Source organism: Streptomyces sp. NPDC050759 (genome assembly GCF_044456945.1).
Classification (GTDB): Bacteria; Actinomycetota; Actinomycetes; order Streptomycetales; family Streptomycetaceae; genus Streptomyces.
Genome location: NZ_JBITGI010000032.1, coordinates 1 through 56258, shown reverse-complemented (window position 1 = coordinate 56258; position 56258 = coordinate 1). Strand labels below are relative to the sequence as shown.

Genomic DNA, 56258 nt, shown 5'->3' with positions numbered 1-56258 from the left:
AGGTACGGGCCGAGGGTGGTGGCGGTGTCCTTTCCCTTGCAGGGGCCGAGGCCGACCTTCATCTCGGCGGACTGGAGGTCGCGCGCGGACCAGTCGTTGAAGACCGTGTAGCCGACGATGTGCTCACGTGCCTGCTCGGGGGTGAGGTCACGGCCCTCGCGGCCGATGACGGCGGCGACTTCGAGCTCGAAGTCCAGCACCTGGGACCCCGGGGGCATGGGAATCTCGTCGTACGGCCCGAACACGGCATGGGGGTTGGTGAAGTAGAAGGTCGGCGCCGCGTACCAGGCATCCGGCACGCCACTCGCCCCGTCGACCGAGCGTCGTACGCCCTCGACATGCTCCTCGAAGGTGACGAAGTCCCGTATGGAGGCCGCTCGGAGCGGCGGCAGCAGTCGCACCTGAGAGACATGCGGTCCTGCGGAGGCATCGAGGGCCGCGGCCCCCGCCTCCCAGAGGGCGCCGGCTGTGATCAGTTCGGTGAGGGTGCGCCCGCCGGGGACCGGGTGAAGGCGGCCGTCCTCACCGACGACAGCGACCTGGCGCTGGTGTCGGTGCTCGTACGCGGCGAAACGCATGTGGGGCTCCAGGCTCTGTTACTACGGGGTTCTCGGGGGCGGGAAGCCCCGGGGGCGCGGCGGGCAGCCAGGGCAGGACAGGACGTGCCGCGCCCCCGGAGATGAAGGGGGATCAGACCGGCGGGGCGACGAACACGCCGCGGTCGACGTCGTTGAACGACTCCTTGGCGACGAGTTCGTTCATGGGGTTGGCCGTGCCCCACTGGTCGGCGACCTCGGGCTGGGAGAAGTCGTAGACGTGCGGGTGCCAGGTGTCCTCGTCGACGAGCTCCAGCTCGGTCGTGTACTCGACGGTGTTGCCGTGCGGGTCGAGGAAGTAGGTGAAGGTGTTGTCGCCCGCTGTGTGCCGGCCGGGACCCCAGACCTTGTGGACTCCGGCCCGCAGCAGGCGTCCGGTACCACGCAGGTACTCGTCGACGCCGCGCATCTCGAAGGAGACGTGGTGCACGGAGGTGTGCGGGCCCTGCGCGACGGCCATCGAGTGGTGCTGGTTGGAGATCCGCATGAAGTGCATGACCTCGCCCATGTGCGGCGAGCTGAGCGTGTCGGTCAGGCGGAAGCCGAGGTGGCGCTCGTACCACTCGCGGGTGCGGTTGAGATCCGGGGAGTTGAGGACGACGTGGCTCAGCCTGACCGGGATCGACTCCTTCTCCTCGATCCTGCGGTGCTGCCGGGCCTCGACGTCGGCGGAGACCTCGATGGTGCGGCCGTCGACGTCGAAGAAGCGGAAGCCGTAGCCGCCTCCGGGGGTGTCGACCTTGCCCGGCTGGGAGATCAACTGCACACCGTCGGCGAGGAGTTGATCGGCGAGCGTGTCCACGTCGGCCGGACTCGCGGCGCCGTAGGAGACGAGGTCGAGGCGCTTCTCCTCGGCCTTGCGCAGCCGGACGACGTACTGCTCCGGGCTTCCCTCAGCGGCCAGGAAGGAGATGCCGGAGTCCTCGGCGACCTTGGCCAGGCCCCAGACGCCGGCGTAGAAGTCGAGCTGCTTGTCGTAGTCGGGTACGGCGAGGTCGACGTGACGGAGGTGGGTCAGCAGGCGTGCACTCATGATGGGTTTCCTCCTGTGGGGGCAGGTGAGCGTGGGGTCAGGTGAGCCGCAGCAGCGCTGCCGCGTTGCCGCCGCGTACGGCGTGGAAGTCGGCTTCGGACAGGTGGGCGGCGCGTAGTACCCCGACGGGGTCCTCGGTGCCCATGTCGAAGGGGAAGTCGGAGCCGAGCACGACCCGGTCCGCGCCCGCGGCGGCGATGAGCGCACGCAGGACGTGGGGGTCGTGGACGAGGGAGTCGAAATAGAGCCGCTTGAGGTAGCTGCTGGGCAGATGGGCGCAGTCCGTGCCCGCGTCGGAGCGGACGGACCAGGCGTGGTCGGCGCGGCCGATGTGGGTGGGGAGGTAGCCGCCGCCGTGCGCCGCGATCAGTTTCAGTCCCGGATGGCGGTCCAGGACCCCGGAGAAAATGAGGTGGGACAGCGCGACGGCGTTCTCGGTGGGCTGGCCGACGCTGTTGGACAGGTACCACCGGTCGAGCCGCTCGTCGAGGGTGCAGCCGAACGGGTGCAGGAAGAGCACCGCGCCGGTTTCCTCGGCCCGCTTCCAGAAGGGCTCGTAGGCCGGGTCGGACAGCTCGCGGCCCGGCGCGTGGCTGGAGATCTCCACACCCAACAGGCCCTGTTCCAGGGCGTGTTCGAGTGCCGGGACGGTCAGTTCGGGGTGGTGCAACGGGACCAGGCCCAGCCCCTTCAACCGGTCTGGTGCGGCCGAGCAGTGCGCCGCCGTGCCCTCGTTGGCCAGTCGGCACACCTTGTCGGCGGTCGCCTCGTCCGTCCAGTGGTGGTAATGCGACGGGGAGGGGCTGACGAGCTGCACATCGACGCCCTGGGCGTCCATCGCGGCCAGCCGCACGCCGGCGTCGGTGAGCCGGGGAATCCGCTCGCGCACCATGGGCCCGTTGACGCCGAGCGCGGCCGGTCCGTTGCGACGGGCGTCGAGCGCCCTCGCCTCGGCCAGGCCCGGCGAGCCGTCCACCAGTGCCTCGATCGTGGGCAGCAGGACGTGGGCGTGCACGTCGACCGTGGACCAGGGGTGCGCGTCAGCGCTCGTCGAGGGCTGGTGGCCGGGTGGCGGGTGGGAGGTCACGGCAGGTCCCTGAGCATGGTCGACATACGGTTGACCAGGCCGGGCACATCGGCGTCGCGCACCTCGTCGAGCTGCCACTGTCCGATCTGCATGGAGGCGTCCACCACCGGGCGCACCCGCGCGATGCGGCGCTCGTAGTACGTCTGGAACAGCTGGTCGTCCCAGTCGTCGGTGCCGGTGAGCAGTTCGGAGAGGACGAGCGCGTCCTCCAGGGACATCGCGGCGCCCTGAGCCAGGGTGGGCGGGCAGCAGTGGACCGCGTCACCGATCAGCACGACCCGTCCGCGGTGCCAGGAGTCCTCCACCAGCAGCCGGTGGTACCACGTGTAGTTGACCTTCGCCGGATCGTCGATGTGCTTGACGATCTCGGTCCAGTGGCCGCCGTACCCCTGCACGAGGTTGCGCATCTCGTCGGCGTAGCTCTCGGGGGGTATGGACGCGCGATCGCGGTTGGCCTCGACCGCGTAGGCGTAGATGGTGTCCCGGCTGGTGGGGCAGTATCCGGCGATGTAGGCGGGGCCGCCGTAGGCGAGGTCGGTGCGCTCCAGGCCCTCGGGGCGGGGAGCGGCGATGCGCCAGATGGCCATACCGGTCGGCACGGGACGGTCGGTGATGCCGATCGCGGCTCGTGTGCTCGACCCCATGCCGTCCGCGGCGATCACCAGGTCGTAGCGGCCCTCGCTGCCGTCGGTGAAACGCACCCGGACTCCGTCGGCGTCCTGGTCGAAGCTCTCCGCCCGGGTGCCGAGGCGGATCGAGGCGCCGCTCGCCCGGACGGCGTCGATGAGGATGCACTGCAACTGCGGTCGCTGCATGCCGACGGTGGCGGGCAGGTCGTCACCGCCGGTGCGGATGTCCTCGACGACGTGCAGGACGGTGCCGTCCGGGCCGGTGATGCCGAGCGATCCGAAGCCGAACCCGGAGGCCCGCACCTGCTCCCACACGCCCAGTTCGCGCAGGACCCGCAAGGCGTTGCCCTGGACGGTGATGCCGGAACCCGCGGTGGCGTTCCAGTCCTCCCTGGCCTCGATGAGGTCGACGGTCAGTCCGGCCCTGCGCAGCAGGATGGTGACGGCGTTGCCGGCCGATCCGCCGCCGACGACCAGGACGGTGCGGGATGTTCTCATAGGGGAAGTCCTTTGTCCTCAGGCTGCTCTGAGCGAGGGCTACTTGACGGCGATCGGATTGACGGGAGAGCCCACGGCGCCCGTGATCGGGAGAGGGGCGGCGGTGAGCCAGAACTCGTACACCCCGTCGGCCGCGCAGTCCGCGGCGAGCGTGTCGAGATCCCACATCTCGCCGATCAGCAGGCCCATGTTGGGGATGACGACCTGGTGCAACGGCTGGAAGGCGTGCTCGAACTCGTTCGGGCGGACCTCGAAGCCCCATGTATCGGTGGCGATCGCGGCGATCCGAGTGCGGTGCAGCCAGCCGGCCGTGGTGAACGACAGGCCGGGCGCCGGGCCGCCCGCGTAGTCGCCCCAGCCGTCGCGGCGGACCCGGCTGAGCTGCCCGGTGCGTACGACGACGAGGTCCCCGCGGCCGATCCGTACGCCGTGGGCGGCGGCGGCCTGGGTGAGGTGCTCCTCGGTGACGGCGAACCCGTCGGGCAGTTCCCCGCCGTCGCCGACCACACGGCCGACGTCCAGCAGCACACCGCGCCCGGCAATGTACGGCGCCATGTGCTCGATGCCCGTGACCAGGTCGCCGTCGGAGGTGACGACCTCCTCGGCCCGGCGGCCGTTCCACGCCTTGCCGTGGTCGAAGATGTGCCCCAGGCCGTCCCACTGGGTCGAGCACTGCAGCGGCATCGCGATGACGTCGTCGGCACCGCCGATACCGTGGGGGAAACCCTGGTTGCCGAGGGCTGCGTCGGTGCCGGTGTCGAGCATGGTGTGCACGGGGTTCGTCCGCCGGCGCCAGCCCTTCTGCGGGCCGTCCATGTCGAACCGCTGCGACAGCGAGAAACTCGCGCCCCGTCTGACGAGCGCGGCGCCTTCGCGGCGCTTGCCCTCGTCGAGGAAGTTGAGGGTGCCGAGGACATCGTCCTCGCCCCAACGGCCCCAGTTCGAGTACGTCTTGGCGGCCTCGGCTATCGCGCCCTCGGGGTCGTACCGGTTCATGAAGCCGTCTCCCCGATACACCGGGTGCGCTGGGCGCCAAGCCCGGTGATGGAACCCTCCATGACGTCGCCGTCACGCAGCAGCCGCCCCCAGTGGATGCCGTTGCCGGCCGGGCTGCCGGTCAACACGAGGTCACCGGGCAGGAGTTGGCAGGTCCGGGAGATGTACGACACCAGCCTGGCGACTGAGAAGAGCATGTCCTTGGTGGACTCGTCCTGCATGGTGTCGCCGTTGAGTCTGAGCGTGACCCGCAGATCGCCGGGGTCGGCGATCGACTCGGCGGGGACGATCCAGGGGCCGAGCGGGGTGAAACCGGGGGCGTTCTTGCTGCGCAGCCAGTCGGTGCCGATGGCGGGCATGTCCCGGCGGAAGACGGTGGCCCGGTCGGTGAGGTCGTTGGCGATGGTGTAGCCGGCGACGTACTCCAGCGCCTCGTCCGTGGACACCCGGTGGGCGGGTTTGCCGATGACGGCCGCCAACTCCAGTTCCCAGTCCGGCTTTTCGGCCCAGTCGGGAAGGTGTACGTCGTCGTACGGCCCGGTGATCGCACTGGGCAGACCGATGAAGACGTACGGCAGGTCGTCAGCCGCCCGCCGGTCCATGACCGCGGCGATCTCCTCGCGGGCCTCCTCGACCGTGCGGGGGTCGTCAGGGGCGCGATGGGCGACCTCCAGGTCGATCACGTGCTGCCGGTAGTTGGCACCCGACTGGAAGACCTGCCGGGGCTCCACCGGAGCGTGCACCCGCAGGCCCTGCAGAGGCTGCCAGGCGGCCCTGTCGTCCCCGGCGAGGGCGTGCAGGCGGGGCGTGGCCTCGGCCCACCTCTCCAGGAGGGTGCGGGTGGTCAGCTCCAGCTCGCCGAAGGCGGCACGCAGGTCGAGGGCGCGGCCGTCCGGCGTGACGAGAGCGGGAAACACGGCCCCGTCAGGGGCGGAGAGAGTACCGAGGGCGAATGGTCCGGCGAAAGGGACGGACGTGGCTGCGGGTTTCACGAACGTGTCCTCCTGATTGCGATGGGACTAATCTGGCCGCAGCCCTTGGGATAAGGGAAATCGATTATGCGGATGGCAGCCATCCGTCGGACTTATCCCGTCGACGCATCGCACGCTGGAGTGCCGCCGTGAACCTGGCAAGCCTTGATCTCAATCTGGTCGTCGCCCTGCGCGCCCTGCTGGAGGAGCGCAACGTCACCATGGCCGGTCGGCGCGTCGGTCTGAGTCAGCCCGCGATGAGCGGCGCGCTCGCCCGGCTGCGCCGGCACTTCGACGACGACCTGCTCGCCCGCGTCGGCGGGCACTACGAACTGACGGCCCTCGGGCAGGTCCTGCTCGACCGCACCTCCACCGTCTGCGACCAGCTGGAACGCCTCTTCACCAGCCAGGCCGACTTCGATCCGGCGACGGAATCCCGTGAATTCACCCTCGGCGTCAGCGACTATTCGGTGGCCGTCTTCGGGGCCGAGCTCACCCGGATCCTCGACCGCGAGGCGCCCGGCATCCGCGTGCGCTTCGTCCAGATCCCGCCCCGCATCACCGAGGTGGCCGGTGCCGTGCTGAGCACCCTGGACGGCGTGATCATGCCGCACGGCATCATCAGCGACTACCCCGTCACCGACCTGTACGAGGACGGCTGGGTCTTCCTCGTCGCCGAGGACAACCCCGAGGTGGGCGACCGCCTCTCCCGGGACGACCTGGCGCGCCTGCCCTGGGTGACGTACCTGCGCGCCTACGACACCCCGGCGGTCCACCAGCTCGGCATGCTCGGCATCGAACCGCGGGTGAGCGTCTCCGTCGACAGCTTCACCGTGCTGCCCTTCCTGGTCGCCGGCACCCACCGGATCGCCCTTGTCCCGGCACTCCTGGCCGAACGCCTGCGCGGCACCGCACCGGTACGGATCATGGCGCCGCCCTACGAGACGGTCCCCCTGCGCGAGGCCCTCTGGTGGCACCCCGTCCACACCCACGACGCCGGGCACATTTGGCTGCGGGACACGGCCGCCCGCGTGGCGTCGGCCGTGCGGGCAGACCCCATCCGCGGCACGGATGACGAGGATCCGGCAGTGCGATCACGGGAGGGGTAGTCGCCGGGAACGGCCTGGCCCATAGTCGGGGCAGTCCCCGACGCCCGCTGTCCCGGGCGCGTCCCCTCCGGTGCGCCGGTGCCCCGTTGTGTGGCCAAGCCGCAGCGGTTCTGCCCCGCACCCCTGCCACCCCCCGTGGAGTTCGGCATGCCCAGATCCGTTTCCCCGCCCGCGCCCGCCGACAGCCTCCGCCCGAGTACCGAGAACGCGGGGCCGGTGCGCGCCGTGCTCCTGATGGCGGGCAGCTGCCTGCCGGTGCTGGGCGCCGTCCTGCTCGCGCCGGTCCTGCCGAAGATGCAGGAACACTTCGCGGACGTGCCCGGCGCGAAGACCCTCGTCCCCGTCGTCCTGACCGTCCCGGCACTGGCACTGGCACTGCTGGCCCCTTTCGCCGGCGTCATCGTGGACCGCCTCGGCCGGGTACGGCTGCTGGTCTGGGCGACGGTGCTGTACGCACTGCTGGGTACCGCCCCGCTGTGGCTTGACTCGCTCGGCGCCATCGTGATCAGCCGGGTGCTGGTCGGCATTGTCGAGGCGGCCATCATGACCTGCTGCACCACGTTGATCGGCGACTACTACAACGGTCGGACGCGCGAACGCTATCTGGCCCTGCAGACCATGTGCGCCTCCATCTCCGCCACCGCGTTCTTCGTCGTCGGTGGCGCCCTCGGCTCGGCGGGCTGGCGCGCGCCCTTCTGGATCTACGCAGTGGGCCTGCTGTTGGCCCCCGCCATGGCCCTCACCCTGTCCAAGTCCAGGCCGGCCGACGCCGCGGAAACCGAAGAACCCGCGGGCGAGAAAAGGCCGTTCCCCGTGCGCTTGCTGGCGGGCATCTGCGCACTCACCGTGTTCGGCGCGATGGTCTTCTACACCGTGCCCGTCGAGATGTCCTACTTGCTCGACGATCTGGGCGTGAAGTCCACCGGCGTCATCGGCCTGGCCACCGCGGTCGCCAGCGCCGCCACCGTTGTCGGTTCCCTCACCTTCACCAGACTGTCCGGCGGCCCGGCCGGCAGGCTGCCCCTGGTCTTCGCCCTCTGCGCCGCCGGTTTCGTGGTCATCGCCCTGGCGAACAGCCCGGTGATCGTGATCGTCGGCGCGGTGCTCAACTGCCTCGGCACCGGCATGCTGTTGCCCTCACTGCTGACCATCGCGATGTCCAGGCTCAGCTACGCCGACCGGGGCCGCGGCACCGGTCTGTGGACGGCCGCCTTCTTCGCGGGCGAGTTCATCTGCCCGCTCGTCGTGATCGGCCTGGAGTCGGCCACCGGCAGCGTGGCCCACGCCGTCGGCCTCCTTGGTCTCGCCTCGGCCCTGGTCGCCGGCGGGCTGCTGGTCGGCCGTCGCCGGTAACCGTTGTTCGGTCTGCGAGGGGGATCCGGCGAGCCCACGCCACCCGGCCGTCGCCGATCTGCGGAAGGGTCATGGCCGCCAAGCACAGCAGCGAGGTGGGCGCGGCACTGCTGAGGGCAGGGGGACGGCCAGGCCCGAGCTGCGACCGCCGCGCAGGAACAGCACGCTGCGTCAGGGATCAGCTCCCTCAAGCTGAGGCCGTCTCCTCACCGGCTGTGAGGAAGATCCGTACGCCCCGGGCGCCCGGGCGCCGTGCTGTGCCGACGGGTGCCGAGGTGCCGCCGAGCACGTCGGAGAGTGCCAAGGGTGCCGTGACGTGCATGGGGTCCCAGCTCCAGTTGTGGACGACGTGGACGCGGCGGCCGTCGGGCGAGGTCCCGGTGGCGGCGGTCACCGACGGCGGCAGGTTCTGCCGGCCGCTGCCCGGGGCGGGTGCCGGCCAGGCGGCGAGCGCCCTGGCGAGGTCGCGGCCGGGAACCGTGCCGACGCAGGTGACCCGGCCGGCGCCGTGGCGGCGGGTGGTGACGGCGGGCCAGCGGCCGAAGTGCGGGTGGTCGTACGCGGCGAGGACCTCGGCGTCCAGGACGGTGAGTCCGTCGACCCAGCGCGTGGCCGTCGCCTGCTCCGGCAGCTCCAGCGGGCTGCCGGGCACCGCGCGCAGCGTGATGTCCCGCAGCAGGTTGCTGAACTCCTCGTACTGGGCCCCGGCGGCCGTGGTGAGTCGTCGCGGAGCCGGTTCCTGGCGGGCCTTGCCTCGTGGTCGGCGTAGCCGGTCCTCGGTCCTCGGTCCGAGGGCCAGGTGGCCGCCCGCGTGCGCGTAGGCCGCGAGCCAGTCCAGTGTCCCGTCGTCGGCCACGTACAGCGCCGGGACGACGAGGACCGGATGGCGACGCACGGCCGTCAGCGTCGGTTCGACCTACTTCGCCGGTGGCCGTGCCGCCACCACGCATCTGCTCATCGTGACCAGCACGCCGGACAGCACCGCGAGCAGGTGGTGATGACGAACGACTCCGCGTTGGGCCGCAACGTCTGCACCGCACGGTGCCGACCCCTCCAGCGCCAGTTGCCGCATGTCGGAGCGGGCCGCAGGCGGGGGCGGGCAGGTCGGCGCGGACCGGTCGCAGTTGCCGTATCCAGCGGCCTTCGGCAGTCATCTACCTGCCCTGTCTCCCCGGACCGGCGGCACAGCCGACTGGTCCGCCGACCCGAGCGGCTGTCCGTCAACCGGAGATGCCGAGTCGTTCCGCGAGCTCGTGGGCGCCGACGCCGTACGTCTCCCGGATCCGTACGCCGTCCGGGCCGACGTCGAAGACGCCGTGGTCGGTGTAGACGCGGCTGACGCAGCCGACGCCGGTGAGCGGGTAGGTGCAGTGGGGCACGAGCTTCGGTTCGCCGGAGCGGGTGAAGAGGGTCATCATCACGTAGACGTCCTTGGCGCCGATGGCGAGGTCCATGGCGCCGCCTACGGCGGGGATGTCGTCGGGTTTGCCGGTGGTCCAGTTGGCGAGGTCGCCGTCGAAGGCGACCTGGTAGGCGCCGAGGACGCAGACGTCGAGGTGCCCGCCGCGCATCATGGCGAAGGAGTCGGCGTGGTGGAAGTACGCCGCTCCCGGCAGTTCGGTCACCGGGACCTTGCCGGCGTTCGTCAGGTCCGGGTCGATCGCGTCGCCCTCGGCCTTCGGGCCCATGTTGAGCATGCCGTTCTCGGTGTGCAGCACCACCCCGGAGTCGGCCGGCAGATGGTCGGCGATCTTGGTGGGCTGCCCGATGCCGAGGTTGACGAAGGCGCCGGACGGAATGTCGCGTGCGATGACGGCGGCCAGCTCGTCCATCGAGAGCCGGTGGTCGGCGCGCATCTGATCGCTTGGCGTAATGGTCATCGTGCCCCCTGCACCGTGTAGCGGCGGGCCGCCACCTGGACGACCCGGTCGACGTAGATGGACGGCGTGACGACGGACTCGGGGTCGAGCTTGCCGGGCTCGACGACCTCGTCGACCTGGACGATGGTCGTCGTCGCGGCCGTGGCCATGACCGGTCCGAAGTTGCGGGCCGTCTTGCGGTAGACGAGGTTGCCCAGCGCGTCCGCGACGTGCGCGCCGATCAGCGCGTAGTCGCCCTTGATGGGGTACTCCAGCAGGTATCTGCGACCGTCGATCTCCCGCTCCTCCTTGCCCTCGGCGAGCGGTGTGCCGACCGCGGTCGGGCAGTAGAACGCGCCGATGCCGGCACCGGCCGCGCGCATCCGCTCGGCGAGGTTGCCCTGCGGCACCACCTCCAGCTCGATCTTCCCTTCGCGGTAGAGGCCGTCGAAGACCCAGGAGTCGGCCTGGCGCGGGAAGGAGCAGAGCACCTTGCGCACCCGGCCTGCGGCCAGCAGCGCGGCCAGCCCGACGTCACCGTTGCCGGCGTTGTTGGACACGATCGTGAGGTCCTTGGCGCCCTGCCGGATGAGGGCCTCGATCAGATCGAACGGCATGCCCGCCAGACCGAAGCCGCCGACGAGGATCGTGGAGCCGTCCTCGATGCCGGCGACCGCGGCGTCGGTGCTTTCGAGGATCTCCGCCCGGCTCATCGGTCCGACCCCGTGACAGCGCAGTTCTCGAGTACGACGGCCAGCCCCTGGCCGACCCCGATGCAGATCGCGGCGACGCCGTAGCGCTGGTTCGTCTCGCGCAGCACCTTGGCCAGCGTGGCGAGGACGCGACCGCCCGAGGCGCCCAGCGGATGCCCGATCGCGATGGCGCCGCCCTTCTGGTTGACGATGGCGGGGTCGATCTTCCACGCGTCGACGCAGGCGAGCGACTGGACGGCGAAGGCCTCGTTGAGCTCGACCGCGCCCACCTGGTCCCAGCCGATCCCGGCCCGCGCCAGGGCGCGGTTGGCGGCCTCGACCGGGGCGTAGCCGAAGGCCTGCGGCTCCAGTGCCATCACACCGCGGCCCGCGATACGGGCGACCGGCTCGGCACCGATCACGGCCGCGGCCCTCTCGCTGCCCAACAGCACCGCGGAGGCACCGTCGTTGAGCGGGCTGGCGTTGCCCGCGGTGATGGTGCCGCCCTGCTCCGCCGTACGGAAGACCGGCTTGAGCCCGGCCAGGACCTCCGGCGTGGATCCGGCCCGGATGCCCTCGTCACGGGCCAGGTCGACGCCCTCGACCGGCACCACCAGGTCGTCGTAGAAGCCCGACTCCCATGCGGCGTGGGCGAGTTGGTGGGAGCGGGCGGCGAACTCGTCCTGCCGCTCGCGGGAGATCCCGAAGCGTTCCTGGAGCTGTTCGTTGGCCTCGCCGAGGCTGACCGTCCACTCCTTCGGCATCCGCGGGTTGACCAGCCGCCAGCCGAGCGTGGTGGAGACCGCGGTGACATCGCCGGCCGGGAACGGCTTCGCCGACTTCGGCAGCACCCACGGCGCACGTGTCATGGACTCCACGCCGCCGGTCAGCACCACCTCTGCGTCACCGGACTCGATCGTGCGGCTCGCCGTCATCGCCGCGTCGAGGCTGGAACCGCACAGCCGGTTGACCGTGGTGCCGGGCACGCTCACCGGGAGCCCGGCGAGCAGCGCCGCCATGCGGCCGACGTTGCGGTTCTCCTCGCCGGCGCCGTTGGCGTTGCCCCACACCACGTCGCCGATCGCGGCGGGGTCGAGACCCGGCACCCGGGCGAGCGTCGAGGTGATCGCGGCGGCGGCGAGGTCGTCGGGGCGGACGCCGGCCAGCGCGCCGTTGAAGCGGCCGAACGGCGTGCGGGTGGCGGAGTAGAGGAAAGCACTCATGGCCCACACGCTAATCCGGGGCCGCGATATTCTGAAGTACGCATATCCGAGCCGATTGATATGGACGACATATGGATCTGCGCCACCTGCGGTACTTCGTGGCGGTGGCCGAGGAGCGCCACTTCGGTCGTGCCGCCGAGCGGCTCCACATGGCCCAGCCGCCGCTGTCCCAGCAGATCCGCCAGCTCGAGACCGAGCTCGGCGTACAGCTGCTCCACCGCACCACACGCCGCGTCGACCTCACCGAGGCCGGCCGGGCCTACCTGGAGCGGGCCCGCGGGATCCTCGCCGACGTCGACGAAGCCGGCCAGCACGCACGGCTCGTCGCCGCCGGCTCGGTGGGCCACCTCGCGATCGGGTGCGTGGGCTCGGCGACGTACAGCCTCCTGCCCGCGCTCTCACGGCGGCTCACGGAGGAGCTTCCCGGCGTCGACTTCTCCTTCCGCGGTGAGATGCTCGCGCCCGACCAGGTCGAGGCGCTGCGCACCGGCGCGATCGACGTCGCACTGCTGCGCCCCGTGGCGGCCGACCTCTCCCTCACCGTGCACACCCTGCGCCGGGACCGGCTCGTCGTCGCCCTACCGGCCGAGCACCCGCTCGCCCGCCGGAAACGGCTGCGGGCGACGGACCTGGCCGGTGCCGACCTGATCGTGCACTCCGCCGACCGCCGGTCGGTGATGTACGACGTCGTACTGGGCCTGCTGCGCGACGCGGGCGTCGACCCGCACATCCGCCACGAGGTGGGCGAGACGTCGACGCTGGTCACGCTCGTGGCCGGCGGCCTCGGCGTCGCCGTCGTACCCGAACCCGTGACCGCGCTGGCGCTCGACGGCGTCGCCTACCGACCGCTGACCGGGGCCGACGCACGCGTGGAACTGGCCGTCGCCCACCGCGCGGACCGCTCCGAGCCGCACCTGGCACGCACCGTGGGGATCATCCGGGCGATGTTCTGAGACGCACATCGGCGCCGGACAAAGCAGCCCTCCCGGCATGGCGCCACGTGCCTGCCTGGTGACGTCGACCAGCTCGGTGAGCCCCGCGCAGGCGTCGGGACCGGACCGCCGAGGCCATCGGCTCGCGGGGCCACATTCCCAATGGACGCCCTGCACCCCTGAACTCGACCGCAACCTCCTCCTCACCAGGGATCCGGTTCCGATGGGCTCTCGTCGTGTCCGGGTGTCGGGATCGGGGCTGCAGGAAGCGCGCGGGTTGCAGGATTCCTGCACGCACCACGACCGGAACCCATACGCCGGCACATCCTCGATCAGTAAGGAGGCGATGAGTGCGGCGATGGCGAGGCGGGCTCCGGCGAGGAAAGTGAGGTGGGTGGCGTGGGCGACATCGTGGATGTACAGGTCACGCGGCTCGAGTGAGGTGCGCCGAGGCGCCGGTTGAGCCGGTTCCTTGGCCGGAGGTGGCCCGTGCGGGTGCCGGCGAGAGTGATCAAGATCTTCATCGTCGCGTCACCGGTAGGTGAACACAAGGGTGACCCGACCCTGAGAAGACCAGATCCGGGTGGAGGACGGCGTCAGCCCCGCGCGAGAGGCCCGCCGGTCCGGGAGCCCGGTGCTCTCGCGCTTCCCGAGAACGGGCTGGGTGCTGGCTTCGACAAGCGGGAACCTGGCGGTACCGACTCAGTGGTGTGCGGTCAAAAAACCCCGGTGCCAGGAAGGAATCGAGGATGGTGAAGACCGCTGCGGGCTCCTCACGGGTGGGCAGGTGCCCGCCGCCCGGGACAAGTTCGAACCGCACGTGCGGGAACGCTGCCGCATAGGCGCGGCCGAAGTCAGGCGTGACGACCGTGTCGTTGCCGCCCCAGATCACCAGCACCGGGCAGGTGACGGTGAAGAGGCGGGGCAGCAGGCCCGCATCCGCCATGGCCGGCCCGGCATAGGCGCGCAGGGCCGCCATCGACTGCGCAGACGGTCCGCCGCGCGGCGCCGGTGCGCCGGCCAGGAACGCGGGCCCCGGAGCCGGTGGCCCGGCGGGCACAGTGACCTGCCGACCGGGCACCACCGGGCCGATGGCGTCCATGAGGACGAGCCGCGCGATCCGGCCCTCGCGGTCGTCCAGCACCGCCTGGGCGGCGACCCAGCCGCCGAAGGACGTGCCGATCACCGTCACGTCCCTCAGCTCCAGGTGGCCGAGCAGGTCCAGGTAGACGGCGGCGAGTGCCGGCACGCAGTCCAGGTCGTCGGGCCGTACGGTGCCGTCCCAGCCCGGATGGGTGGGCACCACAACCCTGTGATCCGATGCGAGATGGTCGACCATGTGCGCGAGGCTGCCAGGACCGGGGCCGCCGTGAAGAACGAGGACCGGGCTGCCCTGGCCGGCCTCGCGCAGTTCGAGGCCGAGACCGAGCCCGACCTGGACGGTATGCCGGAGAGGCGAAGTCGGCGAGGTCATGGATTCCTCCCTGGGGGCGGCATGTGGGGAAGGTCGGACGGCTGTCAGCTCCGATCTCACTGGGCTGCCGGGCCGGTGGTGAAGAACTCGACCATCTGCTCCAGGCCCCGCTCGCCGAACATCATGTCCAGGCTGGCGGCGGACTCGGCGGCGGATGCCTCGCTACGCGGGAAGAGCACCTCCTCGTAGGCGGCCAGGGCGGCCTCGGCATCGCCGGGGTGGGCGGCGATGGCCAGGGCGAGGTCCGCGCCGTCGAGCATGGCCAGGTTGGCTCCCTCCCCCGCGAACGGGGACATCACATGGGCAGCGTCGCCGAGCAGCGTCACGCCCGGCACACGGTCCCAGCGATGCCCGACCGGCAGGGCGTGGATACGGCGCGGAGTGATCGTCTCCGCGTCGGCGACCAGACCGCGCAGGCCCGCGTCCCAGCCCTCGAAGTGAGCGAGGACCGCGGCCTTGGCTGTGGCGTGGTCGGTGAAGTCGATCGTGTCCAGCCAGCCCTCGTCTGCCTTGAGCGCGGTGTAGACGTGGAGCGAGCCGTCGGTCTCCCGGTGCGCGAGGAAACCGCGCTCGTGCCCCAGAGCGATGAAGAATCCACCGCCGACGATCGCGGCGCTGCGCGGGTGGCGGGTGTCGGCCTCGAACAGATCGGTCTCGACGAGGGAGATGCCGGTGTAGACGGGCTTGGCGTCGGAGACCAGCACCCGTACGCGCGACCAGGCGCCGTCGGCGCCGATGAGGAGGTCGGTGGTGATGACCGAGCCGTCGGCGAACGTCACCTCGTGACGCCCGTCGCCCAGCGGCCGGGCACCGGTGACCTTCCGGTTCCAGTGGAGCGTGCCGTCGGGCAGGGAGTTCAGGAGCAGGTCGCGCAGGTCTCCGCGATCCACCTCCGGCCGGCCGCCGGTGTCGTCGTCCTCCTCGGACATGTGAACCGTGCCGTCAGGGCCCAGCAGGCGCATGGCCTGGCCGCCGTCGTGGACGAGCTTGAGGAAGTCGTCGTGCAGGCCGGCGGCGCGCAGGGCCTTCTGCCCGTTCTCCTCGTGGATATCGAGCATCCCGCCCTGCGTACGAGCCGTCGGCGACGCCTCCAGTTCGAAGATCGCCGACTCGATGCCGTGGACGTGCAGGACCCGGGCGGCGGTCAGACCGCCCAAGCTACCGCCGATGATCGCGAGGGGGAAGTGGTGGGTGCTCACGGCGAACCTCTTCAAGGAAGTGAGGGATACGGATGCGCACCGAGGAATCGGCTGCCGTCACCGGCGCCACCCAGGAGCAGGCAGCACTGCACGGCTGTTCGAGAAGTAATCCCACCGGCCACTATCAAGGTAACGAACATGTTCGTTACGAACAAGTTCGCAGAATCACGTGGATCGTCACGACGGGCCGGGACAGTCCCGGGCCTGGCGGTCGGCGCCCACCCGGCGTGCCGGACGGACCCGCGAGACTCAGTCGGCCAGGGCGGGTACGGGAGTCCCCGTGATGCCGTTGACGAGGACGTCGAAACTCCAGCGCATCCGGTCCCGGCCCGTGCCGCTGATCAGGTCCGGCATGTGCGCGGTGATCGCCGGATGCGTGGTCTCGTCCACGGCGTGCAGCGCGCGGACGGTGGCGTTCCAGTCGTCCTCGGAGGTGGGGTCCTGCTCATGCGTCGCCTGCTCGGCCGCGGTGGCCGTCGCGTCCTGGAGAAGCTTGTCCACCCCCCAGGCGACCTGTTCGCGGCCGGCGCCGCTGCGCGAGAGGAGGTCGAGGATGCGCTCCACCAGCCGCAGGTAATTCTCACCGCTCGGCCGGGCCACGAGCGCGGACCGGGCGAGCTGCGGGTGCTCGAACAGCACCAGGGTGTACGACGTCATGACAGCGCGGAGCCGATCGCGCCAGTCGCCGCCGCCGTCCCGGTCGGCCAGGTCGACCTCGCCGAGCAGGGAATCCAGGACGGCCGCGTGCAGCTCGGCGGTGTTGGCGACGTAGACGTACAGCGAAGCCGGGCCGGTGTCCAGATCCTGCGCCAGGCGGCGCATCGTGACCTTCTCCAGCCCTTCGGACCGCATGATCCGCACCGCCGTGTCCACAATCCAGCGCCGGGACAGGGCGGGCTTCGCCGGACGCTCCCGGCGGCTGATCGGCTCTCTTCCCACATTCATGACACCGATCGTAACGAACATGTTCGCAAAGCGTAGATGCCAGGTGTAGCCGCCGCTCGGCGGGGTGACCTTCACCGTGACCTCGCTTGCCGCCCTGACCACCTACCGAGGCAGCTTCGAGGTGCTCTCCGGATGGGCGGCGCCCACGTAGCGACATGGCGGTCGACTCGGTGCTGCCGAACAGGCGCATCCGTCCGAGAGGATCGGCACTCTCAGCTGCTCATCGGGGATGCGGTCCTGACGCAGGCCGCTGAGCGTCAGCCCTGGGGACAGAGCTCCGCCAAGAAGGCCTGTGCTCATGGGCGCGTAGGCAGGGTCGAATGCGATCTTCTGCCGACCCGGGGCGAGTTGACGGGTGAGCCCCTCCAGGCAGAGGGCGGGGGCGCAGCGGACCGCCTATGCGACGACCTTCGCGACCGCATCGCAAGCCCGCTGGGCGATGCGGTCGTCCGTGGTGTCGTCCGCCCCGCCCACGCCGATGGCGCCGATGACCTCCCCGTCGGCCGTCACGATCGGCACGCCGCCGGCGACCGGCAGAAGGTTGGCATCGATCAGGTGGGGAGGTGCCACCTGCATCTGCGGGGATGCCGCGAAGGCCGCGAACCTGGCCGTCGGGACACCGCTCACGGCCGAGGTGTAAGCCTTGCGTCGCGCGGTCTCCACACCGAGCAGGCCCACGCCGTCGTCACTGAGCAGAACCTTCGTGACACCACTTCGGTTGACCACGACGGCGCACACCTTGTGGCCCTCGGCCCGTCCTGCTTCCAGAGCGGCGAGTGCGGCGCCGTGCGCGATCTCGTAGCTGAGCGGCTCTCGCATGGAGCGGTTCCTTCCCTTGCCGGCCTCTCGTCGACCGAAGGGTCGAGGGGCCGTCTTCCGTGGAGTTCGCTCAGTATGGAGTCGCCGGACGCGAATGTGAAGTGGGGATCACATTCGCATCCAGTACGGCAGATCTCACTGCGCCGGCGCCCCGAGCAGGTACAAACAGGCGACGTTCACCAGCTCATCGGTGAGTTGACGCCACGTCAGAGACCGGTCGGACTCGAACAGTTCGCCGTACAGCACGCGGTTCTGACAGGTCCCGTAGATCAAGCGGTAGACGACATCCACGCGCACCTCCGGCTCCGGCGCGTCGATCATCGGGACGATCGGCTCCAGGAACCGCCGGAAGATATGGGCGGCATCGATGGCGGCCTCTGAGCCGACCCGGGCCACCGCGGGATCGGTGGCGCCCGCGGCCAGGAAGACGCGCATCAGGCGCTCGTGAGCTTGATAGGTCTCGGTGAGTCCGGCGACCGCCGAGGCGACCAGTGCGACCGGGTCCGTGCGCAGCGGAGTGAAGCGGCGAACAATGTCAGCGCCGAACTGATCGATCATGTCGCGCTGCAAGGCCGCGATCAGACGGTCCTTGTCGCCGAACCGCCGATAGACGCTGCCCACCGAGACACCCGCCCGGGCGGCGACGGCCGCGACGGTGAGCGCTTCGGTGCCGCCTTCTTCGAGCAGGGCCGTGCCTGCTTCCAGAATCCGCTGCTGGGTCAGTCGGCTGCGTGCCTGCTGTGCCGGCGGCAGATCGAGGGACGGTTCGGTACTCACCGCACCAGCGTATACGTCCCCAACATCCCCTCCGGCAGCCCCTGTACGCGGCGCCGCCGGACCGCGATCAGCCGTGCGCTTGGCGTTCGTTCCCGCCCCACCGGGCCTTCTGCCGACCGACCTCCCCCCCGGCCGACGAGCACCCGAACGTGACCCTTGACGCACTCGCAGGTTAAATGCGAATGTGAATTAACAATCCTATTAGAGGTCGCGCACGACGGTGCCCTCGCAGTGTTCCCCCACAGCCCTGCATTGCCCCCTCTGCTGTGCACCCGAGCCGCACGGGAGACAGAACGATGACCACCACTTCAGACGTCGACACCGGCACGGCCTACGGCCGCCCGAAGCCCTCCTACAACGCCCGCCTCCGCGAGGTGGGACCCGGTACCCCCATGGGCGAGGCCCTGCGCCGCTACTGGCACCCGGTCGCCAGCTCCGAGACGCTCATCGCCGGTGCCCTGCCGCAGAAGACCCGCGTGCTGGGCGAGGACCTGGTCGTGTTCCGGGACGGGCAGGGCAACCCCGGTGTCGTGATCGAGCGCTGCACCCACCGCGGCGCCAGCCTCTTCTACGGCCGCGTCGAGGACGACGGCATCCGCTGCTGCTACCACGGCTGGAAGTTCGACGTCCAGGGCCGCTGCATCGAGCAGGCCTGCGAGCCGGCCCTCGGGCGCAGGCGCGACGCCGCCCGTCAGCCGTGGTACCCCGTCGAGGAGCGCTACGGCCTGGTCTTCGTCTACATGGGCCCGCCCGAGCTCAAGCCCGAACTCCCGCGCTACGACGTGCTGGAGAACCCCGCGGAGGACGAGAAGTACTTCGCCAGCTGGCCGGTCCCCCACGCCGCGATCACCGGCATGCCGACCGACTTCAGCTGGCTCAACATCTACGAGAACTCCGCCGACCCGACGCACGTCACCTGGCTCCACTCCACGCACAGCGGGTACCAGATGATGGGCACCGGCAAGGCCGGCGGCTATCCCGAGAACTTCTTCGACTCGTCCCTCATCGCCGACCGTGTGACGTACGAGCGCACCGACCACGGGCTGAAGTACACCCAGCGGTTCGAGGTCGAGGGCGAGGACGGCGAGGTCACCGAGTACGGCTTCGCGGTCGAGCAGCACCTTCCCAACGTCTTCGGCCTGCCCGACTTCGTGAAGGTCACCCCCGACAAACGACCCGACCAGTTGCTGTGGGTCGTACCCTCCGACGACACCAGCCACCGCCTCTTCTTCTCGATCCGCACGAACGATCCCCAGCGCATGGTCGGCTTCGTGATCGGCATCACGCAGAACGGCAAGCAGAACCACGAGCTGACCGACGAGGAGCGCCAGAAGTTCCCCGGTGACGCGGAGGCCCAGGGCTCGCAGGGAGCGATCACCCTGGACTCCGAGGAGACCCTGGCCACCTCGGACCGCGGCGTCGTCATGCTGCGCCGCATGCTGCTCGCGATGGCCGACGACGTCGAGGCCGGGCGCGACCCGATCAACATCGTCCGCGACCCGTCGGTGGTCCACCGCACCGAGTCCGGCCTCGTCACCCTCGGCAAGCGCAAGGCGGGCGACGACGCCGATGCCCCGGCCGCCGCCGGCATCTGAGCGGGAACCATGAACAACGAGTGGCTCGACACCATCGTGGTCGCCCGGCACGACGCGACCTCCCGGATCGTGGTGCTCGATCTGGTCAGTCCCGACGGCGTCGAGCTCCCGGAGTTCGCCGCCGGGGCCCATGTCGACGTACTGGTGGACGGTGCCGCCGGGCTGGTCCGGCAGTACTCCCTGTGCGGGCCGCCGCACGACCGCGCCCGCTACCGGCTGGCGGTGCTGGCCGAGGCGGCGTCGCGCGGCGGCTCGCTGGGGATGCACCGGCTCCGCGAGGGCGACAGGCTGCGGATATCCCTGCCTCGGAACAGGTTCGGAGTCTCGGACGAGGCACGTCGCCATGTGCTGGTGGCCGGCGGTATCGGCGTGACTCCCCTGTTGGCCATGGCGCACGAGCTGGAAGCCAGGGGCGCGGAGTACGAGTTGCACTACTGCGCTCGAAGCCGGGCGGAGTCGGCGTTCCTCGACGAGTTGGAGAAGAACCCCCGCGTGCGGCTCCACTTCGACGACGGCCCGGAGGAGCAACGCCTCGGTATCGCCGCCGACTTGGGACCGCCCGACCCCGACACGGCGCTCTACGTCTGTGGTCCCGGGGGCTTCATGGACTTCGTGATCTCCTCCGCCCGCGGCGCGGGATGGCCTGCCGAAGCGATCCACAAGGAGCGCTTCGCACCCGTGGAGGACACCGCCGCCCACACGGCCGGCGGGGCTTTCACGGTGCGTCTCGCCAAGACCGGCGGCGAGTTCGAGATCAAGGACGGCGAGAGCGTCCTCGATGTCCTGCTCGCGGCCGGCGTCGACGCCCCCTACTCCTGCCAGCAGGGAATCTGCGGCGACTGCATCGTCCGCGTTCTCGCCGGCGAGCCCGACCACCGCGACGACGTCCTGACCGACCGTGAACGTGCCGACGGCATGTTCACCACGTGCTCGTCACGAGCACTCTCACCGATTCTGGAGCTGGACCTATGACCACCACGTCCCCCGCACACACCGAGGCCGTCCAGGCGATCGAGCAGGCAGAGGCCGCATGGCTCGTGGCTCTCGTCGAGGGCGAGAAAGCGTTGATCCCCCTCATGCTCGTGGACAGCCGCGTCGTCCATGGCCCGGTCGGGAAGGTCGACGACCGGGAGACCTGGGCCCGCTTCCATGTGACCCGCCGCCGCTCCGTCGCCGCGAAGGCCACGGAACTCGAGATCACTGTGCGCGGCAACACCGCGATCACCACGTGCTTCCACGAGATGTACACCGTCCTCGACGAGAGCATCGCGCCGTTCCCGATGCAAGAGGTGGTGACGAAGGTCTGGGAAGAGACCCCGGAGGGCTGGCGCTTGGCGCACATGGTCATGGGCAGGCGCTTTCCGCCGGTCTGACGTCCCTGAACGGCCGACGGCATGACCCTCACGCCGCTGTTCGATGAACGGACAAGAGGGTTCAGGGCATGCCGCCGGTCATGGAGAGTCCGAGGTACATGGTTCGTGCGGCGATCGCCGCCGTTACAGAGGTGAGGCACCACATGTCAGCCACTGAGACCGAGGCACCCACATCCGGCGCGGTCCGGACCAGCGACCTCCTCATCGCGGGCGAGCACGTCGCGGCCAGGGACGGCCGCTACTTCCATACGACCGAGGCCCTCACCGGCGAACCCATCGCGCGGGTCGCGGCAGCCTCCGTCGAGGACGTCAACCTCGCGGTGGACGCGGCGGCAGCCGCCCTTCCGGAGTGGTCGAGCCTCCCGCCGGCCGCGCGCCGGTCGGTTCTGGAGCGGGCGGCCGTCCTGCTCGGCGAGCGCACCGACGACATCGTCGCCACGATGAGCCGCGAGATGGGTGCCACGCTCCCCTGGTGCGGCTTCAACGTGCACGTCGCGAAGGGCATGCTCGTCGAGGCGGCGGCCCAGGCGTACGCGGCCGTCGGCGAGGTCATCCCGTCGGACGTGCCCGGCCTCACCGCCCTCGGCGTACGTCAGCCGGTCGGCGTCGTAGTCGGCATCGCACCGTGGAACGCGCCGCTGATCCTCGGCGTGCGTTCCATCGTGTGGCCGCTGGTGTGGGGCAACACCGTGGTGCTGAAGTCCTCCGAGCAGACACCCCTCACCCAGGCCGCCATCGTCCAGGTGCTGCATGACGCCGGCGTACCCGCAGGAGCGGTCAACCTCATCAGCAACGCGCCCGAGGACGGCCCGAGCATCGTCGAGGCGCTGATCGCCCACCGCGCCGTGACCCGCGTGAACTTCACCGGCTCCAGCCGTGTCGGCCGCATCATCGGCGAACTCGGCGGCCGCCACCTCACCCGTGTCGTGCTCGAACTCGGCGGCAAGGCGCCCTTCCTGGTCCTCCCCGACGCCGATCTGGAGGAGGCCGCCGCCGCGGCCAGCTTCGGTGCCTTCATGAACCAGGGCGAGATCTGCATGTCGACCGAGCGCGTCATCGTCGACAGGACGGTCGCCGACGAGCTCTCCTCCCGCCTGGCCGAGCGTGCCGCCAAGCTCGTCGTCGGACCCCCGAGCGACCCCGCCTCACAGATCGGTCCGCTAGTCCACGACGCCGCCCGCGACCACGTGGTCGCGCTGATCGAGGACGCCCGCGCCAAGGGCGCGCAGGTCCTGGCGGGCGGCACGGCCGACGGCCTGTTCGTGCACCCCACCGTGCTGCGCGGGGTCACGCCGGACATGCGCATCTACACCGAGGAGACCTTCGGACCGGTGGTCTCGATCATCGAGGTGGACTCGACCGACGAAGCCGTCACGGTGGCCAACGACACCGAGTACGGACTCTCCGCCGCGGTCTTCGGCAAGGACGCGGCCGCCGCGCTCGACGTGGCCCGCCGCATCAAGTCGGGCATCTGCCACATCAACGGTGCCACCGTGCACGACGAACCCCAGATGCCCTTCGGCGGCGTCGGCGCCAGCGGCTGGGGCCGCTTCGGCTCCCGCGCCGCACTGGAGGAGTTCACCGAACTGCGCTGGATCACCATCCAGTCCGGATCCCGCCACTACCCCATCTGAGGATGCGGCGAACTCGTACGGCGCACGTGACACGGCGTGCGTCGCGCCCCCGGCCCCTGCTCCCCTGGCTGTGGGGCCTTGCCGCGGCCTTCAGCCCGGCGTTGGGAGCGGCATGGCTGGCGGACGCCCGAGATACAGAGGCCTCCCAGCGGCTCGACCGCGAGCTCGAGGAGTTCTTCCGGTCCGTCTGACGAGGCCCCTGGTACCAGGGGCCTCCACCTCTCCGAGGAGTCAACAATGTCGCAGGCCGACAACGACCGCCACGAGATACGGCAACTCATCGAGAACTGGGCGCTGTGGCGCGATGCCGGGGACTGGGCCCGCTTCGCCACGGTCTGGCATCCGCGCGACGGCTGGATGAGCGCCACCTGGTTCCAGGGAAGCGCCACCGACTTCATCAAGGCCAGTCGTGAGGGCTTCGAGAACGGCGTCAGCATCCTGCACTTCCTGGGTGGCCACACCGCGGACATCGTCGGCGACCGGGCCGTTGCCCAGACGAAGATGACGATCAATCAGCGCGCAAGCGTCGACGGCGTCGAGGTCGATGTCGTCTGCACCGGCCGCTTCTACGATTTCCTCTCCCGCCACGAGGGTCGCTGGACCCTCGTGCGCCGGCAGCCGATCTACGAGAAGGACCGGATCGACGTCGTGGACCCGGCTGCCTCGCTGACCTTGGACCCCGAACTGCTGAACCGGTTTCCGACCGGCTACCGGCACTTGGGCTACCTGCAGACCAAGGCGGGTTTCACGGTGAAGGACGGGCTTCCCGGTCTCACCGGCACAGCGGTCGAGCAGCTCTACGGCGAGGGCAAGCAATGGCTGGCGGAGGCCCGATGAAGTTCACCCACGCGACCCTTCCCCAGCGGGTGGTGTTCGCGGCCGGAGAGTCACCCGCCGCCGTGGCGGCGGAGGTCGAGGCACTCGGCGGCTCCAAGGTGATGTTGATCGCGTCGGACCGCGAGAAGGAGCTGGCCGATCCGATCGCCAAGGAGATCCCGGTCGTGCTGCGTCACGAGGAGGTCGTGATGCACGTACCGGTCGAGGTCGCGGGGCGAGCCCTGCGGACGGCGGTCGACGCCGACGCGGACATCCTGGTCAGCGTCGGCGGCGGCTCGACCACGGGGCTGGCGAAGGCCGTGGCGCTGACCACAGGGCTGCCGATCGTCGCCGTACCCACCACCTACGCGGGCTCCGAGGCGACCAACGTGTGGGGACTGACCGAAGGTGAGACCAAGACCACCGGCGTGGACGACAAGGTGCTGCCCGCATCGGTCGTCTATGACGCCGCTCTGCTCACCTCCCTGCCCGGCGAGATGACCGTCGCCAGCGGCCTGAACGCGATGGCGCACTGCGTGGACTCGATGTGGGGACCGCGTGCCGACCCGATCGACCGGGCGCTGGCACAGGAGGGCATCCGCGCACTCGCCACCGGGCTGCCGGCGGTGGCCGACGACTCGACCGGCGTCGAGGGCATCGAGCAGACGCTGTACGGCGCCTACCTCGCCGCTGTCGCGTTCGCCTCGGCGGGCTCCGGGATGCATCACAAGATCTGCCATGTCCTCGGCGGCATGTTCAACCTCCCGCACGCACAGACCCACGCGGTCGTACTGCCCTACGTGCTGGCCTTCAACGCCCCGCACGCTCCCGAGGCGGAGGCCCGTATCGCCCAGGCATTCGGCTCCCGGACGGCCGACACCGGACTGGCCGCCCTGCGCGAGGTGCTCGACGCGCCCAGGGCACTGCGCGACTACGGCATGCCCGAGGACGGCATCGCCAAGGCGCTGGGGCCGATCACGAAGGCGATCCCCGACAACAACCCGGCCACCGTCACCGACGAGAACCTGACCGCCCTGCTGACAGCGGCGTGGGCCGGCGACCCGATCAACTGAAGGAGGCCGTCATGGCTACCTACGTCAACCCCGGTTCGGCCCAGGCCGGTGCTCACGGCGCGATCTACCGCGAGGTGTCGCCGGAGCAGCGGGCGGTCGAGCAGCAGCTCGTCGACAACGTCGTGGCCTCCTTCGACGCCTGCCAGGACCCGCGGCTGCAGGATCTGATGACCTCCCTGGTCAAGCACCTGCACTCCTTCATCCGCGAGGTCCGGCTGACCGAGGAGGAGTGGGGGACGGCGATCGACTTCCTCACCAAGGCCGGCCACATCACCGACGAGGTCCGGCAGGAGTTCATCCTGCTCTCCGACACCCTCGGCGCGAGCATGCAGACGATCAACGTCAACAACCAGGCCTACAAGGGCGCCACTGAGGCCACTGTCTTCGGGCCGTTCTTCGTCGAGGACTCCCCCGCCATCGAACTCGGCGACGACCTGGCCTTCGGTGCCCCCGGCGAGCCCTGCTGGGTCGAGGGCACCGTCACCGACACCGACGGCACCCCGCTCGCCGGTGCGCTCATCGAGGTCTGGGAGGCCGACGAGGACGGGCTCTACGACGTGCAGTACGAGGCCGGCAAGCGCGCAGGCCGGGCGCACCTCTTCTCGGCGGCCGACGGCGGCTACCGCTTCTGGGGCCTCACCCCGACGCCGTACCCCATCCCCGACGACGGACCCGTCGGCAAGATGCTCGACGCGGTCGGCCGCTCACCGCTGCGCGCCGCCCACCTGCATTTCATGGTGTCCCACGCAGGGGGGCGCACGCTGGTGACCCACATCTTCCCCGAGGGCGATCCCATCGGCCGCAAGGACACCGTCTTCGGCGTGAAGGACTCACTGATCAAGAGGTTCGAGCGGCAGCCCGCCGGTACGCCGACACCCGACGGCCGCGTCCTCGACGGCACGTGGAGCCGAGTGCGCTTCGACATCGTCCTTGCCCCCGCAGGCGCATGACCTGCCTGCCGCTGTGACCGTCGCGGTCAACCCTGACGATCGTCAAGGGCCGGAGTTGCCGTTCGGCCCGCGTTCCCCATGGCCCCCCGCTTCTACCTTCGGGCCTCATGGAACAAGAACCGCGAAGGAAAGTCCCGGCCGTTCGGCCACTCGGCGCGTTGGCCGTCCTGGGCGTGGGTGCGGGAGTCGTCACTTGGCTGTCCCCCGGCGGGCTGGGCGAGGCCGGTCCGGTCGAGGTCACGGGTGGCGCTTCGGCATCCGTGTACCGGTCGGTGACCAGGGCGGCGGAGGATGCACCGTCGTGGCTGGGCCCCCTCCTGGAAGTGGCCACGGAGGGCACCCTCGTGATCCTCGGCATGTTGCTGGCCTGGATGTGGGCGACGGCAATCCGCCGCAAGGACACACGGGGGATTGCCGGGTCCGTGCTGACCGGCGTCGGCACCTTCGCTGCGTACGCGGTGAGCGAAGCGGTGAAGCTCGTAGTGGACGAGGAGCGTCCTTGCCGTGCGGTACACGCGGGCGCCGAAGCCGTCGCGGAATGCCCAGGGCCAGGAGACTGGTCATTCCCCAGCAACCACGCCACCCTTGCCGCCGGCCTGGCCGTCGGTCTTGCCGTGCTGCGGCCCCGCCTCGCCTGGATCACGCTGCCCGTGGCCGGGGCCGCCGCGCTGCTGCGCGTGCTGGTGGGGGTTCATTACCCGCACGATGTGCTCGCCGGCGCGACGCTCGGCGGCGCTGTCGTGGCGGCGGTGCTGCTCGCGCTCCTGCCCGTTGCCCAGGTGGCGGCATCACGGCTGGGAAGGCTGAGGCGGAATGATCCCGGCCTCGTGGGCCACCACCGCGGCGGCGGCCCGGTTGTCGACGCCCAGCCTGGCCAGGATGGAACTCACATGGGCCTTGACCGTTCCCTCCACCACGTGGAGCCGCCGGGCGATCTGCCCGTTGGACAGGCCGCTTCCGACAAAGGCAAGTACCTCCCTTTCCCGGGTGGTGAGGGCGGCGACCCGATGCCGGGCGGCGGAACGCCGACCGGCCAGGGTGCCCACGCCCGTCGCCGCGAGGTGCGCGATGACCCGGGCCGCGACCTTCGGTGACAGATAGGCGGCGCCTTCGGCCACCGCGCGGACTCCGGTGATCAGTTCCTCCGGCTCGCCCGACTTGATCAGGAAGCCCGCCGCACCACCACCGAGCGCCTTGAGGATGTAGTCGTCCTCACCGAAGGTCGTCAACATGATGACGCTCGTGGTCGGCATTGTGGTGTGGATCTCCGCGGCGGCGTCGATGCCGTTGAGTCCCGGCATACGGATATCGAGAACGGCCACCGCGGGACGATGGCGGCGGACCAGTTCCACGGCGTCGTGCCCGTCGACGGCCTCGGCGACGACTTCGATGTCCGGATCCGTGGCGAGAACGGCGCGTACCCCCGCGCGGATCATCGGCTCGTCGTCGGCGATCAGCACCCGGATCATCGAACGCTCACGGGGTGATCGTGTCCAGGGACACCAGGGTGCCCTGCCGGAAACACAGTTGGTAGGCGTCGCCGGACCGGTCGTCGAACCGGTTGGCCGTCATCGCGTAGTACTCGCACGTTGTGCCGTCTCCCGTCGGCTCGGCAGTCAGCGGTCGGTGGTTCGTCTGCCGATCCGGCAGGAAACGCTCCACCTCGGCACGATCTTGCCCCACATGAAGGCGGGCATAGTCGCGGGGGTCCAGGACCGACTGTGCCGCCGACAGCGTCTCCCAGCCCATGAGAGCCGCGCTCAGCAATGCTCCCGTCACGAGGGGCACCATGACGGCGGCGACCAGGGCCCGGCCGGCCCGGCGCCGAGCGCGGCGATGTTCCTGCGGCAACGCGTCACCACGAGAGGCTGACGGCACGAGCGGCGGCGGTGGCGAGGGTGTGTGCGGGATACGCGCGACGACTGCGTAACCCCCGTCGCGCGGACCGTGGTCGAACGAACCGCCGGTCAACCGCACACGTTCTTCGAGACCGATCAGGCCACGCCCTCCACTGCGAGGCGGACGCCGCTGGTCGGCCGCAGACGAGGGCGGGCCGTTCTCCACGACGACCTTTGTTTCTGTTGCCGTGTGGGTCACATGGACAGTCACGGTCGCACCGGACCCGTGCTTGGCAACGTTGGTGAGAGCCTCCTGCACGACCCGGTGAGCCGCCCGTTCGACCACGGGCGGCAGATCGTCCGCCTCGCCGTCGATGCGCAACTCCACCGCGAGGCCGGCAGCGGAAGCCTCGGAGGTCAGACTTGTGATGCTGGAGTTGCCGGGGGCCATCGCCGTTGTGTCGGTCTCCTCCCGCAGGACACCGATCACCTCCCCGAGACGCTCCACCGCGGCCGCGGCTCTGGCTCGAATGTCCCCTGCGGCCCTCTGGTGGTGTTCCCCAAGGTCCGGCGCGAGTTTGAGTGCGCCGGCCGACAGGGCAATCAGGCTCAGGTCGTGGCCGAGTACGTCATGCATGTCCTGGGCGATACGCGCCCGTTCACGCAACCGGGCTTGATCAACGATCAGTTGCTGCTCGCGTTGCAGCTGATCGGCACGCTCCCACCCGGCCCGGACAAGCTGCCGATACTGGCACCAGAAACGGCCCGCGAACCATGGCAGCATCGTGGCGGCAACCACCACCGCCACAAACCGGCCGGCCAGGGGCAGCCAAGCGGGAACGACGGACAAGGCCACCACACTGGCCGCGAGAATCGCGACCAGCGCGAGCGCTGTCGGCGCCGTCCGCCCAGGCCGTCGTCCTGCCAGGAACGCGGCGACGGCAGCCGGGACAGCCCACCACAGGCTCATCACGCTCAGACCGGCAGCCACCCCGGTGGCCGCTGTGAGAGCGACCCTGGGGTCAAGTGCCCGCCGAGGTAAGGCAGTTCCGGCCACCGTGTCACCGTTGATCGTTGCAATGTCCACGGAGGTGACGGTACGGACATCGGGCACCGTCCGACCACTGCCGAAAGTCCCATCCGCACCGGCGACGCGACACCCGTTGTGGATGCGGGCATCGAGGTCACCGGACGGGCAGCAACTCCGCGAAGTCGCGCACAGGACGCGTGCCGTCCCAGTCGACCGATGCCCGCCAGACGGATGCGAAGATTCCCCGAGTTGTCTCGTTGTCCTCGACGAACTCGATCATGCCCGGGGCGTCTTCACCCGCCTCCAGGATGAAGACCTCACCCCCCGGGACACGATCGTGGAAGAGCACCGACGCTCCGCTCGCCTCACGACGTGCGACCTCGTCTCTGACGTTCGGCACGGCCTTGGCGACGTGATGGAAGCCGTGGCCGTGGCGTTCGTAGGCGTCCTTGTAGATGGACGGTTCGTCGTCCAGGGTCTGGATGAGCTCGACCATCATGTGCCCCGAGAAGGCGAGGGCGAGGGTGAACTCGGCCTTCCCCGGCTCACCGCGGTAGGTGGAGCCCTCGCCGCCGATCCTCTCGTTCACGAACCAGGGGCCGACGCCGAGTTCGGCGGTCCACCAGCGCATCCCGGCGGTGAGGTCGGGGACCGTGTACGCGAACTGGATGATGGCGTCGGTCGGCTGGCCGAAGGGAAACTCCATGGTGGTCGTCCTCGCTCGTCTCTACGCCTGCGGGCGGGTGAAGCCGGTGGCGCCGCCGTCCACCGGGAGGGCCGCGCCCGTGATGTAGCTGGCTTCGGACGAGGCCAGGAAGAGCACGGCGTCGGCGAGTTCGTCCGGTTCTCCTTCTCGGAGCATGGGAGTGCTGAGCCTGACCCGCTCCCGGAAGGCGTCGGCTCCGCCGGGTGGAAGGCCCGTCGTGCGGGCGGCGATGTCGGTGTTCATGCCGCCCGGAATGACGATGTTGACCCGGATTCCGTCGCCGATGACTTCGGCGGCGAGGATGCGTGTCAAGTGCTCGAGGGCGGCCTTGCTGGTCCCGTAGGCGGCGGTTCCCGCGCTGGCCCTCCGCCCGGCCGCCGAGCCGCAGAAGACGACGGCCCCGCCGGGAGCGAGCAAGGGCCTGAGTCCCTGCATGAGGAAGAACGAGCCCTTGACGTTGGTGTCGAACACCATGTCCCAGGTGGCTTCGTCCATGTCGTCGAGGCGCTTGATGCCCGCCTGCCCGGCATTGAGGAAGGCGGCATCGAGGTGGTCGACCTGCGCGGCGACCTCCGTGACGGCGGCCTTTATCCCGGCCACTGAGGAGAGGTCGGCCGCCACGGCGATCGTGCCCTCGCCGATCAGATCGCTCGCGAGCTTCAGCTGTTCCGGGTCCCGCGCGATGATGACCACGCGTGCGCCCTCGCGCGCGAAGGCCTGGGCGGCCGCCAGACCCAGGCCTCTGCTGCCGCCGGTGACGAGGCAGGTCTTTCCGTGGAAACGATGACGCCGGTCATCGACGGCCCCGCCGCTGCTTCCGGCGTCAGTCGTGTCGTTCATGGTTCTCCTTCGTGGGGGATCAGGAGTGGCAATTCAGGAGTGGCGGCTCATGCGTCGATCTCGATGCCGCCGAACGGCGCTCCGCCGTTCAGGACGCGCTCCTCCGGGGGAATGGGCGCGAGGCTCACGCGCACGTCGATGCACGTCGGCCGGCGGGCCGCGAGGGCTGCCTCGATCGCGGGGCGGAGCTGGTCGAGTTCTGTGACATCGATGCCGTCGGCGCCCAGAGCCCTTGCCACGCCGCTGTAGGAGCCGTTCTCCAGGCGGTTGTTGGTGACGCGGTCCTGTCCGAAGAAGAACTGCTGGGTGTGCAGGGTGGCACCCCAGGCTTGGTTGTTGAGGACGATCACGACGACCGGGAGTCCCGCGCGGACGAGAGAGTCGAACTCGGCGAGGCTGTAGCCGACGGCGCCGTCGCCGGTAACGAGGATCGTCGCCTTGTCGGGGGTCGCGTACTGCGCTCCCAGGGCCACACCGAAATTGCTGCCCATCGCGCTGAGGTAGCCGTGCCCGAGGTAGTGGGCCAGCGGCGCGAGTGCGATCGTCTCGGAGAGCCACAGCTCGGTCAGAGCGCCGTCGACGACCACGGTGGCGTTGTCGGGGACGCTCTCCGCGATCGTGCGGGCCGCGAGGTACGGGTGGATCGCGTCGTCCTCGTGCTCCTCGGTTTCGGCGGCGAGAGCGGATCGCCGGGTGGCCGAGATGTCGCGCAGGGTTCCCAGCCAGGCGTCGCGTCCTGGGGGCACGGGGCTGTCGCCCAGGCGCTCGTTCAGCAGGCCGATCGTGCCGATCGGGTCGGCCTGGATGCCGAGTTCGACGTCCTGCAGACGGCCCAGTTCACGGCCGTCGGGGTCGATCTGGAACAGCCGCGCGCTCTTCGGGAGCAGTCGGCCCGTACCGAACTGGGTGGCCATTCCGAAGCGAAGCCCCAGCAGAAGCACCAGGTCTGGCCGCTCGTCCTCGGGGACGGTGGCCAGGGTCTGCAGGAGACCGACGTGCTGCTCGGAGCCGGCGATCGCCCCGAGGCCCTCCCAGTCGGAGAAGAGGGGCACTCCCGTACGGGCGGCGAACTCGTGCAGTTGTGCTCGTGCCTCGGCGGTGACGAAGGATTTGCCGACCAGCGCGATCGGCCGCTGGGCGGCGCCGAGCGCCTCGATGATCCGGTCGACGGCGCCGGCGGGGGCGATGCCGGTGCCGTCGATCGCGATGCGGTAGTCCTCGACATCGTCGACGTCGACCTGCTGGCGCAGGACGTCCCAGGGAATGTCGAGGAGGACCGGGCCCTTGGGCTCCGACTGTGCGATGCGGATCGCCTGGGCGACCAGTCGGGGGATCAGCTCGGTCCGGGTGACGCGGTGCGCGAACTTCGTCACCGGGGCTGCCATGGCGACCTGGTCGAAGCCGGCCTGCTGGTCGTTGACCTGGTCCGTCTCAAGAGGCCCGGAACCCACGACGTAGAGGACCGGGGTTCGGTCCAGATGAGCGTTGGCGACAGAGGTCAGGACGTTGGTGAAACCGCCGCCGGCCGTGACGACGGCGACCCCCAGGTTGCCGGTGACGCGCGCATAGCCCTCGGCCGCATGGCCGGCGTTCATCTCGTGGCGCACGTCGACGACCCGGAGCTTGGCATCCAGGGCGTCCTGGAGGATGCCGTCGATATGTGCTCCGGGCAGGCCGAAGGCGACGTTGACTCCGGCTCGCTGCAGGGTGCGCACGACGAGCCCACTACCGGTTGCGGGTGCCATTGGGTGATCCGCCCTTCGGGACGTACTCAGGGATTGGACAGAAGTCATCGGGAACAGGGCCATGTCACGGGCTGTGCGTACCGGAGTCTCGGGTGTGGTCCGGGGGACGGCAACGGCCGTGTTCGTTGGATGGTCATCCCCTTGTTCGGCAGGGAAGGTCGAGACCTCGTCGGCCTTCGCCGGGCCGGAGCGTCGGGGCTGGTTCACACCGAGGCCGAGACAGCGACCTCGGGGTCGTACTCGTAGATCCAGCCGTTGGCCCTGAGCGGGTCGGCCTGCGAGTACGCCAGGTCGCGGGCCTGCTGCTCGGGGCCGTCCGGAAGGTGGTTGATGTGGGACCGTGCGTGGGAGATCTCCTGCAGGCGTGCCGTGCGGTGTCGACGGAGCCCTTCGTAGCGCCCCAGCGCGGCGATCGGGTCGTCCGGGTCCTCCGCGAGACAGAGGGCCAGGACGGCGCCGTCCTCGATCGCCTGGGCGGCGCCCTGGGCGAAGAACGGGAACATCGGGTGGGCGGCGTCACCCAGCAGGGTCGCGTTTCCGCGGTTCCAGTGATCCAGCGGCTCACGGTCGAGCAACGCCCAGCGTCCCGGCGTGTCTGCGGCGCTGATCAGATCCACCAGACGCGGATCCCAGCCGGCGAACTCGTCGAGCAGTTCCCCGAGCGTCGCGGTGGCCGTCCACGACTCGACGCTGCTCACCCCGGCCGGGGCGAAGGCCACGAGGTTGACGTAGTCGCCGCCGGAGACCGGGTAGTGCACGAGGTGGCGGTCGGGGCCGATCCAGAGGGTCTGGGCGCGCCGTCTGGCGAAGTCGGGGGCCTCCTTCGCCGGCACGAGGGCCCGGAAGGCGCAGATGCCCGACTCCCTGGTCTGAGTCGGCCCGATGATCGCGCTGCGGACCCGTGAGTGGACTCCGTCGGCACCGATGAGGATGTCCGGGCGAACGGTTTCGCCGTCCTCGAACCGGAGCACCGCCTGGTCGCCTTCGAACTCGACCGCGACGCAGCGCCTGCCGAGATGGAGCGAGTCCTCGGGGACGGCCGACCTCAGGGCATTCAGCAGGTCGGCGCGATGGGCGGTGTAGGTGTGCTCGCCGTACAGGCGTTTGCACTCCTTCTGGAGGTTCTCCGCGGAGAGGACGGTGCCGTTCTCCCAGCGCCGGAACTCCCACCCGACCTCCATCTGGACCGCGCGCTCGATGAACCGGTCCAGCACGCCGAGACGCCGGAGCAGGCGGGCGGCGTTGGGGGCGATCACCAGGCCGGCGCCGACCTCGGTGAGGGCTGCGGCCTGCTCGTAGACGTCACTGTGGAAGCCCTTGTCGCGGAGGAAGGCCGCGGCGGCGAGGCCTCCGATGCCGCCGCCGAGGATGGCGATCCTGGGGCCTGCTTCCGTAGTCATCATGCTCTTTCACTCCCGTTGGCCTCTGTCGAGGTGGTGACTGGCTGCCTGCAAGAGTTCGGCAAAGTACGCGCTGAAAGAACAGCTTCATCCATCCAACGAACATTGGAGGTAGAGTCACCGGCGCCACGCAGGATGAAGGAGAGGCCCATGCCTCGTGCGAACGAGCCAGGACGCACTGTCAGCTCCCGGCTCTGGGATCTGCTGTTCGCCTTTGACCCCCACAACACCGAGCTGACCCTCGCCGACCTGGTCCGGCGCACGGGCATGCCGCACGCCACGGCCAGGCGCCTGACGCTCGAACTCGTGGAGGCGGGCGCGCTGGAACGGACCAGCGACAACCGGTTCGCGATCGGCCTGCCGCTGTGGCGCCTCGGGACCCTCGCACCACGTGCCGAGACGCTGCGCAGCGCCGCGCAGCCGTTCGTGGAGGACCTGTACACGGCGCTTCGCCAGCATGTGCAGCTGGCTGTGCTCCAGGGCGACCAGGCCGTGATCATCGAGCGCTTGTCGGCCGTGAACGCCGTCGGTCTGACGTCACAGATCGGCGGCCAGCTGCCCCTGCACTGCTCAGGCGTCGGCAAGGTACTGCTGAGCCACAGCAGCCCGGCGTTCATCGACGAGGTGCTGGCCGGAAGACTGCGACGCTTCACTCCCAGAACGATCGTGGACCCGGCCGAACTCCGTGGCCAGCTCGCGTCCTGTCGCTCGACCGGAACGGTTGTCGTCAAGGAAGAGCTGAGCCAAGGTGCCGAGTCGGTCGCGACGCGCATCGTCGACGGCCACGGCAAAGTCGTCGCGGCGCTGTCCGTCGTGGTGGCCGCGGGCTCGATCAAACTGCAGGCGGCCGTTCCCTCGCTGGTCGCGAGCGGACTGGGGTTGTCCAGGAGTCTCGGCTGGCGGCCGGGCATCCCGATTCGCACCTCGTGACCTCTCGCGGGGCGGGGAAACCGGCACGTCATGCGCGTCATGCCGACGGTTGCCGCCGGGAGAGCTGCATGTGGCCCGGGCGCCGTCCCTCGTCGGTCGAGAACCACACCCGGGTGGCCACGGCCTGGACCAGGAACGGCGGCAGGTCGGGAAGGCGCCGGATGCGCATCCTCTGGAAGCACGTCACGATGGCTCGTCCGCCCCGCTCCCGACAGGTCACCTCGCTGCTCTCGGCCTCGACGGTGGCTCCCATGGACGCGTTGTAGCCGAGGAAGCACCCGCACGCTGTTCCTCGTCGCCTTTCGTGATCGCGACGAACCACGCGTCCTCCGCCTCGGCGACCGTGGCCGGCTTCCGGACGTCGTTCCTGCTCGTCCCCGGGTGTGTCGTGGTCATCGTGCGACTCCCGTCCGAGTGTGTCTGTTGATCGTTGTCTTTCGTACGCCGTGGCCCGCCGCAACCATCGCTTTCGAGGAGTCGCGGCGAGCGCTCCGGCTGTCCCGGCGCCGGCGTGTTCGTAGGGCGGTCAGCCGTCGAGGGTGTGCGGGTCGTCGTCGAGATGCGCCTGGTCCACACCGCCGGGCCCGCCCACGAGGGTGAGCGCCGCCGCCACCAGGGCGGCCACGCCACCGAGGACGAAGGCCAGGGAGTAACTGCTGCTGAGGGCGTGGAAAGCGACGTCCTTGAGCGGGTTGAAGGGGATGACGTGACCGTCCGGCGAAGTGATGCTGCCCGGCACCGAGTTGGCGCCGAGCGGGCCCGAACCCACGGCGTGCACCGCCGCCTCCAACTGCGGTTTCTGATCCGCGGGAGCATGGGCCGGGGCGGCCTGGAATGCCGCGTAAGCCTTGCTCAGGCCGGGATTGTCGGCCAGGTTGCGGGAGATTTCCTTGGCGGCCTGGCTCAGCGCGACAGCGCCCATGATCGCGGGGCCGAGCGCGAACCCGAGGTCCCGGAATGTGCTCGTGGCACCGCTGGCCATGCCGGCGAGGTGGTTGGGCAGCGTGTTGACCGCGACCGCGCTGATGGCGGCGAAGGCGAGTGCCGAACCGACGCCGGCGAGGATCAACGGGCCGACGATGGCGGTAATTGTCCGATCGCTCGTCGGAACGCCCGCGAACCACAGCCCGCTGGAGCCGATGAGGACCAGGCCGGTGAAGAGCACCCACCGGGGGTTGTACCGCTCGAGCAGCTTGGAGGTGAGGGGCAGCTGAACGAGGCCGATGCCGCCGAAGAAGAGGTAGGCGACGGAGGCCTTCAGCGGGCTGATTCCCTGGACGACGGTGAGGCGGATACTGGTGGAGTACATGATCGCGAGGAAGCCGAACATCCCGATCACGGTGACCACCGAGTTCACGGCGAACGCCCGGTTCTTGAACACGCTCAGGAGAAGGAGCGGCGCGTCCGCCCGGTTCTCCACGAAGACGAACAGCACGAGGAGCAGGGCCGCGGCGAGGAACGCGATGACGATCTGCGGGCTTCCCCAGCCGCTCTCGGAGCCCTGGATCACGGCGTAGAGGAGAGCGAACAGGCCGAGTGCGGAGGTGATCTGCCCCGGCCAGTCGAGGGACCGGCCCTCGGGCGCGGAGGAGTTGCGGGCGAAGGCCAGCGACAACAGGGCGCTCACCGCGGCGATCACCAGGACACCGACGTAGGCCCAGCGCCAGTTCGCGTTCCCGGCCCAGCCGCTGTGGATCTTGGTGGAGAGGCCTGCAAGCAGCGGTCCGAGGAAGCCGCCGATCGACAGCGCGGCGGCCCAGACCGCCACGCCCCGCGCGCGGGTGGCGGTGGTGTGCGTGCCGGCCGCCACCATGGCGAGGCTCGTCGGGAAGATGGCCGCGGCCCCGATGCCGCTGAGAACCTGGGCGAGGATCAACAACGACACCCGGGTGTCGGTCGAGTATCCCGAACCCGGCACCAGGACCGCGAGCGTCGAGCCGACCGCGATGAGCGCGGCGCCCCCCACGAGCAGACGCTTACGGCCGAACAGGTCACCGAACACGCCGAAGCCCAGTTCCAGTGCGGCCACGGGAAGCATGAAGGCGTCGGTGACCCATGTCAGTTGGGCCGAGGACGGCGCGAGGTCCTGCTGGATCAGCCCGTTGATGAGCGAGGGGACGGCAAGGGCCATCTGCGCGAGGCACACGGCGAGGACCACCGCGGCCAGGGTGCCCGGGGTCAGGGTGTATCTGCCCCCCTCTCCCTCTGCCGCCTTGGGTGAATCGATCTGGACCATGGACGACTCCTTGGTGCGAAGCGCTGCTGCGGGAACCGGCGTCCGCTGCCGGACCCTGCTGTGGGTGCTTGTTGTCGCGGTCATCCCGGCAACACCGCTGCCGTACCGCCTCTGAGCTCGCGGAGTGTCTCCGCGTCGCCCATCCACCGGACCTGATTCAGAAGGCTGCTCGGCGCGATGGCGACCGGCCGAGCAGCGTCAAGCTAGGAGTGACCCCCGTCACGCTCAACGGTCATGTTCATTGGACGGACAAGCCGCCGCTGATCCGCGGTCCCGAAGCGCACCATCCCTGCAGGACGGCCATGCCGTGGCCGCCCGGAGGGAGTGGTGACACATGGCTGGGAGACTGACGGGCAGGATCGCCGTAGTGACCGGGGGCAGTACGGGCATCGGGCAGGAGATCGCCCGCAGGCTCGCGGCGGAGGGCGCGGACATCGCCGTAGCGGACATCGATCCGGCCGACGAGACGCGGGACCTCGTCACGCGGACCGGTCAGCGGTTCTTCAGCGACAAGGTCGACGTCTCGGACGAGGACGCGGTCCAGGAGTTCGCCGCCCGCGTCCGACGTGAACTCGGCGCGGCCGACATCCTGGTGAACAACGCGGCCGTCGTTCTGCTCGCCGACATCGACCACGTGACCTTCGACGAGTGGCGTCGTACTTTCGCCGTCAACGTGGACGGTCCCTTCCTGGCCTCCAGGGCGTTCCTGCCGGATCTCAAGGAGTCCGGGGCGGGACGGATCATCAACATCACGTCGTCGAGCTACTGGACTCCGCCGCCGCCCTTCGTCTCCTATGTCTCCGCCAAGGGCGCGCTGAACGGACTCACCTCCGTCCTGGCGGCGAACCTCGCCGCTCACCACATCACCGTCAACGGCGTCGCGGCGAGCCTGGTCCGGACGGCCACAGCCGCGGGGAAGACGAACGAGTTCTTCTTCGAGCAGACCGTGCAGATGCAGGACATCAAGCGGGTGCAGATGCCGGCCGACGTCTCGGGTGTCGTGGCATTTCTCGCCTCCGACGATTCCGCGTTCATCACGGGGCAGATCGTCGTCGCGGACGGCGGAAGCACGCGCCGCTGAGAGGTCCCTTCGGAACGAACCGCTGATCCGCACGGGAGAGCGACGAGATCACCCGATCGTGAGTTCTTCCACGGTCGCGTCCTGTGTGCCGCGATGCTCGCAAGGGCGGTGCGCGCCCAGGGCCGCCTGGCCGTACGACGGACGAGGGAGACGGCGTGACGCGAGATGCGGAACTGCACGGAGGCAGGAACAGCGACAGCCAGGCACTCCTGCTGGCTGCCGGACTGGCCGATCTCGCGGTGAGCACAGTGGGTTCGGCCCTGGGGACGGTACGAGGCCTGTTGCGCCGGTCGGACGCCACCGAGCTGGCCGGGGAGGCGGAGCGCGAGCTCGTGGCGCGTGGGCGTCTGGTGCTGGACCGGTATGCGGCAGTGCCCCCGGCCCACTTGGAGATCCTCGCCCAGCGCGCCCTCGCCCGGAAGGCCGCCGGTGGCGTCTGAGCGGTGGGAGCCGACCCTGTTCAAGGCTCGCGTGGACGAGGTGCTGCGGCGGTTCGTCGCCCGGGAGGCCGACGAGTTCGCGGCCGTCGATCCGATGCTCGCCGCCGTGGCCGAGAGGCTGGAGGCGGCGGTGGCGCACGGCAAGCGGCTGCGGGCGGCGTTCTGCTACTGGGGGTGGCGGGCGGTGGGGCAGCCGGACAGCGACGCGCTGGTGCGGGCGGCCGCCTCGATGGAACTGGTGCATGCCGCCGCGGTCGTGCACGACGACCTCATCGACGACAGCCCGCTGCGGCACGGCCGGCCCACGACCCACGTCGCCCTGGGCGAGGCCATAGGGGATCGTCCCGACGCCGATGCCGCCGGGCGGTCCCTGGCGATGCTGGTGGGAGACCTGCTCATGGCGCTGGCCGGGCAGTTGTTCGCGGCCAGCGGTCTGCCCGCCGCGTATCTCGTCCGGGCCCGCCCGTTGTGGGCGGTGATGGCCCGTGAGCTGATCGCGGGTGAGTGTCTGGAGATCCTGCGTACCGGCGCCGGTCCGGACACCGAGGCGTCCCTGAAGGTGATCCGCTACAAGACCGCCAAGTACACGGTCGAACAGCCCCTGTTGATAGGTGGTGCGCTGGCCGGCGCGAGCGTACGGCTGCGCGAGGGCTACTCCGCGTACGGACTGCCGCTGGGCGAGGCGTTCCAGCTGCGGGACGACCTGCTCGGACTGTTCGGAGACCCCGAGCTCACCGGCAAGGCCAACGCCGACGATGTGCGCGGCCGACGGCCCACCGCGCTGCTGGCGGAGACATGGCGTCTCGCCGACGACGCGGAACGGGAGTTGCTGCACGCATTGCTGGGCCGCGACGACCTGGACGGGGAGGGGCTGGACACGGTGCGCGAGGTGATGCGCCGACTGAAGGCGCCCGACCGCATCGAGAGCATGATCGGGGCACGGGTCGAGGAGGCTCTCGGCGTCCTGCACGAACTGGATCTCCCGGCGTACGCCGTCGGCGGACTGACCGCGCTGGCTCATTCCGCGGCGGTACGCCTGTCCTGACCGCCCGTATGCAGACCGCTCGCATCCGGCGCGAGCCCTGCCCCCTCCCCTGACCCCGCCTGTCGTGAACGTTCCAGAGGAAGACGAGGAACCCTGCCTTGGCCTACACCGACGCATCGCTGGACGCCCTGCGGCGAACCGGGGACGAACTCGCCGATGCCACCGTCGCCGAGCTCTTCGCACGCGGGGAGGTAGGCACGTTCAACACGCTGATGCGGTACGTCTCCACGGCCGGGGCTCCCCTGCCGGAGGGTCTGCCGGATGTCGCGCGGGAGTACCTCGAATCCACCCGCACTCCGCCGTCGTGGGTGGACTGGGCGGAGATGGAGAGGGCCCGGCTGTTCTTCATCGACAACAACGTGCACATCTCCACCGCGTTGTCCTTCGCCTCGATGCCGGCCTGCTACGTCGTCCCGCACGTGGCGAAACTGCTGTCGGCCAGTCACGGCCTGAAGTACCCGTCCAAACGGATGGCGGAGACCGGACAGTTCACCGTCCATCTGATGCAGCCCGACGCCTTCGAGGCCGGCAGCCGCTTCATCCCGGCCGCCCAGAAGGTCCGTCTCCTGCACGCCTCCATCCGCCACCACCTCACCCGCGAGAACAGCTGGGACACCGCAGCCCTCGGGACGCCGATCTGTCAGGAGGACATGATCGGCGGGCAGATGTTCTTCTCCCTGCTCGTCCTGGACAGCCTGCACCGCCTCGGCATCCACATGTCGACCGAGGGCGCGGAGGCGTATTACTACGCGTGGCGCGTCGTCGGCGCCATGCTGGGCGTCGACCAGGACGCCGTCCCCCGAACCCTCGACGAGGCCCGCCAGTTCCTCGACCTGTACATGGTCCGGCACATGGGCCCCTCCGAGGAGGGTGCCCATCTGACCAAGCAGCTGATCGACCTCTACGAGGAGGTGGTGCCCGGCACCTTCTTCGACCCCATCGTCTCGGCCCTCATCCGCCACCTCATCGGCGACACCTGCGCCGACTGGCTCCACGTGCCGCGCACCTCGTGGGACACCGTCGTCAAAGCCGTGCCCCACCTCCTCGGCGTCCTGGAGACCATCGAGGACCGCTCCCCGCTGGGCGCCTGGGCCCTGGACCGCCTCGGCCACCTCACCACGGTCCTCGAACTGTCCTCCCTCACCCGTGGACGCGTCATGCACTACGCGATCCCCGAGACGCTCAAGAAGGACTACGGCATCACCGGCGCGGTGCCCCGTACCCGCCGATGGACCCCGCCGACCGCCACCGTCTGACGGTCAGCCGCGATTTAGTATTTTGACATAGGTTTCTTTTCATAGGTAACTTGGAGTCGTGACCGGAATCAGTGAGGCTCCTCCGAGCCAGGGCGTCGACCAGGTGGCCGCGGGCCTCGTGGCGTGCCTGCCCACGCTGAACCGGTACGTCAAACAGAGCATCGACCGGCGACTGCCCCATCTCAGCCTTCCTGAGCGGCAGTTGGCCCTGCTCCAGTACGTCGCCGAGCACGCCGGCGCGACCGTCCACGAAGCGGCGGACGCGCTGCGGATGATGCCGAACAACGTCAGCGCCCTGGTCACCCGCCTCACCGATGCGGGCCTGCTGGAACGCCACCAGGACGATACCGACCGGCGCGTCGCGCACCTGCGTGTCACCGCCAAGGCGCGTCAGCGCATCGCCCAGGCCGAGGACGTCGCGGCGCGACAGCTCGCTGCCGCGCTGCGCACCCTCACGGACGGCGACCGCGACGCCCTCGGCTCGGCGCTCGGCGCCCTCGAGGCTCTCACCCGGCGCCTGCGCGACCACTCCGCCTGACCGTCCGTCCGGTCCGGCTCCCCGTACGCCTCCTGCCCTTGCCGCCGCTGCGGCAGGGCCCGGTGTGCTGCGCCCGTACACAGCTCCCCCACGCAGCCCGCCCCCACATGTCCACGCGCCCCAGACGCGCGCCGTACGTCCCGAGGACAGCTCACACATGCCTGTCACCGCTGTTTCCACAGCGCCCACGCCCGTGTCCGACCCCCACCCCCGCGGTCTTCGCGCCAACCCCTGGCTGACGCTGATCGCCGTCGCGCTCGGCCTGTTCATGGTCGGGCTCGACGGTTCCGTCGTCTCCATCGCCAACGCCGAGATCGCCCGCGACCTGAGCGCCACCACCGCCGAATTGCAGTGGGTCACCAACTCCTACCTGCTCGCCCTCGCCGCCGCCCTCATCCTGGGCGGCAAGCTGGGCGACCGCTTCGGACGCCGCACGGTCTACCTCGTAGGCGTCGTCGGATTCACCCTCGCGTCCGTCGCGATCGGCCTCGCCGGATCGGTCGAGGGTGTCATCGCCTTCAGGGCCCTGCAGGGCCTCTTCGGCGCGATGCTCATGCCCAACACCCTGGCGTTGCTGCGTGCGGTCTTCCCGCCGAAGAAGTTCGGCATGGCGGTCGGCATCTGGGCGATGATCTCGTCCGTCGCCACCGCGCTCGGCCCGATCGTCGGCGGACTGCTCGTCCAGCACGTCAACTGGGAGTCCGTCTTCTACATCAACGCCCCCATCGGCGTGATCGCCCTGGTCTTCGGTCTCGTGGTGCTGCCGCAGTCCAGGAACGAGGCGGCGGCGAGCGAGAAGTTCGACGTGCCCGGTGTCGTGTTGCTCGCGCTCGGACTGATCGCCGTCGTCTTCGGCGTCGTCAAGGGCGAGACGTGGGGCTGGACTTCGGCCGGCACGCTCGGCGCGATCGTCGGCGGTGTCGTCGTCCTGGTCCTCTTCGGCTGGTACGAGACCCGCGTCGCGCACCCTCTCCTGCCGATGCGACTGTTCCGCAACCCGGCCCTGACCATCGGTGTGTTCGTCACCGCGCTGAACTTCTTCGTCCTGCTCGGCGCGATCTTCTTCGTGATGCTGTACCTGCAGAACGTGCACGGTTTCACGCCCGTCGAGTCCGGGGTGCGCACCCTGCCGCTCAGCCTCGCCTCCATGGTGGCCTCGCCGCTCGGCGCGAAGCTCACCGAAAAGTTCGGCCCGCGTCTGACCATGCCGCTCGGGATGGTGCTCCAGGCCGGCGCCGCGTTCACGATGCTGGCGTGGAGCGCCGATTCCTCGTACGCCGCCATGTGGCCGCCGTTCGTCGCGCTCGGTCTCGGCGTCGGCATCGTGATGGCCGCGTCCTCGGATGCGATCGTCGGCAACGCCCCCGTCAAGGACGGCGGTATCGCGGGGGGCCTCCAGGCCACCTCGCTCCAGGTCGGCGGCGCGCTCGGCACGTCGGTGCTCGTCTCCCTGATCAGCAGCCGCGTCGGCTCCACGCTCACGGACTCACTGACCGACGCCGGCGTGCCCCACGCGGCGGCCGTTCGCTTCGAGGAGGCGAAGGACGCGGTCGCGATGGGCGTCGCTCCGGTCTCCGACGCGATGCCCGCACAGCTCAGGGCGGCCGTGGTGGAGGGCAGCCACACCGCCTTCATGAACGGCGTCCACACCGCCGTCCTGGTCACCGGCATCCTCGCCCTCGTGGGCGCTGCCTTGGCTGCGTTCGGCCTCCGGGGCCGGGAGGACGGGCCCCAAGAGAACACCGGGCACGACGTGAACGCGCCGAGCCCAGCCGCCGTCCGGACCTCCGCCGGCGTCCCGGTCAGCGGGCACGTCATCGGCGCCGAGTCGGCACCCGTGCCGCGGGCGGTCATCACCCTGATCTCGCCGGCCGGGCGGCAGGTGGGCCGCATGGTGGCCCACTCGGACGGTGCGTACGCGGTGGACGCGCCAGGCGCGGGAAGCTACGTGCTCATCGCCTCCGCCGAGGGCTACCGGCCGCAGGCGTCCACGATCGTGGTCGGCGGCGAGCCGGTCTCGTACGACATCCTGCTCTCCGGCACCAGCGGTCTGGTCGGCACGGTCAGGTCGGCAGACCTCGGGAAGCCGGTCGCCGGTGCCATGGTGGTCGCGGCCGACGTGCGCGGCGATGTGCTCGCCGCCGGGCCGACGGACACGGACGGCACTTTCGGCTTCGCCGAGCTGGTGCCCGGCCCGTTGACCCTTGCGGTGACCGCGGCCGGCTACCGGCCGATCGCGCTGCCCGTCGAGATCGCCGCGCAGGGCGTCACCAGGACCGAGGTCGAACTCTCCCCCGGCCTGCATGTGCGGGGCCTGGTCCAAGCCGCGGGCCGACCGCTGAACGATGCGCGGGTCACGCTCATCGACACGGCCGGCAACGTGGTGGCCACCGCGACCACCGGCGAGGACGGCGGCTATGCCTTCACCGACCTCGACGGCGGCGAGTACACGGTCACGGCGGCCGGCTACTCGCCGAAGGCCACCCAGGTGACCGTGCACGGCTCCGGTGTGGAAAGCCACGACATCGAGCTGGCTCACCCCGGCGAGTGACACTCGCCGGGTCGGACACGTCCTTCCGTTCAGGCGTGTCCGACCCGGCGGCAAGCTCCCGAGTGCTGCGGCAGGAGTGGCCGTACCGTTGGACGCCGCCGGCTACGTCGCCCCTCCCGCTGTCAGTCCTCGGTGACCCGAATGATCGTGCGGCCCGGGACACGCTGTCGCGACGTGAAGGCGGCGGGTGCGTCGGCGAGCGACCGCACCGCACCGACACGCACCCGCAGTCGGCCGTCCCGCAGACGCCGGGCGAGGTCGGCGAGACGTATGCGGTCGGGTTCCACGACGAAGAAGACAGCCTGTCCGCCGTCGGGGCGCACGGTGGGCTGATGGGCGATGCTGACGAGCGTGCCGCCGGGGCGCACGAGGGCGGCCGAGCGGTCGAGGATGTCGCCGCCGATCACGTCGAACACGACATCGACCTGGCCGGTGTCTTCCCACGGGTCGGCCTCCAGGTCGAGGAACGCGTGCGCGCCCAGGTCAAGGACGGTGTCCCGATCGGCGGAGCGGCCGGTGCCGACCACGCGGGCTCCCGCTTCGTGAGCGAGCTGGACGGCGATCGAGCCGACGCCGCCGGCGGCGCCGTGGACCAGGACGGTCTGGCCGGTGGTGAGACGGGCGTGGTCGAACAGGCCCTGCCAGGCGGTCAGTCCGGAGATCGGCAGTGCGGCGGCCGCCGTGTGGTCGACGTCGGCGGGGAGCGGGGCCAGATTGCGGGCTTCCACTGCGACGTACTCGGCGAGTGAGCCGTTGCGGGTCCAGTCGGTCGGTCCGAAGACTCGCTGGCCGACGGTGAGGCCGGTGGTCCCGTACCCGAGTTCCGTCACCACGCCGGAGACCTCGTGGCCGGGCACGCTCGGCGTACGGTCGCGGCCGGCACGGTCGGTCCAGGTCGCGGGCCAGTCGAGCTCGCCTCGAGTGAAGCCGGCGGCGTGCACCCGGACGATGACATCGTTCTCGGCGGCGTGGGGGTGGGGAAGATCCTCCAGGGTCAGCCCCGTGAGCCCGGCCTTGCGATCCCGGACAGTGGTGGCTCGCATGAGTGTTCCCTTCTCGGTGGGTCTTGTGACTCGATCCCGGCGGCTGCCCGGTCATCGTGGCCAGGGAGCGTCGAGGACGCGCTCCACCATGGACGCACGGCGAAAACCAGGAACGAAGTGTTCGAGAATATCCGCGTTGACGGTTCCGTAGGTGGTGTCGGGGCGGTCTTTGAGGCCGTCGACGAATGCCTGCAGGAATTCCTTCTTGAAATCGCCCCGCGGGTGAACGGCGACGATCTCGTCCATCTGGTCGACTTCCAGCCTGTCCATCCCCCAGCCGATCGCGTCGGTCAGCACGCCGTAGTTCGTCGCGGCGACCTCGGGTTCCATACGGCTTGGAATCCCCGGTGTCGTGTGCAGGGCGATCGCCTTCCAGGCCACCTCGGCGGCGCTGTCGGAAAACCCGTGGTCGAGCAGGAACCTCCGTGCATGATCGGCGCCGTCCAGTTCGAAGCGCTGCTGTGTCTCGGAGAACGGGATCACAAGGCCCGCGTCATGGAACATCGCCGAGATGTAGAGCAACTCGGGATCGGGCCGAAGGTCCCTTTCCCGCGCGTGCAGAGAGCCGAAGAGGAATACCCGCCGCGAGTGGTGGAAGATCAGGGGGTTCGTCCTCTCACGAAGAAATTCCGTTGCCTCCACGACAGCCGATGTCTCGGGTATCTCCACTCCTGCGATGATGTCCGTCATGACGTCCCTGCTTTCCGATGCGATGCACTACGAGGGGACCTTGCGTTCGTTCTCCACAGTGCCCACCACACGGTCCGCGGCGCCGCCTCCGTCCGGCCATGAACCCCTCGAATCCGGTCATCCCAGGGTGGGCCCGTGAGCACCGGCCCGCATCGGGTGGCCGTCCTCGTCTACGACGGCGTCAAGCTGCTGGACGTCGCCGGTCCCGCCGAGGTGTTCGGGGAGGCGAACCTGCTCGGCGCCGACTACCGGATCGCCCTGGTGTCGACGACGGGCACCGACGTCACCTCGTCGATCGGCATGCGGATCGCCGTCGACGGCAGCGCCATCACGCAGCCGGACCCCGACACGTTCCTGATCCCGGGCGGAGACGTCTATCCCAGGACCCCCGTCACGCGCGAACTCGCCGAAGCGGCCAGGGATCTGGCGGCCCGCGCCGGCCGAGTCGCCTCGGTGTGCTCCGGTGCCTTCGTCCTCGGCGCCACGGGCCTTCTCGACGGCAGACAGGCGACCACCCACTGGAAGATCACCGGCGAACTCGCCGCCCGGCACCCGAAGGCCCACGTCGAGCCCGACGCCATCTATGTGCGCGACGGCACCGTCTACACGTCGGCGGGCGTCACAGCGGGCATCGACCTCGCGCTCGCTCTCGTCGAGGAGGACCACGGTCCCGACATCAGCCGGCAGGTGGCCCGCTCGCTGGTCGTCTACCTGCATCGGGCGGGCGGCCAATCGCAGTTCTCCGCTCCCCTGCAGGGCCCACCGGCCCGGTCGCCCGCCCTGCGCAGGGTCGTCGACCTGGTGACGGCGGCCCCCGCCGGTCCCTACTCCCTGGCCGAACTGGCCGGACGGCTCAACGTCAGTACGCGGCACCTCACCAGGCTGTTCCGCGAGGAGCTGGGCACCACGCCGGCCCGGTACGTCGAGTCGATCCGCTTCGACATCGCGAAGTCCCTTCTGGACCAGGGGTACACCGCCACGCAGGCGGCGTCCATGGCCGGTTTCCCGAGCTACGAAAGCCTGCGCCGCGTCTTCGCCCGGGAGTTGTCCATCAGCCCCGCCGCGTACCAACGCCGGTTCGCCACCGCGCGACGCGAACAGGCCGGATAGCATCCGGGCGACGGCGTACCCATGGCGACACCCGTCGGCTCGGGCTGAAGCGCGCGGACTCACCGAACCGCGGTCACGGGGATGGGATTAGGACGCGTTGTCGGTCACAGTGAACGTACTCGTTCAAAGGGGAAAACGTGACGGGGGACGGAAGACCGTCGGCGCAAGCCGATCTGTTCGCACGGGAAGCCGTCGTCGTGGGGCAGCCGAAGCGTTCGCGGTGGCGCAGGTACACGGGACCGGCTCTGGCCGTCTCGACCGTGGAGGGGACCCTGCTCGCCGACGTCACACACACCGACGACACGCACGCCCTCCTCGCGAAGGTGTCCGGCGAGTGCCTCGTCCGTATCGAGCGGTTCGGGCCGGCGGAGTTCCGGTTCACCGACGACACGGGCCGGGAGGTCGGCACCGCGGGTGCCGAACGCTTCATCAAGACCTGGCAGCTGACCCTCGGGACGGAGCAAGGACGCCGGCTCCTCCTCACGCGGCGAGGTCATCTGTCCACCGAATGGCAACTCACGGAGAGCGATCCGCATCGCAGTCCGGCAGCGGAGGTCTTCGGCCGGGTCACTGCGAGTACCCACGACGCGTGGATCGGGTTGCAGCAGTACGTTGTCGAAACAGCCTCCGGCCTGGACGCCTCGGAGCGGCGGACCGTCATCGCCTCGGTCGTCTGTCTGCATCTGCTCCGTCGCCCTCCGGGCAACAGCAGCATCGCTTGACCGCGAGGCCGGGTATCCGGGTATCCGGGTATGCAGACGAGCGGCTGACCATGATTGACCCGGCCGTCGCCAAGCAGGCGTAAGCACCCCCGTCGCCAGCGAAAACCAACCGCATGGTAACTGTTGGCGTAGGGAAGGCACTCGACGATGACCGAACGCGCTCCCGGATTCCTCTGGGGCGCATCCACGGCACCGCACCAGATCGAAGGCAACAACCTCAACAGCGACTTCTGGGCGAACGAAGGACTCATCCCGGGCATGGAGCGCAGCGGCGACGCCTGCGACAGCTACCACCGGTACCGCGAGGACATGCGGCTGCTCGCGGACGCCGGGCTCAACGCCTACCGCTTCGGCATCGAGTGGGCCCGTATCGAGCCCGCCCCCGGCATGGTCTCGGGGCCGAACTCGCCCACTACCGGCGATGATCGACACGGCGTTCGAACTCGGTCTGCCGCCGGTCGTGACCCTGCACCACTTCACGAGCCCGTTCTGGTTCGCCCAGGAGGGCGGCTCGCTCGGCCAGCGCGCGGTCGACCGGTTCCGGACGTACGTCGAGACGGTCGCGCCGATCCTCGAAGGCGTCGAGTGGATCGTCACCATGAACGAGCCGAACATGCTGGCCATCATGGCCGGCATGGCGTGGGCCCTGCAGAACCCGCAGGCCGACGGGGAGTGGCAGAGCCCCACCCTCGACAAACGAGGGCCCGCGTCCGCCGCTGCCTGGCCCCCGACCCGGCCATCGGCGCACGGTTCGTCGAGGCGCACCACGCCGCGCGAGAGGTGCTGCGCGACCACACCGGCGCCAAGGTCGGCTGGATGGTCGCGGGCCGCGCCTTTGTCGCCCGTCCCGGTGGGGAGGAGAAGACGCGGGAGCTCGAGTACATCTGGGAGGACCTCTACCTGGCAGGGGCGCGCGGCGACGACTTCGTGGGCGTGCAGTCGTACTCCAGCCAGTGGGTCGGCCTCCAGCCAGTGCGTCGGCCCGGAGGGTGTCGAGCCCTACCCTCCGCACCCGGACAACACGCTCGTGGGGATGAGTACCCGGAGGGAATGACGAGTCCGGTCGTCTGACCGGCATCAGCGGGGGCCCAGATCGCGGGAACGCCACCGCAGGTCCGGGTCGCTGCCGGTCAACCGCATGGCGCGGGAAGTGGGCCGTTCCCACTGCGGCCGAAGATCCAAGAGGCATCCGCACCCGATCCCGGCGCGGATGCCACCGCGGATCTCAGAACATGGTGTTGTCGTTGTCGCTCTTCTCCGGCACCTCCTGGACCACGTCCCAGTGCTCGACGATCTTCCCGTCGACGACGCGCCAGAAGTCCGCGACGGCCATGCCGCGGTCGCCGGGCTTGAGGTGCAGGTTGCTGTGGGTGACCACCAGGTCGCCTTCGGCGATCGCGCGTTTGATCTCCAGACGCAGCTCGGGGAACTGCCCGCGCAGCCAGTGGACATAGCCCACGAACGCCTGCGGCCCGTCCTGCGCCCCAGGGTTGTGCTGGGTGTAGCTGTCACCGAGGTGGGCTTCGGCGGCCTGTGCCGGCTGGTAGTCGTTGAACGCCTGCTCGTAGAAGGCGATCACGAGCGCCTTGTTGTCGTCAGCGGACATGCTGTTCTCCCGCCATGCGGATGGAACGGAAACGTGTCAGGCGGTCATGGCGTCGCGGACGAGGGCGGTGTCGACGAACTGCTCGAAGCGGACGATGAGTCCGCCGCGTACGACGAAGTGGTGTGCGACGCGTACGTCGATCGCCTTGCCGGTGGCCTTGTTGGTGGCTGTGTAGCGGGCCAGGACGACGACGTTCTCGCCGTCGACGACATAGGTGTCGTCGTGGGCGGTCCAGCCGTCCCAGTCCTTGCCGAGCTGTTCCATGACGTTGGAGGTGACGCCGTCGGGGGTGCGGTAGGTGCCGGCCAGCGGGAAGCCGGCCATCTCGGTCCACTCCACATCCGGGGCGAGGGTGGCGCGCAGGGCCTCCAGGTCCCCGGCGGCGGAGGCCAGGTACTGGCGCCGTACGACGTCGGCGGGTGCGGTGGAGGTGGCGAACTCGCTCATGGTCAGCCCCACTTCATCTCGCCCTTGGCGACCTTCGCGCCGATCTGGGCGGCGATCAGCATGCCGTTGTCCGGGTAGCGCGCGATGAGCGCCTCGGTCAGCGCGGCGCCGTCGGCCGCCTTGCCGAGCTCCTCCTCGAAGGCGAGCAGGTAGTCGCGGGTGGCGGTGATGGCAGAGGCGTCGGCGGCGGTGTCGGGCAGGCGGTGGCCGGGCACGACCAGCTCCGGGTCGAGGGCGGCCATCTCGTCGAGCAGGTCGATCCAGGCAGCACGGGACTCGGGGGTGGCGGTGTCGGCGACCCAGACGTGCTCCTGCTGGAACAGCAGAACGCCGCCGAGCAGGGCGCGGGACTCCGCCTGCCACAGGTAGTGGCGGTCGGGCAGACCCGCCGGGCCGCCCTTGAGCTCGAAGCGGTGGCCCTCCAGGGTGAGGTCGCCGGTCAGCGGGGTGAGGTCCACGAGGCGGGTGGGCAGGTTCGGGCCGAGGGCCGCCCACGCCTTGAGCTTGCCCTCGTAGGAGTGCTTGATGTGCTCGATGACGATCGGGGTGGCGACGAAGACCGCGTCGGGGAAGGCGTCGGCGATCACCTCGGCGCCGAAGTAGAAGTCCGGGTCGGCGTGGGAGACGAAGACGGTGGTGAGGTTCTTGCCGGAGTCGAGGACCGCGGCGGCCAGGCGGTGGCCGTCGGCGCGGGTGAACGCGGCGTCCACCAGCAGGGCATCGGTCTCGCCGGTGACGAGGGTGGCGGTCTTGTTCTTGGATCCGGCGGGGAAGTCGAGGTCGAGGATCTTGAAGTCGAGGGCGCTCATGCTCGGGGCTCCTTGGAGGGGTGGAAGGGTGCGGGGTCAGTTGAGGTTGGTGAGACGCCGGTCCACCTCGTCGGCGGTGGCGTGTCCGAGGGCCAGGGGGACGACGTGCTCGCCGTCGACGGCGAGGAGGGTGGGGAAGCTGGAGACCCCGTGCTGGGCCGCGCGGCGGAAATCGGCGTGGGCCGCAGTCTGGGCCTCGGGCGCTTCGAAGGCGGCGACGACGGCGTCCGCGTCGAGCCCGGCCGCCTGGGCGACCGTCCGGTACGTGGCCGCCTCCGACAGGCTCAGGCCGTCGACGTAGAAGGCGTGCTGCAAGGCCGTGGCCAGCTCCGCCGCCCGGTCGGGGGCCACCTGGCGCACGGCTGCGACGCCACGGGCGGCGGCCTCGGAGTCCATCACGAACGAGCCGTCGGCGATCAGCCGCTCGTAGGCCTCACCGAACTCGGCACCGGTCTGCTCGGCGATCTGGGCGTTGGCCCCCTGGACGTAGCCGAACTCGCGGATCGGGACCCGGCGGCCGCCGGTGAACAGACCGCCGGAGACGACCTCGACCGGCAGGTCTGGGTGGCGCGAGACGATCTCGCGCAGGGTCGCGGTGAATCCGTGCGACCAGCCGCAATAGGCGTCGAAGACGTAGACGAGCTTCATCGAAGACCTCGGCAGAGAGGGACGCCCGCCGGTTGCGAGCGATTCATCTGACCAAACAGTAACTGACGCGTCAGATATTTCTCGACCCGTGTGAACTGGGACACAACAGCGCGGCCCATGCCATTAGACCTGCGCTGTCGCCGGTCCGCAGGTCAGGGAAGCCGAGGCAGCACATCCCTGGCCGTGTGGCTGAGGATCCGCAGATCCTCCGCGAACCGCTCGCGGTCGGCCGCCGGGAGGGGCTCCACGAAGTACCGCTTGATGTTCTCCAGGTGCACCCTGGCAGCGCGTACGGCCGTCTCCTCGCCCAGCGGGGTCAGGCGCACCAGCTTCCCGCGCCGGTCGTCGGGGGACTCCGCGCGCGTCACGAGACCGGCTGTTTCCATGCGGTCCACCAGGCGGGTGGCGCCGCCGGTGGTCAGGACCTGCTCCTGCGCGATGGCCCGCATGGAAAGCCCCGGCTGACCGGCCCGCCCGAGGATCAGCAGCGCCTCGAAGACCAGATGGCTGATGCCGCACTCCACCTCGAGCGCCCGGCCGAGGATGTACTCCAGCCGGTTCGCCGCCCCCTGCAGTCGCCCGAAGGCCAGGATGAGCTCATGGTCGGCGGCCTCCTTCGCCGTCCTGATCTCCGCTGCCTCGTCCACGGCCGCACTGCCCCTCTCGTCGTCCCGGCACCACCGTACCGATCACGTACGTAGGGGACGGTGCCCCAGGGCCTCCTGCCACTCGGTTCGCATCGCGATCCCGAGTCGGCAGGAGGCCCCTCGTCAATCCGTTCAGTTGATGCGCACGATCTTCCAGAACTGGTCGTCGATGTTCAGGTCGTTCCACTGCACAACTGCCGCGCCGTTGCTGGTGGAGGACTGAGCGACGGCGGCGTTGAACCCGCTGCCCGCGTTCTTGAGTTCGTAGTAGCCGTTGCCCGCGTCGGCGAGGGTCCATTTCTGTGAGTTGGCGGTGGACGGCGTGTTCTGGACGACGGCGGCTCCGGCGATGGTGGAGCCGCTACGGATGTCCAGGTTCAGGTTGCTGTTGACGTTCCTGATGGTCCAGGCTCCGCCGCCGGCGGACTGGAAGGTGAACAGCTGGCAGAAGCAGGCCGAGTTCTGCCACTGGTCGGTGGCCGTACCGGTGGCGGTCGAGCCCTGCGGGATGTCCAGGTACTTCCCGCTGTTCTTGTTGACGAGGACGTACTGCCCGGTGCCCAGCGTCGGCAGAGCGGTCTGGGTGACGTTCCAGCGCTGGCAGGCACAGCTGGTTCCGCTCCACTGGCCGGCGGCAGTGCCGGTGACGGTGGAGGCGTTCGGGATCTCCAGGTACTTGCCGGTCACACGGTTGGTAAGGCTGTAACCGCCGGCCGGGTTCGGGGCCACGGCCCACTCGTGGTCCAGCGTGCCGTTGTCGTCCCACTGGAGGATCTTGGCCCCGTCGGCGGTGGACTGGTTCTCCACGCCGAGGACCTTGCCGCTGGCGACGTTGAAGATCTTGAAGTAGCCAGAGCTCTGCTGCACGAAGCGCCACTGCTGGTCGGTGGCGTTGTCGGCGTTCTGCTGGGTGGCGTTCGTGCCGTTGGCGGTGGCCCCGCCCGCGATGCTCAGCATGAGGTTGCTGCCCGCGTTCGACACGGTGTAGGTGGCACCGTCCGAGATGCCGCCACCCAGGTCGATGGTGCTGTAGGTGACGGGGTTGGAGAGGTTGCTGCCTCCGCTGCCGCCACTGAGCACGAGCAGGCTGTGGCCGTCGGACAGGGGCACCATGCCGCGGCTGTAGCCGCCGGCGACGTTGGAGCTGATGCGCGTCCAGGTGTTCGCGGCGCCGTTCTGGGTGTTGAGGAACAGGTCGCTGGTGCTGTAGGCGCTGACGACGAGCGTGCCGTTCGGTCCCCCGGTGGGCAGCCATGTGATGTACGGGGTGCTGGTGGGGATCACGCCGTCCGTCGACCGCAGGGGAATGCCCGTGACGGAGTTGAAGGCCTCCGGGTCGGCGGAGATCTTGTAGTAGACGGCGAAGTTGCCCGAGGGCGAGCCGCCGTACTCGTACGTCATGACGTAGTTGCCGTTGGGCAGCTTCGCGACGGTGGGCATGCCCGGGCGCTGGTTGTAGGTGGGCATCGCCACGTCGTCCACGACCGGGCCCCAGGTGTGGAGGTCCGTGGTGACCTGGTGCACGACCTTCTGGCCGTGGTCGGGGTCGCGCTGGTCGGAGTAGTAGACGATCAGCTTGCCGTTGGCGTAGAGGAAGAACGGCTCCCATACGGGGGTGTTGCCGTTCGTGTCGAACGCCGGGCCGCCGGTGGCGATGTTGCTGACGAAGGTCCAGCTCTGTCCGCGGTCGGTGCTGGCGTAGACATCGATCTTGATGGCCGAGCGGTCGGCGGGGACCGAGGCGCCGGCGGCCAGGATGGTGCCGGCCGGGAAACCGCCCACCGCCGTGGGCAGTTCGAACAGCTCGGGCTCCCAGCGCATACCCCAGCCGTTCTGCGTGTCGGCGACCTCGGAGATCTTCGACCAGGAGTTGCCGTTGTCCGTGCTGCGGTAGATCGGGAGGACCGGCGTGCCGGTGGTGTACTGCTCGAACGTCGCGAGGAGGGTGCCGTTGGCGGAGCCGTTGTGCTGCATCCGCATCGCCCGCGGGTAGAGCGACCCGGGCGAGGGCGCACCCGACGGCGGGGTGTACATCGTCTGCGAGGGACGGGCCAAGGCGTCCGCCCGCCCGGCGGGTATGACCATGGTCATCACCGAGACGAGCAGGACGAAGGCCAGGGACAAGAAGGAGACGGGACGGGAACGCGGAGCGGCGCCGGGTCTGGCGTCTGTCAGCGCAGGGGACATTGCGGCTCCCAGGGGAAGGTGTGTTTCGGTGTCCGCCGGCTCGGAACGGCTCGGAGTGACGCGGCGGGGTTTGTTGGGCGCATGGCCGGGGGCAGCCGGGCGACAACGCCGGGCACGGCTCGCGAGCGCATCGGCGCGGCGCGGCAAGCCGCAGTGGCACGAGGGGGGTGGGGTGGGTCAGAGGGAGGGCGGGGGTGCCGTCGAGCCGCGGACAACGAGTTCGACGGGTGGGTCGTTCGCGGGCGGCAGTTCGGTGTCGGGCTTCTCGATGGCGTGGAGGAGAAGCCGGATTCCTTCGCTCGACGCGGCTTCGAAGGGCTGGCGGACGGTGGTCAGCGGTGGGGTGACGTAGGCGAAGACGGGGTTGCCGTCGAAACCGACGACGCTGACGTCTTCCGGCACCCGACGACCGCTTTCCCGCAGGCCGTGGATCAGTCCGATGGCCATCTCGTCGCCCGCGGCGAACACCGCGGTCACTGAACGGTCCGAGGCCAGCCCGAGGCCCGCGGCATACCCGGAGGCCGCCGACCAGTCACCGTTCAGCACGGGCGGCTCGTGCGCGCCCCGATCCGCCAGCGCCGCCTGCCATCCCTCGATGCGGTCCTTGGTGGCGTACCACCGGCGCGGACCAGCGAGGTGGTGAACAGTCACATGTCCCAGGTCCAGCAGGTGTTCCGTGGCCGCGCGGGCCAGCTGATGGGCGCCCACGCCGACGGTCAGAGTCCGGGCGGCACTGAAGGCGGGCGGCGCTCCGACGAAGAGGACCGGCACGTCGACGCCGAGCGGGACCTCCCCCTCGACGACGGGTACGGAGACGACGATGCCGTCCACGCCCTGCTCCAGGAGTGATTCCAGTGCGCCGGCGATGCTTTGCGGGTTGCCGTCCGGGGTGTTGACCACGCGTAGCGCGTAACCGGCGTCCCGTACGGCCTGTTCGATGCCCACGAGCAGGGAGGCTGTTCCGTACCCGGCTGTCGCCAGAGCGACCACACCGATGGACCGGGTACGGCCGGAGGCCAGTGCCCTTGCGGCGTGGTTCAGCCGGTAGCCGAGTTCCTCGGCGGCCGCCAGGACGCGTCGGCGGGACTCGTCGGAGACGTACGGCTCGTTGTTGAGGACCCGGGAGACCGTCTTGCGTGAGACGCCGGCCAGGCGGGCCACGTCCTCACTGCGCGGCGCGGAGGAGCCCGCACCGCGCTCCAGCCCTGTTGTCATGAAGTCTCCCCATGGCCGTGTGTTCTCCATCGAACGAGGTCAAAATACATGACCGCGCGGTCTGACCGCGCGGTCAATGTGTACGCATCCGGCGAGCGCACGTCAAGAGTTCTCGCAACGCCACCCGCGGTCCGGCGCGATGGACATCGAGGCCCGCGGGCCGGCGGAGCGAGGTGCCGAGACTCACGAGGAAGGCACGCGCGGCATGAATTCCTGCAGCTCACGCGCCAGTTAATGACCCCGGGCCGGTTCGATGGTCGGCCATGTCGGCCCCGTCCGTCCCGTCCAGCTGCCGGCATACGGGGCTCGTGGCCGAAGCTGGTCCGTCATGGATTACCGAACGGAAAGTCTTGACAGTGAGTCCACGGAGCGTCCACGCTTCCTGGCGTCCGACGATCGTGTTTGTTCGATCGTGTTGGATTCCGGTTCTCGACTGACCCTCAAACGGTCCCTCGACGACCCGCTCTCCGTCATACCCCCGTCCGGCTGACGTGCCATGCCTGGGTACCGCCAGCCCTGTAGGAGCCGAAATGCACCGTTCCTCCCCCGGTCAGCCCATGCCTGGAACCAGCCGCCGCACCGTGCTCCGCAGACTCGGCGGAGCCGCGGTACTGGGTGCCGGCATCCCCCTGCTGAGTGCCTGCGCCGGCAGTTCCGCCGCGTCGGACACCAAGACCGTCACCGTCGGCTCCAACGCGTCCGACGCCGTCCCGAAGAAGGCGTACGGCGACGTCTACGCGGCCTTCACGAAGCAGTCCGGGATCAAGGTCGCCATCAACACCAAGGACCACAACACCTTCCAGGAGCAGATCAACTCCTACCTCCAGGGAACGCCGGACGACGTGTTCCAGTGGTTCGCCGGGTACCGGATGCAGTTCTTCGCGGCCAAGGGTCTGGCCACCCCCATCGACGACGTGTGGAAGTCGATCAGCGACAACTTCCCCAGTGCCATGCACGACCTGAGTAAGGGTCAGGACGGCAAGTACTACTTGGTGCCCCTGACCACGTCGCCGTGGGCGGTCTTCTACCGCAAGAGCGTCTTCCAGAAGTACGGCTACGAGGTCCCCACCACGTGGGACGCGTACGTCGCCCTGTGCAAGCAGATGAAGAAGGACGGCCTCGTCCCGATCGCGTACGGCGACAAGGACGCCTGGCCTGCGATGGGCTCCTTCGACCAGATCAACTTCCGCCTCAACGGCTACGACTTCCACGTCGAACTGATGGCGGGCAAGGCTTCGTGGACCGACGCGAGGGTCCGCAAGGTGTTCGACACCTGGGCCGAGACCCTCCCCTACCACCAGGAGGGCGCGGTCGGCCGTACCTGGCAGGACGCCGCCCAGACGCTGGTGGCGAAGAAGGCGGGCATGTACATGCTCGGCATGTTCGTGGCCCAGCAGTTCACCAACAAGGCGGACCTGGACGACCTCGACTTCTTCGCCTTCCCCGAGATCGACCCGGCGCACGGGCAGGACACCGTCGAGGCGCCGACCGACGGCATCATGCTCAGCAAGAAGCCCAAGAACCAGGCCGGTTCCGTCAAACTGCTCGAATTCCTTGGCACGCCGCAGGCCGAGGAAACCTACCTGAAGGCCGACCCGAGCCTCATCGCTGCCTCCTCGAAGGCCGACACCTCCGCCTACAGCGCCCTTCAGAAGAAGGCGTACGAAATGATCGGCGGCGCGAAGCACCTCACGCAGTTCATGGACCGTGACAGCCGACCGGACTTCACCTCGACGGTGATGCAGCCCGCGCTGCAGAAGTTCGTCCGCGACCCCAAGGGGATCGACAGTCTGCTGTCCTCGATCGAGCGCCAGAAGAAGACGATCTTCGCGTCCGGCTGAGCTGAGCGATTACATGACTACCGA

53 protein-coding genes and 4 pseudogenes (1 of these 57 running past the window's edge) are annotated in these 56258 nt (G+C 69.7%); 25 read left to right on the top strand and 32 right to left on the bottom strand.

Features of this window, described 5'->3' with window-relative positions; all coding sequences use genetic code 11:
• From ACIBJB_RS46725 to ACIBJB_RS46700, 6 genes are all read right to left on the bottom strand, one after another.
• On the bottom strand, positions 1-578 hold the 5' portion of the coding sequence (locus ACIBJB_RS46725; protein ID WP_398940253.1) for a fumarylacetoacetate hydrolase family protein. It extends 382 nt beyond the left edge of the window; 578 of the gene's 960 nt are visible here — the first part of the coding sequence; its start codon is at positions 576-578; its stop codon lies beyond the left edge, outside the window.
• Positions 579-690: 112 nt separating this feature from the next.
• Positions 691-1629: a VOC family protein gene (locus ACIBJB_RS46720; RefSeq protein WP_398940252.1), complete on the bottom strand. Its 939-nt coding sequence runs from the start codon at positions 1627-1629 to the stop codon at positions 691-693.
• 37 nt (positions 1630-1666) lie between these two features.
• The gene (locus ACIBJB_RS46715) at positions 1667-2716 is read right to left on the bottom strand and encodes an amidohydrolase family protein (protein ID WP_398940251.1); all 1050 of its coding nucleotides are present in this window, start codon (positions 2714-2716) and stop codon (positions 1667-1669) included.
• Positions 2713-3843: an FAD-dependent oxidoreductase gene (locus tag ACIBJB_RS46710; protein ID WP_398940250.1), complete on the bottom strand. Its 1131-nt coding sequence runs from the start codon at positions 3841-3843 to the stop codon at positions 2713-2715. Before ACIBJB_RS46710 ends, ACIBJB_RS46715 begins: the two co-directional genes overlap by 4 nt.
• A gap of 39 nt (positions 3844-3882) precedes the next feature.
• Complete coding sequence (locus ACIBJB_RS46705; RefSeq protein WP_398940249.1) at positions 3883-4839, bottom strand: cyclase family protein; 957 nt, start codon at positions 4837-4839, stop codon at positions 3883-3885.
• The gene (locus ACIBJB_RS46700) at positions 4836-5831 is read right to left on the bottom strand and encodes a fumarylacetoacetate hydrolase family protein (protein WP_398940248.1); all 996 of its coding nucleotides are present in this window, start codon (positions 5829-5831) and stop codon (positions 4836-4838) included. The genes ACIBJB_RS46705 and ACIBJB_RS46700 overlap by 4 nt, the downstream gene beginning before the upstream one ends.
• 128 nt (positions 5832-5959) lie before the next feature.
• Here ACIBJB_RS46700 and ACIBJB_RS46695 point away from each other — a divergent pair, with 128 nt between their 5' ends.
• A complete protein-coding gene (locus tag ACIBJB_RS46695) occupies positions 5960-6919 on the top strand; it encodes a LysR family transcriptional regulator (RefSeq protein WP_398940247.1) in 960 nt (319 codons plus the stop codon).
• Between the two features lie 147 nt (positions 6920-7066).
• Positions 7067-8272: an MFS transporter gene (locus ACIBJB_RS46690; protein WP_398940246.1), complete on the top strand. Its 1206-nt coding sequence runs from the start codon at positions 7067-7069 to the stop codon at positions 8270-8272.
• 187 nt (positions 8273-8459) lie between these two features.
• Here the strand turns inward: ACIBJB_RS46690 and ACIBJB_RS46685 are convergent, their stop codons facing one another.
• The 4 genes from ACIBJB_RS46685 to ACIBJB_RS46670 form a co-directional block, all read right to left on the bottom strand.
• A complete protein-coding gene (locus ACIBJB_RS46685) occupies positions 8460-9167 on the bottom strand; it encodes a beta-galactosidase trimerization domain-containing protein (protein WP_398940245.1) in 708 nt (235 codons plus the stop codon).
• A 325-nt stretch (positions 9168-9492) separates the two neighbouring features.
• Positions 9493-10152: a 3-oxoacid CoA-transferase subunit B gene (locus ACIBJB_RS46680; protein WP_398940244.1), complete on the bottom strand. Its 660-nt coding sequence runs from the start codon at positions 10150-10152 to the stop codon at positions 9493-9495.
• Positions 10149-10844 carry a 3-oxoacid CoA-transferase subunit A gene (locus ACIBJB_RS46675; protein WP_398940243.1) on the bottom strand — a complete coding sequence of 232 codons (696 nt, stop codon included), beginning with the start codon at positions 10842-10844 and terminating at the stop codon, positions 10149-10151. Before ACIBJB_RS46675 ends, ACIBJB_RS46680 begins: the two co-directional genes overlap by 4 nt.
• Positions 10841-12046: a thiolase family protein gene (locus ACIBJB_RS46670; RefSeq protein ID WP_398940242.1), complete on the bottom strand. Its 1206-nt coding sequence runs from the start codon at positions 12044-12046 to the stop codon at positions 10841-10843. The genes ACIBJB_RS46675 and ACIBJB_RS46670 overlap by 4 nt, the downstream gene beginning before the upstream one ends.
• Before the next feature lie 71 nt (positions 12047-12117).
• On the opposite strand from ACIBJB_RS46670, the gene ACIBJB_RS46665 reads away from it, so the two are divergent.
• Complete coding sequence (locus ACIBJB_RS46665) at positions 12118-12999, top strand: LysR substrate-binding domain-containing protein (RefSeq protein WP_398940241.1); 882 nt, start codon at positions 12118-12120, stop codon at positions 12997-12999.
• A gap of 499 nt (positions 13000-13498) precedes the next feature.
• Here the strand turns inward: ACIBJB_RS46665 and ACIBJB_RS46660 are convergent, their stop codons facing one another.
• From ACIBJB_RS46660 to ACIBJB_RS46640, 5 genes are all read right to left on the bottom strand, one after another.
• Positions 13499-14452 carry an alpha/beta fold hydrolase gene (locus ACIBJB_RS46660; protein ID WP_398940240.1) on the bottom strand — a complete coding sequence of 318 codons (954 nt, stop codon included), beginning with the start codon at positions 14450-14452 and terminating at the stop codon, positions 13499-13501.
• A gap of 56 nt (positions 14453-14508) precedes the next feature.
• On the bottom strand, positions 14509-15651 hold the full coding sequence (locus ACIBJB_RS46655) for an FAD-dependent oxidoreductase (protein WP_398940239.1): 1143 nt from the start codon (positions 15649-15651) through the stop codon (positions 14509-14511).
• Between the two features lie 249 nt (positions 15652-15900).
• Positions 15901-16596, bottom strand: a complete 696-nt coding sequence (locus tag ACIBJB_RS46650) for a TetR/AcrR family transcriptional regulator (protein ID WP_398940238.1) — start codon at positions 16594-16596, stop codon at positions 15901-15903.
• Positions 16597-16992: 396 nt separating this feature from the next.
• Positions 16993-17415, bottom strand: a complete 423-nt coding sequence (locus ACIBJB_RS46645; protein WP_398940237.1) for a heme-binding protein — start codon at positions 17413-17415, stop codon at positions 16993-16995.
• 135 nt (positions 17416-17550) lie between these two features.
• On the bottom strand, positions 17551-18192 hold the full coding sequence (locus ACIBJB_RS46640; RefSeq protein ID WP_398940236.1) for a TetR/AcrR family transcriptional regulator: 642 nt from the start codon (positions 18190-18192) through the stop codon (positions 17551-17553).
• 296 nt (positions 18193-18488) lie between these two features.
• Here ACIBJB_RS46640 and ACIBJB_RS46635 point away from each other — a divergent pair, with 296 nt between their 5' ends.
• From ACIBJB_RS46635 to ACIBJB_RS46600, 8 genes and pseudogenes are all read left to right on the top strand, one after another.
• The gene (locus ACIBJB_RS46635; protein ID WP_398940235.1) at positions 18489-19787 is read left to right on the top strand and encodes a Rieske 2Fe-2S domain-containing protein; all 1299 of its coding nucleotides are present in this window, start codon (positions 18489-18491) and stop codon (positions 19785-19787) included.
• Between the two features lie 9 nt (positions 19788-19796).
• Positions 19797-20759, top strand: a complete 963-nt coding sequence (locus ACIBJB_RS46630) for a PDR/VanB family oxidoreductase (protein ID WP_398940234.1) — start codon at positions 19797-19799, stop codon at positions 20757-20759.
• Positions 20756-21160 (top strand): nuclear transport factor 2 family protein, encoded by a 405-nt coding sequence (locus tag ACIBJB_RS46625; protein WP_398940232.1) that lies wholly within the window; start codon positions 20756-20758, stop codon positions 21158-21160. Before ACIBJB_RS46630 ends, ACIBJB_RS46625 begins: the two co-directional genes overlap by 4 nt.
• A gap of 143 nt (positions 21161-21303) precedes the next feature.
• Positions 21304-22794, top strand: a complete 1491-nt coding sequence (locus ACIBJB_RS46620; RefSeq protein WP_398940231.1) for an aldehyde dehydrogenase — start codon at positions 21304-21306, stop codon at positions 22792-22794.
• 237 nt (positions 22795-23031) lie between these two features.
• The gene (locus ACIBJB_RS46615) at positions 23032-23631 is read left to right on the top strand and encodes a nuclear transport factor 2 family protein (protein ID WP_398940230.1); all 600 of its coding nucleotides are present in this window, start codon (positions 23032-23034) and stop codon (positions 23629-23631) included.
• Positions 23628-24683 carry a maleylacetate reductase gene (locus tag ACIBJB_RS46610; RefSeq protein ID WP_398940229.1) on the top strand — a complete coding sequence of 352 codons (1056 nt, stop codon included), beginning with the start codon at positions 23628-23630 and terminating at the stop codon, positions 24681-24683. Before ACIBJB_RS46615 ends, ACIBJB_RS46610 begins: the two co-directional genes overlap by 4 nt.
• A gap of 11 nt (positions 24684-24694) precedes the next feature.
• Positions 24695-25633, top strand: a complete 939-nt coding sequence (locus ACIBJB_RS46605; protein ID WP_398940228.1) for a dioxygenase — start codon at positions 24695-24697, stop codon at positions 25631-25633.
• Positions 25634-25740: 107 nt separating this feature from the next.
• Positions 25741-26379, top strand: a pseudogene (locus tag ACIBJB_RS46600) (phosphatase PAP2 family protein); the annotation flags it as partial.
• Positions 26380-26421: 42 nt separating this feature from the next.
• Here the strand turns inward: ACIBJB_RS46600 and ACIBJB_RS46595 are convergent.
• From ACIBJB_RS46595 to ACIBJB_RS46570, 6 genes are all read right to left on the bottom strand, one after another.
• Positions 26422-27102: a response regulator gene (locus ACIBJB_RS46595; protein ID WP_398940227.1), complete on the bottom strand. Its 681-nt coding sequence runs from the start codon at positions 27100-27102 to the stop codon at positions 26422-26424.
• A 7-nt stretch (positions 27103-27109) separates the two neighbouring features.
• A complete protein-coding gene (locus ACIBJB_RS46590; RefSeq protein WP_398940267.1) occupies positions 27110-28441 on the bottom strand; it encodes a sensor histidine kinase in 1332 nt (443 codons plus the stop codon).
• A 214-nt stretch (positions 28442-28655) separates the two neighbouring features.
• Positions 28656-29207, bottom strand: a complete 552-nt coding sequence (locus tag ACIBJB_RS46585) for a VOC family protein (protein ID WP_398940226.1) — start codon at positions 29205-29207, stop codon at positions 28656-28658.
• Positions 29208-29228: 21 nt separating this feature from the next.
• Positions 29229-30047 carry an SDR family NAD(P)-dependent oxidoreductase gene (locus ACIBJB_RS46580; RefSeq protein ID WP_398940225.1) on the bottom strand — a complete coding sequence of 273 codons (819 nt, stop codon included), beginning with the start codon at positions 30045-30047 and terminating at the stop codon, positions 29229-29231.
• A gap of 47 nt (positions 30048-30094) precedes the next feature.
• On the bottom strand, positions 30095-31792 hold the full coding sequence (locus ACIBJB_RS46575) for a thiamine pyrophosphate-binding protein (protein ID WP_398940224.1): 1698 nt from the start codon (positions 31790-31792) through the stop codon (positions 30095-30097).
• 203 nt (positions 31793-31995) lie between these two features.
• A complete protein-coding gene (locus ACIBJB_RS46570; protein ID WP_398940223.1) occupies positions 31996-33195 on the bottom strand; it encodes an FAD-dependent monooxygenase in 1200 nt (399 codons plus the stop codon).
• A gap of 147 nt (positions 33196-33342) precedes the next feature.
• Here ACIBJB_RS46570 and ACIBJB_RS46565 point away from each other — a divergent pair, with 147 nt between their 5' ends.
• The gene (locus ACIBJB_RS46565) at positions 33343-34122 is read left to right on the top strand and encodes an IclR family transcriptional regulator (protein WP_398940222.1); all 780 of its coding nucleotides are present in this window, start codon (positions 33343-33345) and stop codon (positions 34120-34122) included.
• Between the two features lie 37 nt (positions 34123-34159).
• On the opposite strand, the gene ACIBJB_RS46560 is transcribed toward ACIBJB_RS46565, so the two are convergent.
• Both ACIBJB_RS46560 and ACIBJB_RS46555 read right to left on the bottom strand, forming a co-directional pair.
• Positions 34160-34375, bottom strand: a complete 216-nt coding sequence (locus tag ACIBJB_RS46560; protein ID WP_398940221.1) for a hypothetical protein — start codon at positions 34373-34375, stop codon at positions 34160-34162.
• A gap of 273 nt (positions 34376-34648) precedes the next feature.
• A complete protein-coding gene (locus ACIBJB_RS46555; protein ID WP_398940220.1) occupies positions 34649-36358 on the bottom strand; it encodes an MFS transporter in 1710 nt (569 codons plus the stop codon).
• 334 nt (positions 36359-36692) lie between these two features.
• Here ACIBJB_RS46555 and ACIBJB_RS46550 point away from each other — a divergent pair, with 334 nt between their 5' ends.
• The 7 genes and pseudogenes from ACIBJB_RS46550 to ACIBJB_RS46520 all read left to right on the top strand — a co-directional run bounded on the left by ACIBJB_RS46550 (position 36693) and on the right by ACIBJB_RS46520 (position 43269).
• Positions 36693-37439, top strand: coding sequence for an SDR family NAD(P)-dependent oxidoreductase (locus tag ACIBJB_RS46550; protein ID WP_398940219.1), 747 nt, complete (start codon positions 36693-36695; stop codon positions 37437-37439).
• A 155-nt stretch (positions 37440-37594) separates the two neighbouring features.
• Positions 37595-37879: a polyprenyl synthetase gene (locus tag ACIBJB_RS46545; protein WP_398940218.1), complete on the top strand. Its 285-nt coding sequence runs from the start codon at positions 37595-37597 to the stop codon at positions 37877-37879.
• Positions 37869-38924 carry a polyprenyl synthetase family protein gene (locus ACIBJB_RS46540; RefSeq protein ID WP_398940217.1) on the top strand — a complete coding sequence of 352 codons (1056 nt, stop codon included), beginning with the start codon at positions 37869-37871 and terminating at the stop codon, positions 38922-38924. Before ACIBJB_RS46545 ends, ACIBJB_RS46540 begins: the two co-directional genes overlap by 11 nt.
• A gap of 98 nt (positions 38925-39022) precedes the next feature.
• On the top strand, positions 39023-40180 hold the full coding sequence (locus ACIBJB_RS46535) for an oxygenase MpaB family protein (RefSeq protein WP_398940216.1): 1158 nt from the start codon (positions 39023-39025) through the stop codon (positions 40178-40180).
• 58 nt (positions 40181-40238) lie between these two features.
• Complete coding sequence (locus ACIBJB_RS46530; protein ID WP_398940215.1) at positions 40239-40718, top strand: MarR family winged helix-turn-helix transcriptional regulator; 480 nt, start codon at positions 40239-40241, stop codon at positions 40716-40718.
• Between the two features lie 157 nt (positions 40719-40875).
• Positions 40876-42432, top strand: a pseudogene (locus ACIBJB_RS46525) (MFS transporter); the annotation flags it as partial.
• A 39-nt stretch (positions 42433-42471) separates the two neighbouring features.
• A complete protein-coding gene (locus ACIBJB_RS46520) occupies positions 42472-43269 on the top strand; it encodes a collagen binding domain-containing protein (protein ID WP_398940266.1) in 798 nt (265 codons plus the stop codon).
• Positions 43270-43391: 122 nt separating this feature from the next.
• Here the strand turns inward: ACIBJB_RS46520 and ACIBJB_RS46515 are convergent, their stop codons facing one another.
• Together ACIBJB_RS46515 and ACIBJB_RS46510 are read right to left on the bottom strand one after the other, a co-directional pair.
• Complete coding sequence (locus ACIBJB_RS46515; protein ID WP_398940214.1) at positions 43392-44312, bottom strand: NADP-dependent oxidoreductase; 921 nt, start codon at positions 44310-44312, stop codon at positions 43392-43394.
• Between the two features lie 51 nt (positions 44313-44363).
• Positions 44364-45002: an HD domain-containing protein gene (locus tag ACIBJB_RS46510; RefSeq protein ID WP_398940213.1), complete on the bottom strand. Its 639-nt coding sequence runs from the start codon at positions 45000-45002 to the stop codon at positions 44364-44366.
• A gap of 135 nt (positions 45003-45137) precedes the next feature.
• On the opposite strand from ACIBJB_RS46510, the gene ACIBJB_RS46505 reads away from it, so the two are divergent.
• The 5 genes and pseudogenes from ACIBJB_RS46505 (at position 45138) to ACIBJB_RS46485 (ending at position 47905) form a co-directional block, all read left to right on the top strand.
• Positions 45138-46112 carry a GlxA family transcriptional regulator gene (locus ACIBJB_RS46505; protein ID WP_398940212.1) on the top strand — a complete coding sequence of 325 codons (975 nt, stop codon included), beginning with the start codon at positions 45138-45140 and terminating at the stop codon, positions 46110-46112.
• A 137-nt stretch (positions 46113-46249) separates the two neighbouring features.
• On the top strand, positions 46250-46834 hold the full coding sequence (locus tag ACIBJB_RS46500) for a hypothetical protein (protein ID WP_398940211.1): 585 nt from the start codon (positions 46250-46252) through the stop codon (positions 46832-46834).
• A 147-nt stretch (positions 46835-46981) separates the two neighbouring features.
• Positions 46982-47158, top strand: a pseudogene (locus ACIBJB_RS46495) (family 1 glycosylhydrolase); the annotation flags it as partial.
• Positions 47159-47255: 97 nt separating this feature from the next.
• A pseudogene (locus ACIBJB_RS46490) lies at positions 47256-47405 on the top strand (family 1 glycosylhydrolase); the annotation flags it as partial.
• Positions 47406-47506: 101 nt separating this feature from the next.
• On the top strand, positions 47507-47905 hold the full coding sequence (locus ACIBJB_RS46485; protein ID WP_398940269.1) for a hypothetical protein: 399 nt from the start codon (positions 47507-47509) through the stop codon (positions 47903-47905).
• Positions 47906-48059: 154 nt separating this feature from the next.
• Here ACIBJB_RS46485 and ACIBJB_RS46480 read toward each other — a convergent pair whose 3' ends face one another.
• From ACIBJB_RS46480 to ACIBJB_RS46450, 7 genes are all read right to left on the bottom strand, one after another.
• Entirely contained in the window at positions 48060-48440 is a 381-nt protein-coding gene (locus ACIBJB_RS46480; protein ID WP_398940210.1) for a nuclear transport factor 2 family protein, read from the bottom strand.
• 36 nt (positions 48441-48476) lie between these two features.
• A complete protein-coding gene (locus ACIBJB_RS46475) occupies positions 48477-48887 on the bottom strand; it encodes a nuclear transport factor 2 family protein (protein ID WP_398940208.1) in 411 nt (136 codons plus the stop codon).
• A 2-nt stretch (positions 48888-48889) separates the two neighbouring features.
• On the bottom strand, positions 48890-49696 hold the full coding sequence (locus ACIBJB_RS46470) for an MBL fold metallo-hydrolase (RefSeq protein WP_398940207.1): 807 nt from the start codon (positions 49694-49696) through the stop codon (positions 48890-48892).
• A gap of 36 nt (positions 49697-49732) precedes the next feature.
• Positions 49733-50344 carry a DsbA family protein gene (locus tag ACIBJB_RS46465; protein WP_398940206.1) on the bottom strand — a complete coding sequence of 204 codons (612 nt, stop codon included), beginning with the start codon at positions 50342-50344 and terminating at the stop codon, positions 49733-49735.
• Positions 50345-50496: 152 nt separating this feature from the next.
• Complete coding sequence (locus ACIBJB_RS46460; RefSeq protein ID WP_398940205.1) at positions 50497-50991, bottom strand: MarR family winged helix-turn-helix transcriptional regulator; 495 nt, start codon at positions 50989-50991, stop codon at positions 50497-50499.
• A gap of 132 nt (positions 50992-51123) precedes the next feature.
• Positions 51124-53178 (bottom strand): RICIN domain-containing protein, encoded by a 2055-nt coding sequence (locus ACIBJB_RS46455; RefSeq protein WP_398940204.1) that lies wholly within the window; start codon positions 53176-53178, stop codon positions 51124-51126.
• A 177-nt stretch (positions 53179-53355) separates the two neighbouring features.
• Complete coding sequence (locus tag ACIBJB_RS46450; RefSeq protein ID WP_398940203.1) at positions 53356-54393, bottom strand: LacI family DNA-binding transcriptional regulator; 1038 nt, start codon at positions 54391-54393, stop codon at positions 53356-53358.
• 530 nt (positions 54394-54923) lie between these two features.
• On the opposite strand from ACIBJB_RS46450, the gene ACIBJB_RS46445 reads away from it, so the two are divergent.
• Positions 54924-56234 carry an ABC transporter substrate-binding protein gene (locus tag ACIBJB_RS46445; protein WP_398940202.1) on the top strand — a complete coding sequence of 437 codons (1311 nt, stop codon included), beginning with the start codon at positions 54924-54926 and terminating at the stop codon, positions 56232-56234.
• Positions 56235-56258: the final 24 nt, after the last annotated feature.

Coding starts and splice junctions, on each gene's coding strand:
- ACIBJB_RS46720 (WP_398940252.1), bottom strand. CDS start 1,629: ATGAGTGCACGCCTGCTGACCCACCTCCGTCACGTCGACCTCGCCGTA.
- ACIBJB_RS46710 (WP_398940250.1), bottom strand. CDS start 3,843: ATGAGAACATCCCGCACCGTCCTGGTCGTCGGCGGCGGATCGGCCGGC.
- ACIBJB_RS46705 (WP_398940249.1), bottom strand. CDS start 4,839: ATGAACCGGTACGACCCCGAGGGCGCGATAGCCGAGGCCGCCAAGACG.
- ACIBJB_RS46690 (WP_398940246.1), top strand. CDS start 7,067: ATGCCCAGATCCGTTTCCCCGCCCGCGCCCGCCGACAGCCTCCGCCCG.
- ACIBJB_RS46680 (WP_398940244.1), bottom strand. CDS start 10,152: ATGACCATTACGCCAAGCGATCAGATGCGCGCCGACCACCGGCTCTCG.
- ACIBJB_RS46675 (WP_398940243.1), bottom strand. CDS start 10,844: ATGAGCCGGGCGGAGATCCTCGAAAGCACCGACGCCGCGGTCGCCGGC.
- ACIBJB_RS46670 (WP_398940242.1), bottom strand. CDS start 12,046: ATGAGTGCTTTCCTCTACTCCGCCACCCGCACGCCGTTCGGCCGCTTC.
- ACIBJB_RS46665 (WP_398940241.1), top strand. CDS start 12,118: ATGGATCTGCGCCACCTGCGGTACTTCGTGGCGGTGGCCGAGGAGCGC.
- ACIBJB_RS46660 (WP_398940240.1), bottom strand. CDS start 14,452: ATGACCTCGCCGACTTCGCCTCTCCGGCATACCGTCCAGGTCGGGCTC.
- ACIBJB_RS46650 (WP_398940238.1), bottom strand. CDS start 16,596: ATGAATGTGGGAAGAGAGCCGATCAGCCGCCGGGAGCGTCCGGCGAAG.
- ACIBJB_RS46645 (WP_398940237.1), bottom strand. CDS start 17,415: ATGCGAGAGCCGCTCAGCTACGAGATCGCGCACGGCGCCGCACTCGCC.
- ACIBJB_RS46635 (WP_398940235.1), top strand. CDS start 18,489: ATGACCACCACTTCAGACGTCGACACCGGCACGGCCTACGGCCGCCCG.
- ACIBJB_RS46630 (WP_398940234.1), top strand. CDS start 19,797: ATGAACAACGAGTGGCTCGACACCATCGTGGTCGCCCGGCACGACGCG.
- ACIBJB_RS46625 (WP_398940232.1), top strand. CDS start 20,756: ATGACCACCACGTCCCCCGCACACACCGAGGCCGTCCAGGCGATCGAG.
- ACIBJB_RS46620 (WP_398940231.1), top strand. CDS start 21,304: ATGTCAGCCACTGAGACCGAGGCACCCACATCCGGCGCGGTCCGGACC.
- ACIBJB_RS46615 (WP_398940230.1), top strand. CDS start 23,032: ATGTCGCAGGCCGACAACGACCGCCACGAGATACGGCAACTCATCGAG.
- ACIBJB_RS46610 (WP_398940229.1), top strand. CDS start 23,628: ATGAAGTTCACCCACGCGACCCTTCCCCAGCGGGTGGTGTTCGCGGCC.
- ACIBJB_RS46605 (WP_398940228.1), top strand. CDS start 24,695: ATGGCTACCTACGTCAACCCCGGTTCGGCCCAGGCCGGTGCTCACGGC.
- ACIBJB_RS46595 (WP_398940227.1), bottom strand. CDS start 27,102: ATGATCCGGGTGCTGATCGCCGACGACGAGCCGATGATCCGCGCGGGG.
- ACIBJB_RS46590 (WP_398940267.1), bottom strand. CDS start 28,441: ATGAGCCTGTGGTGGGCTGTCCCGGCTGCCGTCGCCGCGTTCCTGGCA.
- ACIBJB_RS46585 (WP_398940226.1), bottom strand. CDS start 29,207: ATGGAGTTTCCCTTCGGCCAGCCGACCGACGCCATCATCCAGTTCGCG.
- ACIBJB_RS46580 (WP_398940225.1), bottom strand. CDS start 30,047: ATGAACGACACGACTGACGCCGGAAGCAGCGGCGGGGCCGTCGATGAC.
- ACIBJB_RS46575 (WP_398940224.1), bottom strand. CDS start 31,792: ATGGCACCCGCAACCGGTAGTGGGCTCGTCGTGCGCACCCTGCAGCGA.
- ACIBJB_RS46570 (WP_398940223.1), bottom strand. CDS start 33,195: ATGATGACTACGGAAGCAGGCCCCAGGATCGCCATCCTCGGCGGCGGC.
- ACIBJB_RS46565 (WP_398940222.1), top strand. CDS start 33,343: ATGCCTCGTGCGAACGAGCCAGGACGCACTGTCAGCTCCCGGCTCTGG.
- ACIBJB_RS46560 (WP_398940221.1), bottom strand. CDS start 34,375: ATGGGAGCCACCGTCGAGGCCGAGAGCAGCGAGGTGACCTGTCGGGAG.
- ACIBJB_RS46555 (WP_398940220.1), bottom strand. CDS start 36,358: ATGGTCCAGATCGATTCACCCAAGGCGGCAGAGGGAGAGGGGGGCAGA.
- ACIBJB_RS46550 (WP_398940219.1), top strand. CDS start 36,693: ATGGCTGGGAGACTGACGGGCAGGATCGCCGTAGTGACCGGGGGCAGT.
- ACIBJB_RS46515 (WP_398940214.1), bottom strand. CDS start 44,312: ATGCGAGCCACCACTGTCCGGGATCGCAAGGCCGGGCTCACGGGGCTG.
- ACIBJB_RS46510 (WP_398940213.1), bottom strand. CDS start 45,002: ATGACGGACATCATCGCAGGAGTGGAGATACCCGAGACATCGGCTGTC.
- ACIBJB_RS46480 (WP_398940210.1), bottom strand. CDS start 48,440: ATGTCCGCTGACGACAACAAGGCGCTCGTGATCGCCTTCTACGAGCAG.
- ACIBJB_RS46475 (WP_398940208.1), bottom strand. CDS start 48,887: ATGAGCGAGTTCGCCACCTCCACCGCACCCGCCGACGTCGTACGGCGC.
- ACIBJB_RS46470 (WP_398940207.1), bottom strand. CDS start 49,696: ATGAGCGCCCTCGACTTCAAGATCCTCGACCTCGACTTCCCCGCCGGA.
- ACIBJB_RS46465 (WP_398940206.1), bottom strand. CDS start 50,344: ATGAAGCTCGTCTACGTCTTCGACGCCTATTGCGGCTGGTCGCACGGA.
- ACIBJB_RS46455 (WP_398940204.1), bottom strand. CDS start 53,178: ATGTCCCCTGCGCTGACAGACGCCAGACCCGGCGCCGCTCCGCGTTCC.
- ACIBJB_RS46450 (WP_398940203.1), bottom strand. CDS start 54,393: ATGACAACAGGGCTGGAGCGCGGTGCGGGCTCCTCCGCGCCGCGCAGT.
- ACIBJB_RS46445 (WP_398940202.1), top strand. CDS start 54,924: ATGCACCGTTCCTCCCCCGGTCAGCCCATGCCTGGAACCAGCCGCCGC.